General features: G+C 72.3%; 51 protein-coding genes and 1 pseudogene (1 of these 52 cut by a window edge). 28 read left to right on the top strand and 24 right to left on the bottom strand.

Translation table 11 applies throughout. The features are described 5' to 3' along the window. On the top strand, positions 1–253 hold the end of the coding sequence (locus ACX9MN_RS25665; protein WP_489725805.1) for a penicillin-binding protein 1A. It extends 2,183 nt beyond the left edge of the window; the window shows 253 of its 2,436 coding nt (coding positions 2,184–2,436); the start codon falls outside the window, past its left edge; its stop codon occupies positions 251–253. A 431-nt stretch (positions 254–684) separates the two neighbouring features. Here ACX9MN_RS25665 and purQ read toward each other — a convergent pair whose 3' ends face one another. From purQ to ACX9MN_RS25640, 5 genes are all read right to left on the bottom strand, one after another. Continuing rightward, entirely contained in the window at positions 685–1,365 is a 681-nt protein-coding gene (gene purQ / locus ACX9MN_RS25660; RefSeq protein WP_489725804.1) for a phosphoribosylformylglycinamidine synthase subunit PurQ, read from the bottom strand. Next, positions 1,365–1,604: a phosphoribosylformylglycinamidine synthase subunit PurS gene (gene purS / locus ACX9MN_RS25655; RefSeq protein ID WP_020093986.1), complete on the bottom strand. Its 240-nt coding sequence runs from the start codon at positions 1,602–1,604 to the stop codon at positions 1,365–1,367. Before purS ends, purQ begins: the two co-directional genes overlap by 1 nt. A gap of 176 nt (positions 1,605–1,780) precedes the next feature. Beyond that, positions 1,781–2,020 (bottom strand): hypothetical protein, encoded by a 240-nt coding sequence (locus ACX9MN_RS25650; protein ID WP_012321282.1) that lies wholly within the window; start codon positions 2,018–2,020, stop codon positions 1,781–1,783. Between the two features lie 114 nt (positions 2,021–2,134). Further along, on the bottom strand, positions 2,135–2,734 hold the full coding sequence (locus tag ACX9MN_RS25645; RefSeq protein WP_012321283.1) for an ActR/PrrA/RegA family redox response regulator transcription factor: 600 nt from the start codon (positions 2,732–2,734) through the stop codon (positions 2,135–2,137). 46 nt (positions 2,735–2,780) lie between these two features. Next, positions 2,781–4,172 (bottom strand): ActS/PrrB/RegB family redox-sensitive histidine kinase, encoded by a 1,392-nt coding sequence (locus tag ACX9MN_RS25640; RefSeq protein ID WP_020093985.1) that lies wholly within the window; start codon positions 4,170–4,172, stop codon positions 2,781–2,783. A gap of 282 nt (positions 4,173–4,454) precedes the next feature. On the opposite strand from ACX9MN_RS25640, the gene ACX9MN_RS25635 reads away from it, so the two are divergent. From ACX9MN_RS25635 to ACX9MN_RS25585, 11 genes are all read left to right on the top strand, one after another. Beyond that, positions 4,455–5,732 (top strand): polyhydroxyalkanoate depolymerase, encoded by a 1,278-nt coding sequence (locus tag ACX9MN_RS25635; RefSeq protein WP_020093984.1) that lies wholly within the window; start codon positions 4,455–4,457, stop codon positions 5,730–5,732. A gap of 479 nt (positions 5,733–6,211) precedes the next feature. Continuing rightward, on the top strand, positions 6,212–7,798 hold the full coding sequence (locus ACX9MN_RS25630) for an ABC transporter substrate-binding protein (RefSeq protein WP_489725803.1): 1,587 nt from the start codon (positions 6,212–6,214) through the stop codon (positions 7,796–7,798). 266 nt (positions 7,799–8,064) lie between these two features. After that, positions 8,065–9,006 (top strand): ABC transporter permease, encoded by a 942-nt coding sequence (locus ACX9MN_RS25625; protein ID WP_020093982.1) that lies wholly within the window; start codon positions 8,065–8,067, stop codon positions 9,004–9,006. Continuing rightward, on the top strand, positions 9,003–9,977 hold the full coding sequence (locus ACX9MN_RS25620; RefSeq protein ID WP_082558120.1) for an ABC transporter permease: 975 nt from the start codon (positions 9,003–9,005) through the stop codon (positions 9,975–9,977). Before ACX9MN_RS25625 ends, ACX9MN_RS25620 begins: the two co-directional genes overlap by 4 nt. After that, positions 9,977–10,990 carry an ABC transporter ATP-binding protein gene (locus ACX9MN_RS25615; RefSeq protein WP_100252516.1) on the top strand — a complete coding sequence of 338 codons (1,014 nt, stop codon included), beginning with the start codon at positions 9,977–9,979 and terminating at the stop codon, positions 10,988–10,990. The genes ACX9MN_RS25620 and ACX9MN_RS25615 overlap by 1 nt, the downstream gene beginning before the upstream one ends. After that, entirely contained in the window at positions 10,987–12,003 is a 1,017-nt protein-coding gene (locus ACX9MN_RS25610) for an ABC transporter ATP-binding protein (RefSeq protein ID WP_489725802.1), read from the top strand. Before ACX9MN_RS25615 ends, ACX9MN_RS25610 begins: the two co-directional genes overlap by 4 nt. A 138-nt stretch (positions 12,004–12,141) precedes the next feature. Beyond that, the gene (locus ACX9MN_RS25605) at positions 12,142–13,281 is read left to right on the top strand and encodes an amidohydrolase/deacetylase family metallohydrolase (protein WP_489725801.1); all 1,140 of its coding nucleotides are present in this window, start codon (positions 12,142–12,144) and stop codon (positions 13,279–13,281) included. A gap of 155 nt (positions 13,282–13,436) precedes the next feature. Continuing rightward, positions 13,437–14,207, top strand: a complete 771-nt coding sequence (locus tag ACX9MN_RS25600; RefSeq protein WP_056533735.1) for an ABC transporter ATP-binding protein — start codon at positions 13,437–13,439, stop codon at positions 14,205–14,207. Next, a complete protein-coding gene (locus ACX9MN_RS25595) occupies positions 14,200–15,132 on the top strand; it encodes an ABC transporter permease (RefSeq protein ID WP_489725800.1) in 933 nt (310 codons plus the stop codon). Before ACX9MN_RS25600 ends, ACX9MN_RS25595 begins: the two co-directional genes overlap by 8 nt. 168 nt (positions 15,133–15,300) lie before the next feature. Continuing rightward, positions 15,301–16,389, top strand: a complete 1,089-nt coding sequence (locus ACX9MN_RS25590; protein WP_489725799.1) for a YeiH family protein — start codon at positions 15,301–15,303, stop codon at positions 16,387–16,389. Positions 16,390–16,616: 227 nt separating this feature from the next. Further along, positions 16,617–17,069 (top strand): Ros/MucR family transcriptional regulator, encoded by a 453-nt coding sequence (locus ACX9MN_RS25585; protein WP_489725798.1) that lies wholly within the window; start codon positions 16,617–16,619, stop codon positions 17,067–17,069. On the opposite strand, the gene ACX9MN_RS25580 is transcribed toward ACX9MN_RS25585, so the two are convergent. The 6 genes from ACX9MN_RS25580 to ACX9MN_RS25555 form a co-directional block, all read right to left on the bottom strand. Then, the gene (locus ACX9MN_RS25580) at positions 17,042–17,386 is read right to left on the bottom strand and encodes a hypothetical protein (protein ID WP_489725797.1); all 345 of its coding nucleotides are present in this window, start codon (positions 17,384–17,386) and stop codon (positions 17,042–17,044) included. The two genes, ACX9MN_RS25585 and ACX9MN_RS25580, sit on opposite strands and share 28 nt — an antisense overlap. Before the next feature lie 188 nt (positions 17,387–17,574). After that, a complete protein-coding gene (locus ACX9MN_RS25575; RefSeq protein ID WP_489725796.1) occupies positions 17,575–19,179 on the bottom strand; it encodes an ABC transporter ATP-binding protein in 1,605 nt (534 codons plus the stop codon). Positions 19,180–19,182: 3 nt separating this feature from the next. Beyond that, positions 19,183–20,604: a M20 family metallopeptidase gene (locus ACX9MN_RS25570; RefSeq protein WP_489725795.1), complete on the bottom strand. Its 1,422-nt coding sequence runs from the start codon at positions 20,602–20,604 to the stop codon at positions 19,183–19,185. A gap of 155 nt (positions 20,605–20,759) precedes the next feature. Next, complete coding sequence (locus ACX9MN_RS25565) at positions 20,760–21,695, bottom strand: ABC transporter permease (protein WP_489725794.1); 936 nt, start codon at positions 21,693–21,695, stop codon at positions 20,760–20,762. 10 nt (positions 21,696–21,705) lie between these two features. Beyond that, the gene (locus tag ACX9MN_RS25560) at positions 21,706–22,623 is read right to left on the bottom strand and encodes an ABC transporter permease (protein ID WP_042669601.1); all 918 of its coding nucleotides are present in this window, start codon (positions 22,621–22,623) and stop codon (positions 21,706–21,708) included. Between the two features lie 224 nt (positions 22,624–22,847). Continuing rightward, positions 22,848–24,380 carry an ABC transporter substrate-binding protein gene (locus ACX9MN_RS25555; protein ID WP_489725793.1) on the bottom strand — a complete coding sequence of 511 codons (1,533 nt, stop codon included), beginning with the start codon at positions 24,378–24,380 and terminating at the stop codon, positions 22,848–22,850. A 170-nt stretch (positions 24,381–24,550) separates the two neighbouring features. Between ACX9MN_RS25555 and ACX9MN_RS25550 the strand changes: the two genes are divergently transcribed. Together ACX9MN_RS25550 and ACX9MN_RS25545 are read left to right on the top strand one after the other, a co-directional pair. Continuing rightward, complete coding sequence (locus tag ACX9MN_RS25550; RefSeq protein ID WP_091927007.1) at positions 24,551–25,453, top strand: LysR family transcriptional regulator; 903 nt, start codon at positions 24,551–24,553, stop codon at positions 25,451–25,453. Beyond that, a complete protein-coding gene (locus ACX9MN_RS25545) occupies positions 25,450–25,977 on the top strand; it encodes a P-loop NTPase family protein (protein ID WP_042669604.1) in 528 nt (175 codons plus the stop codon). The genes ACX9MN_RS25550 and ACX9MN_RS25545 overlap by 4 nt, the downstream gene beginning before the upstream one ends. Positions 25,978–25,987: 10 nt before the next feature. On the opposite strand, the pseudogene ACX9MN_RS25540 reads toward ACX9MN_RS25545, so the two are convergent. Continuing rightward, positions 25,988–26,773: pseudogene (locus ACX9MN_RS25540) on the bottom strand (CDP-diacylglycerol diphosphatase). A gap of 159 nt (positions 26,774–26,932) precedes the next feature. Between ACX9MN_RS25540 and ACX9MN_RS25535 the strand changes: the two are divergent. Continuing rightward, entirely contained in the window at positions 26,933–28,000 is a 1,068-nt protein-coding gene (locus ACX9MN_RS25535) for a DUF2891 domain-containing protein (protein ID WP_489725792.1), read from the top strand. Between the two features lie 171 nt (positions 28,001–28,171). On the opposite strand, the gene ACX9MN_RS25530 is transcribed toward ACX9MN_RS25535, so the two are convergent. Both ACX9MN_RS25530 and ACX9MN_RS25525 read right to left on the bottom strand, forming a co-directional pair. Then, a complete protein-coding gene (locus tag ACX9MN_RS25530) occupies positions 28,172–28,477 on the bottom strand; it encodes a hypothetical protein (protein ID WP_020093963.1) in 306 nt (101 codons plus the stop codon). Positions 28,478–28,577: 100 nt separating this feature from the next. Continuing rightward, positions 28,578–31,436, bottom strand: coding sequence for a PAS domain-containing protein (locus ACX9MN_RS25525; protein WP_205833908.1), 2,859 nt, complete (start codon positions 31,434–31,436; stop codon positions 28,578–28,580). A gap of 321 nt (positions 31,437–31,757) precedes the next feature. Here ACX9MN_RS25525 and ACX9MN_RS25520 point away from each other — a divergent pair, with 321 nt between their 5' ends. Further along, positions 31,758–35,063, top strand: a complete 3,306-nt coding sequence (locus ACX9MN_RS25520) for a DEAD/DEAH box helicase (protein WP_489725791.1) — start codon at positions 31,758–31,760, stop codon at positions 35,061–35,063. A gap of 116 nt (positions 35,064–35,179) precedes the next feature. Next, positions 35,180–35,614, top strand: a complete 435-nt coding sequence (locus tag ACX9MN_RS25515; RefSeq protein ID WP_020093960.1) for a GlcG/HbpS family heme-binding protein — start codon at positions 35,180–35,182, stop codon at positions 35,612–35,614. 54 nt (positions 35,615–35,668) lie between these two features. Here the strand turns inward: ACX9MN_RS25515 and ACX9MN_RS25510 are convergent, their stop codons facing one another. Next, entirely contained in the window at positions 35,669–36,259 is a 591-nt protein-coding gene (locus ACX9MN_RS25510; RefSeq protein WP_056533759.1) for a PAS domain-containing protein, read from the bottom strand. A gap of 461 nt (positions 36,260–36,720) precedes the next feature. Here ACX9MN_RS25510 and ACX9MN_RS25505 point away from each other — a divergent pair, with 461 nt between their 5' ends. The 3 genes from ACX9MN_RS25505 (at position 36,721) to ACX9MN_RS25495 (ending at position 38,927) form a co-directional block, all read left to right on the top strand. Beyond that, a complete protein-coding gene (locus ACX9MN_RS25505; RefSeq protein WP_489725790.1) occupies positions 36,721–38,007 on the top strand; it encodes a Zn-dependent hydrolase in 1,287 nt (428 codons plus the stop codon). A gap of 42 nt (positions 38,008–38,049) precedes the next feature. Beyond that, complete coding sequence (locus tag ACX9MN_RS25500; RefSeq protein ID WP_020093957.1) at positions 38,050–38,343, top strand: hypothetical protein; 294 nt, start codon at positions 38,050–38,052, stop codon at positions 38,341–38,343. Between the two features lie 128 nt (positions 38,344–38,471). Further along, positions 38,472–38,927, top strand: coding sequence for an SRPBCC domain-containing protein (locus ACX9MN_RS25495; RefSeq protein ID WP_024828814.1), 456 nt, complete (start codon positions 38,472–38,474; stop codon positions 38,925–38,927). 42 nt (positions 38,928–38,969) lie between these two features. Here the strand turns inward: ACX9MN_RS25495 and ACX9MN_RS25490 are convergent, their stop codons facing one another. Further along, positions 38,970–39,221, bottom strand: coding sequence for a hypothetical protein (locus ACX9MN_RS25490; RefSeq protein ID WP_489725789.1), 252 nt, complete (start codon positions 39,219–39,221; stop codon positions 38,970–38,972). A 152-nt stretch (positions 39,222–39,373) separates the two neighbouring features. Here ACX9MN_RS25490 and ACX9MN_RS25485 point away from each other — a divergent pair, with 152 nt between their 5' ends. The 3 genes from ACX9MN_RS25485 to ACX9MN_RS25475 all read left to right on the top strand — a co-directional run bounded on the left by ACX9MN_RS25485 (position 39,374) and on the right by ACX9MN_RS25475 (position 41,367). Next, the gene (locus tag ACX9MN_RS25485) at positions 39,374–40,159 is read left to right on the top strand and encodes a spermidine synthase (protein ID WP_091979037.1); all 786 of its coding nucleotides are present in this window, start codon (positions 39,374–39,376) and stop codon (positions 40,157–40,159) included. Between the two features lie 98 nt (positions 40,160–40,257). Further along, on the top strand, positions 40,258–40,464 hold the full coding sequence (locus ACX9MN_RS25480; RefSeq protein WP_482961083.1) for a hypothetical protein: 207 nt from the start codon (positions 40,258–40,260) through the stop codon (positions 40,462–40,464). A 483-nt stretch (positions 40,465–40,947) separates the two neighbouring features. Continuing rightward, entirely contained in the window at positions 40,948–41,367 is a 420-nt protein-coding gene (locus ACX9MN_RS25475; protein ID WP_489725788.1) for a hypothetical protein, read from the top strand. A 15-nt stretch (positions 41,368–41,382) separates the two neighbouring features. Here ACX9MN_RS25475 and ACX9MN_RS25470 read toward each other — a convergent pair whose 3' ends face one another. After that, entirely contained in the window at positions 41,383–41,745 is a 363-nt protein-coding gene (locus ACX9MN_RS25470) for a cupredoxin domain-containing protein (RefSeq protein WP_091927031.1), read from the bottom strand. Positions 41,746–41,921: 176 nt separating this feature from the next. Beyond that, positions 41,922–42,878 (bottom strand): LysR family transcriptional regulator, encoded by a 957-nt coding sequence (locus ACX9MN_RS25465; RefSeq protein WP_026605047.1) that lies wholly within the window; start codon positions 42,876–42,878, stop codon positions 41,922–41,924. A gap of 101 nt (positions 42,879–42,979) precedes the next feature. On the opposite strand from ACX9MN_RS25465, the gene ACX9MN_RS25460 reads away from it, so the two are divergent. The 3 genes from ACX9MN_RS25460 to ACX9MN_RS25450 are packed head-to-tail and all read left to right on the top strand — an operon-like array spanning position 42,980 to position 44,791. Beyond that, positions 42,980–43,600, top strand: a complete 621-nt coding sequence (locus tag ACX9MN_RS25460; protein ID WP_020093950.1) for a YceI family protein — start codon at positions 42,980–42,982, stop codon at positions 43,598–43,600. A gap of 16 nt (positions 43,601–43,616) precedes the next feature. Then, positions 43,617–44,222: a cytochrome b gene (locus ACX9MN_RS25455; RefSeq protein WP_482961081.1), complete on the top strand. Its 606-nt coding sequence runs from the start codon at positions 43,617–43,619 to the stop codon at positions 44,220–44,222. Further along, positions 44,219–44,791 (top strand): YceI family protein, encoded by a 573-nt coding sequence (locus ACX9MN_RS25450; RefSeq protein WP_056533774.1) that lies wholly within the window; start codon positions 44,219–44,221, stop codon positions 44,789–44,791. The genes ACX9MN_RS25455 and ACX9MN_RS25450 overlap by 4 nt, the downstream gene beginning before the upstream one ends. Before the next feature lie 164 nt (positions 44,792–44,955). On the opposite strand, the gene ACX9MN_RS25445 is transcribed toward ACX9MN_RS25450, so the two are convergent. From ACX9MN_RS25445 to ACX9MN_RS25435, 3 genes are all read right to left on the bottom strand, one after another. Beyond that, positions 44,956–45,534, bottom strand: a complete 579-nt coding sequence (locus ACX9MN_RS25445) for a GNAT family N-acetyltransferase (protein WP_020093947.1) — start codon at positions 45,532–45,534, stop codon at positions 44,956–44,958. Beyond that, the gene (locus tag ACX9MN_RS25440) at positions 45,534–47,879 is read right to left on the bottom strand and encodes an Orn/Lys/Arg family decarboxylase (RefSeq protein ID WP_489725787.1); all 2,346 of its coding nucleotides are present in this window, start codon (positions 47,877–47,879) and stop codon (positions 45,534–45,536) included. Before ACX9MN_RS25440 ends, ACX9MN_RS25445 begins: the two co-directional genes overlap by 1 nt. 298 nt (positions 47,880–48,177) lie before the next feature. Next, entirely contained in the window at positions 48,178–49,158 is a 981-nt protein-coding gene (locus ACX9MN_RS25435; protein ID WP_489725786.1) for a hydroxyacid dehydrogenase, read from the bottom strand. A 579-nt stretch (positions 49,159–49,737) separates the two neighbouring features. Between ACX9MN_RS25435 and ACX9MN_RS25430 the strand changes: the two genes are divergently transcribed. After that, positions 49,738–51,867 (top strand): TonB-dependent receptor, encoded by a 2,130-nt coding sequence (locus ACX9MN_RS25430; RefSeq protein WP_489725785.1) that lies wholly within the window; start codon positions 49,738–49,740, stop codon positions 51,865–51,867. A gap of 153 nt (positions 51,868–52,020) precedes the next feature. Further along, a complete protein-coding gene (locus ACX9MN_RS25425) occupies positions 52,021–52,776 on the top strand; it encodes a hypothetical protein (protein WP_489725784.1) in 756 nt (251 codons plus the stop codon). A gap of 9 nt (positions 52,777–52,785) precedes the next feature. Here the strand turns inward: ACX9MN_RS25425 and metB are convergent, their stop codons facing one another. Genes metB through ACX9MN_RS25410 form a run of 3 tightly spaced genes read right to left on the bottom strand, consistent with a single transcriptional unit; the run spans position 52,786 to position 55,705 of the window. After that, positions 52,786–53,946: a cystathionine gamma-synthase gene (gene metB / locus ACX9MN_RS25420; RefSeq protein ID WP_489725783.1), complete on the bottom strand. Its 1,161-nt coding sequence runs from the start codon at positions 53,944–53,946 to the stop codon at positions 52,786–52,788. 59 nt (positions 53,947–54,005) lie between these two features. Then, the gene (locus ACX9MN_RS25415) at positions 54,006–54,608 is read right to left on the bottom strand and encodes a cytochrome b (protein ID WP_489725782.1); all 603 of its coding nucleotides are present in this window, start codon (positions 54,606–54,608) and stop codon (positions 54,006–54,008) included. Further along, positions 54,605–55,705, bottom strand: a complete 1,101-nt coding sequence (locus tag ACX9MN_RS25410) for a catalase family peroxidase (RefSeq protein WP_489725781.1) — start codon at positions 55,703–55,705, stop codon at positions 54,605–54,607. The genes ACX9MN_RS25415 and ACX9MN_RS25410 overlap by 4 nt, the downstream gene beginning before the upstream one ends. Positions 55,706–56,288 lie beyond the last annotated feature (583 nt).

The following is a 56,288-nucleotide window of genomic DNA, read 5'->3' as shown; positions in this document are numbered from 1 at the left end:
CCTCAAGGACAAGCCGCCGACGCCGTTCCGCGTGCCCCCGGGCATCAAGCTGATCCGCATCAACCTCGCGAGCGGCACCCGCGCCGGCTCGGGGGAGGGCGCCGGGACGATCCTGGAGGCGTTCAAGCCGGGCACCGCGCCGCCGGATTCCTACTCGGCACCGTCCTCCGGCGGCGGTGGCGGCCAGGCGGCCGCCCCGGCGGCGGTCGCGCCCGATCCCGACCGGGCCGCTCAGGCCGGCGGATTGTACTGAGGCGGCTCGCCCCGCCCAGCCGCTGTCAGCCGAGATCGCTCTCAGCCCAGGTCGGGTCCGCCCGGCCTGGGCTCTCGCGTTACGGATCCGGGGCGACGGTGCGACGGACGGGTCATCGCCGGGGCGAGAGGCCCGCGATCGCGACCGGCGCCGTCCGGGATCGCGCAGCTTTGCCCGAAGAGCCGGAAGGTGCGGCGGCCAAGTCCGCGCGGGCCGTTCTCGGGCGAGACCCGCCCCTCGGCACTGACCCGCGTCGCGCTCCGCAGGCGCACAGAAAAAAGCCGCCCCGGAGGGAGCGGCTCGAGGAGTCATCAGGGAGGCATCAAAACAGAGCGGACGAACATGTCCAACTCGACATCCAGATCACTGGATGCCTGTTTATGCCTCGAAAACCTTAATGCGGAGTTAAGGTGCGTTCTCGCCCGTCGATCTCAGGCCGCCAGACTGTCGAAAAGCCCGCGCCCGTCGGTCCCGCCGACCAGATCCTCGACGAAGTTCTCCGGGTGCGGCATCATCCCGAGGACGTTCCCGGTCTCCGACAGGACGCCCGCGATGGCGTTGAGGGAGCCGTTGCGGTTCGCCTCGACGGTGACCGCCCCGGTCGCGTCGCAGTAGCGGAAGGCGACCCGGCCCTCGCCCTCGATCCGCGCCAGGGTCTCGGGATCGGCGAAGTAGTTGCCTTCGCCGTGGGCGACGCAGACGTCGATCACCTGGCCCTGGGTGTAGGCGCTGGTGAAGCGGGTGTCGGTGCGCTCCACCCGGAGCGTCTGCCGGTGGCAGATGAAGCGCCGGTCGATGTTGCGCATCAGCACGCCGGGCAGCAGGCCCGATTCGCACAGGATCTGGAAGCCGTTGCAGATACCGAGCACGAGGCCGCCGCGGGCCGCGTGGGCCCGGACCGCGTCCATGGCCGCGGCCCGGCCAGCGATGGCGCCGCAGCGCAGGTAGTCGCCGTACGAGAAGCCGCCGGGCAGGACGGCGAGGTCGGTGCCGGCGGGGAGCGCGTGGTCCGCGTGCCAGACGAGGCTCACCTGCGCGCCGGAGCGCCGCAGGGCCCGGACGACGTCCGACTCGCGGTTGGAACCCGGGAAGACGACGACCGCGGCGTGCATCAGAGGATCTCGATCGCGTAGTTCTCGACGACGGTGTTGGCCAAGAGCTTCTCGCAGGCCGTGCGCAGCGTCGCCTCGGCGGCGGCGCCGTCGGCTGCCGACACCTCAATGTCGAAGACCTTGCCCTGACGGACGCCGTCGACGCCCTCGATGCCGAGGGACCTGAGGGCGGCCTCGATCGCCTTGCCCTGCGGGTCCAGCACACCGGTCTTCAGGGTGACGATGATACGGGCTTTCATGGATCTACGGGTCTCACGCGTGTCAGGACGGGGGTGTGACCTGCGACAACGTCACACAGACCGTCGCCGGTCGCTTCTAACAGGAAGGCCGGCGCACTGTCGAACACGCCGCACGCATAGGGATCATTCCGCTGCTGGATGCAACTTGAACGGAAAAGTCGCCCGTGCGCGCTCGTTCAGCGATGCGCCGCCGGAGCCGGGCCCCGCAGGGGCTCGATGCTGGTCGCCCGGCGCCAGAGCTGGAGCATGATCCAGGCCGCGAACAGGCTGAACAGCCCCATCAGGACGTGCCCGACCCGGTCGCCGAGATCGAAGATGCCCGCGATGGCCCAGCCCGCCGCGATGGCCACGGCGAACACCTCGGTGCCGACGAGGACCATCATGCTGATGATGGTGATGGCGTTGCGCCCGTTCACGAGATCCGCCCTCGAAAAGATTTCGGGCCCCGGACGAACCGTCCGGGACCCGCGCAGCTAGCCCACAGAGGCGGGGCGATGCAACCGACCGGACGGCGCCGGAGCGGTCCAGCCTCAGCGCGGCGCGCGCTTGGCCAGGATCCGCTGCAGGGTCCGCCGGTGCATGTTGAGGCGCCGGGCGGTCTCGCTGACGTTGCGGCTGCACAGCTCGTAGACGCGCTGGATGTGCTCCCAGCGGACCCGGTCCGCCGACATCGGGTTCTCGGGCGGGTCGGCCCGCTCGCCCGGCTGCGCCATCAGCGTGCCGTGGATCTCGTCGGCGTCGGCGGGCTTGGCGAGGTAGTCGAAGGCGCCGAGCTTCACCGCGGTGACCGCGGTGGCGATGTTGCCGTAGCCGGTGAGGATCACGCCGCGGGCCTCGGGCCGGCGCTCCTTGAGGCGGGCGATCACGTCGAGGCCATTGCCGTCGCCGAGGCGCATGTCGATCACCGCGAAGGCGGGCGCGCGCGCCTCGACGGCGGAGACGCCGTCCGCGACGCTATCGGCCACCTGCACGTGGTAGCCGCGGCTCTCCATGGCGCGCGCGAGGCGGGTCTGGAAGGGCTTGTCGTCGTCGACGATCAGCAGGCTGCGGTCGGAGAAGGCGGCCAGCGGATCGGCATCGTTGATCACGGCGGGGTCGGTCGCCGCCGAGGTCCCGGGCTGCGTGAGCATCCGGCACTCCTTTCGGGTTTTTGTCGTCGGGTTCTTGGTCTGTCCCTCATATAGGTACGGCATCGCCCGGTGGCAGGGGGGCGCGGATACTGAGTTCCGGAGAATGTCGCGGCGCGGCGCCGCGCTCGAAGATGTGGCGGGCCCAGGAGACGCGCACGATCGCCCCGTGGGCGTCCGGCGCCGCGACGTTCATCAGGGCGAGCTGCGCTCCCGAGCGCTCGATCAGGGTCTTGGCGATGAACAGCCCGAGGCCGAGGCCGGCCCCCACGGTCCCACCGGATTGCGGCCGGTCGTGGCTGCGGGTGGTCACGTAGGGCTCGCCCGCCCGCAGCAGCACCTCGCTGGAGAAGCCCGGGCCGTCGTCGCGGATCTCGATCCAGACCCGGTCGGGCGTCCAGCGCCCCTCGACGGTGACGCCGGCCTCGGCGAAGTCGACGGCGTTGTCGAGGATGTTGGCGAGCCCGAACATGACGCCCGGGTTGCGCCGGCAGGCCGGCTCCGGCCCCTCGCCGGCGCTGGTGACGGCGAGGGCGGCGCCGAGTGCCCGCTGCGGCGCCACCAGCTCCTCCACGAGGTGGCTGAACGTCACCGTCTCCAGGAAGCCGGCCCCGGCCCCGTCCCCGTCGAGGGAGGTCAGCTTGCCGAGGATGCCGCGGCAGCGGTCGACCTGCTCGCGCAGCAGGTTGAGATCCTCCGCCACCGCCGGCGAGGCGGTGGGGCCGAGCTGGCGAATCAGCTCCTTGGTCACCACCATGATCGTGCCCAGCGGCGTGCCCAATTCGTGGGCAGCCGCGGCCGCGAGCCCGTCGAGCTGCGACAGGTGCTGCTCGCGGGCGAGCACCAGCTCGGTGGCGGCGAGCGCCTGGGCGAGGAGCCGGGTCTCCTCGGCGACCCGCCACGCGTAGACGCCCGTGAAGGCGGTGCCGAGCAGGATCGCGGTCCAGACGCCGGAGACGTACAGGAACGGCAGCTCGATCCGCCCGTCCGCGAACCAGGGCAGGGGCCGGTGCACCAGGGCGAGCAGCGTCGCGAGGCCCACCGCCAGGAGGCCCAGCGCCAGGGTCCGCTCGGGGGGCAGGGCGGTGGCGGAGATCAGCACGGGGGCGAGGAACAGCAGCGAGAACGGGTTCTGGAGCCCGCCCGTGAGGAACAGCAGGGCCGCGAGCTGCACGATGTCGAAGGCGAGGAGCAGGGCCGCGGAATCGTCGCTGAGCCGGTAGCTCGCCGGGAAGCGGATCCGCAGGGCGAGGTTCAGCCAGGACGAGGTGGCGATCACCAGGAAGCACCAGCCGAACGGCAGCGGCAGGCCGAGGCCGAACTGCGCCCCAACGACCGCCGCGCTCTGGCCCGTGATGGCGAGCCAGCGCAGGCGGACGAAGGTGTCGAGCCGCAGGTGTCGCGCGTCGCGACCGAGGCCGCTGAGATCGGTATCGGGCATGGGCTGTAACGGGCTGTATCGGTGCGTCGCCGGACGGACCCGCCGGCGCGGCGTCCCGTGGACTCCCTTCGCATGACGCGGCGATGGGAATCCCGGCTCACCGCCCCGGACACGTCGTCGCTGGCGGACGATCGCCCGCGGACGTGGTCACAGGCAAGTCGCCGCAGCTCCGGGATGTTCCGCCCGCGTTCAGGGTGGAGCATTATCCTACCGACTCGGGTTGCAGGGGGTATGGGCCGCGCGGCTCGATGCCCGCGGCCGGAGCGAGACCGCGAGGTGACGATGCTGCTGGCCTATTCCCTGTACGAGGGCGCGCGCGCCCTGATGGCGCCCGCCCGCGTCGCCGCCGACCTCACCCGCTACGGGCTGCAGATGCCGGGCAATCCCCTGGCCTACGGACCCTATGCCCGCGCGGTCAGCGCCGGCTGCGAGATGTTCGAGCGCGTCACCCGCCAGTACGGCAAGCCCGCCTTCGGCTTCACCGAGACGGTGGTGGACGGCGCGGCGGTCCCGGTCACCGAGCGGGTGGTCTGGGAGCGGCCGTTCTGCCGCCTGATCGCCTTCGACCGCGCGTTCCCGGCGGCCCCCGCGGAGCCGCAGCCCAAGCTGCTGATCGTCGCGCCGATGTCGGGGCACTACGCCACGCTGCTGCGCGGCACCGTCGAGGCGATGCTGCCGAACCATCGCGTGTTCATCACCGACTGGACCGACGCCCGGATGGTGCCGCTCTTCGCGGGCCAGTTCGATCTCGACGACTACATCGACTACCTGCAGGAGATGTTCGCGGTCCTGGGGCCGGACCTGCACGTCATGGCGGTGTGCCAGCCGGCGGTGCCGGTCTTCGCCGCGGTGGCGCTGATGGAGGCGGCCGACGAGCCGGCGGTGCCGACCTCCATGACCTTGATGGGCGGCCCGATCGACACCCGCCGCTCGCCCACCGCGGTGAACTGCCTCGCGCAGGAGCGTGGCCAGAAGTGGTTCGAGCAGAACACGATCAGCCTCGTGCCGCCGATCTACCCGGGCGCCTGGCGCCGGGTCTATCCGGGCTTCCTGCAGCTGTCGGGCTTCATGGCGATGAACCTCGACCGCCACGTCACCGCCCATTCGGACATGTTCGACCATCTGGTGACGGGCGACGGCGACTCGGCCGAGAAGCACCGCGAGTTCTACGACGAGTACCTCGCGGTGATGGACCTGACGGCCGAGTACTACCTCCAGACCGTGCAGACCGTGTTCGTCGACCACGCCCTGCCGACGGGACAGATGACGCACCGCGGCACGCCGGTCGATCTCGGCGCCATCCGCCGTTGCGCGATCCTGGCGGTCGAGGGCGAGAACGACGACATCTCCGGCGTCGGCCAGACCAAGGCGGCCCTCGACCTGACGCCGAACCTTCCGGAGGCGCGCAAGGCCTACCACCTCCAGGCCGGCGTCGGCCATTACGGGGTGTTCAACGGCTCGCGCTACCGGTCGGTGATCGCCCCCCGCATCGCGGCCTTCATCCGCGCCATGCAGGCGGTTCCGGGCGCGCGGGGCGGCCACCTGCGGCAGGTGGGCTGAGGCGTCCATTCCGGTGCCCGCCGCCCCGGCTGGCCCTCCTCCGCGGGGGGCTCGCGGACCCACACAGCGCGGGCCGAAGGGCGAGGGGATCTCCGGCCTCACGCTCGATCCCGAGCTGCGAAACGCTGTGCGATCCCGTTTCCGATCGATGAAGTCGGCATAGCCGTCATCGCTGCGCTCGCGATGACGGTGCGGGACATGTCGACCGAGACGCCGCGCGCTCCGCGATCATGAATACATAACGCAGTGACGGCCGGGCTGGCGCGGGCCTTGCGAGACGCGGCCCGTGAGTTCGAGCCGCACCGACACAGCCCCTCTCCATGCCGCCGTCGCCCCGAGGCCGGCGGCGGTGCGGACGCGCGCCCGGACGTCGTTGTCACCACGGGCCATTGCGCCCGCGCATCAGAACCGTTCAAACTCGCCCGCAAGGTGCGGGCCGGCGACCGATGCTTGAGATCCGCACCGCCAGGGAGAAGACGATGGACCGCAGGACCTTTCTCAAGGGTTCGGCTGCGCTCGGTTTGGCTGCGCCGCAGCTCGCGCGGCCGGCCCTGGCGCAGGGGGGCAAGGTCCTGCGCTTCGTGCCGCAGGCGAACCTCGCGAATTTCGACCCGATCTGGGGGACCCAGTACGTGGTGCGCAACGCCGGCACCCTCGTCTGGGACATGCTCTACGGCGTCGACGCGCAGCTGAAGCCGCAGCGCCAGATGGTCGAGTCCGAGGAGGTCTCGGGCGACAAGCTGACCTGGACCTTCCGGCTGCGCCCCGGCCTGAAGTGGCACGACGGCGAGCCGGTGCTGGCCAAGGACGTGGTGGCGAGCCTCACCCGCTGGATGGCCCGGGACCCGATCGGCCTGATGATCCGCGGCATCCAGGACGACCTCGCGGCGACCGACGACAGGACCTTCCAGTGGCGCCTGAAGAAGCCGTTCCCGAAGCTGCTCTACGCGCTCGGCAAGACCAACGCGCCGATGGCGCTGATGATGCCGGAGCGGATCGCCAAGACCGACCCGTTCACGCAGATCACCGAGTATGTCGGCTCGGGCCCGATGAAGTTCGTCCGCAACGAGTGGGTGCCGGGCGCCCGGGCGGTGTTCGAGACCTTCACCGACTACAAGCCCCGCGACGAGCCGAATTCCTGGCTCGCGGGCGGCAAGCGCATGCTGGTCGACCGGGTCGAGTGGGTGATCATGCCGGACGCCGCCACCGCGTCGGCGGCCCTGCAGAACGGCGAGGTCGACTGGTGGGAGAACCCGATCTCCGACCTCGTGCCGCTGCTGCGCAAGAACAGCAACCTCAACGTCGACATCGCCGACCCGCTCGGCAATGTCGGGTCGTTCCGGATGAACCACCTGCACCCGCCCTTCGACAACCCGAAGATCCGCCAGGCGGTCATGACCGCGATGAGCCAGGAGGATTACATGCGGGCGATCGTCGGCGACGACGACGGCCTGTGGAAGACGCTGCCGGGCTTCTTCACGCCGGGCACACCCCTCTACAGCGAGGCGGGCGGCGGCAATGTCGGCAAGGGCGACATCAAGCTCGGCCAGAAGCTGCTCAAGGAGGCCGGCTACAAGGGCGAGCCGGTGGTCTGCATCGTGGCGCAGGACCAGGGGATCACCAAGGCGCAGGGCGACATCACCGCCGACCTCCTGAAGAAGATGGGCTTCAACGTCGACTTCGTCGCCACCGATTGGGGCACCACCGGCACCCGCCGGGCCTCCAAGGCGCCGCCGTCTCAGGGCGGCTGGAACATGTTCCACACCTGGCACGCGGGCGCCGACTGCATCAATCCGGCGGGCTACCCGGCGGTGCGGGCGAGTGGCGACAAGGCGTGGTTCGGCTGGCCGAACATCCCGCCGGTGGAGACCGCCATCGCCGAGTGGTTCGACGCCGCCGACCCGGCCGCCGAGAAGGCCGCCATCGACAAGGTCAACGCCGCCGCCTGCGAGGGCGTGGTCTACGTGCCCACCGGGTTCTTCCTCGGCTACCAGGCGTGGCGCAAGAACGTCTCGGGCATCGTGAAGGGGCCGATCCCCTTCACCTGGGGCGTGTCGAAGGCGTGATGGCGCCCGCTCTCGCCACATCGGGTCGCCCGACTCGCCCGGTCTCTTGGGCGGGCTCCCGGCTTCGGATACCGCGCTCGGCAACGCGGTCGCGGGACGGGGCGCGGGTCCCCTCTCCTGTCCCTCTCCCGCACGGGAGCGGGGGCGCGTCGCGCTCCGCCGCCGGCGTTCGCGCCCGACCCGGACGCGTGAAGGTCGGCACCCGCGAGGGGGGCAGGGGCGGCCGCACCCGCCGCGCCCTCCCGCCCACAGCCTAGCGAGGCCCCATGCTCGGCTATATCGGCAGGCGCATCCTCGCCACCATCCCGGTCATGGCGGTGGTCGGGCTGTTCGTCTTCAGCCTCCTCTACTTCGCCCCGGGCGACCCGGCGGCGATCATCGCGGGCGACCAGGCGACCCCCGACGACGTCGCCCGCATCCGCGCCACGCTCGGCCTCGACCGGCCGTTCCTGGTGCGGTTCTGGGAATGGTCCTGGCAGATCCTCCACGGGGATCTCGGCACCTCGATCTTCACCAACCTGCCGGTCACCACCATGATCGGCCAGCGGGTGCAGCCCACCGTCTCGCTGATGCTCGTCACCCTGGTCTTCGCCATCGTGGTGGCGGTGCCGCTGGGCGTCGTCGCCGCCTGGAAGGCCGGCAGCCTGATCGACCGCCTCGTGATGGGGCTCGCCGTGACGGGCTTCTCGGTGCCGGTCTTCGTGGTCGGCTACATCCTGGCCTACGTCTTCGCCCTCGAGCTCGGCTGGCTGCCCGTGCAGGGCTACACGCCGATCGAGCAGGGCGTGTGGCCCTGGCTGTCCAACCTGATCCTGCCGGCGGTGACGCTCGGTCTCGTCTACATCGCGCTGATCGCCCGGGTGACCCGCGCGACCATGCTCGACGTGCTCCAGCAGGATTACGTGCGCACGGCCCGGGCCAAGGGGCTGTCGCAGGGGCCGGTCCTGTTCGTCCACGCCCTCAAGAACGCCGCGGTGCCGATCGTCACCGTGATCGGCATCGGCATCGCGTTGCTGATCGGCGGTGCGGTGGTGACCGAGACGGTCTTCGCGATCCCCGGCCTCGGGCGCCTCACCGTCGACGCGATCCTGCGGCGCGACTACCCGGTCATCCAGGGCGTCGTGCTGCTGTTCAGCTTCGTCTACGTGCTCGTGAACCTCGCCATCGACCTCTTCTACACCGTGCTCGACCCGAGGATCCGCTATTGACCGCGACCGTCGCGCCCTTCCCCAGCAGCGCCCCGCAGGCGGGCGCCCCGCCCGAGGGGATCACCCCCAAGGCGCCCCCGCCGCCGGGCCTCGCCGTCGCGGCGCCGCTGCCCGACGTCATCCCGGCCCGCAAGCGCCGGGGCCGGGTCTGGACCTATGTGCGCCGCAACCCGACCATCGTGGTCGGCGGCGTGCTGCTCCTCATCGTCTTCCTGATGGCGGTGCTGGCCCCCTATCTCGGCACCGTCGACCCGACCGCCCTGGCGCCGGCCAAGCGCACCCGGGCCCCGTCGGCGCAGTACTGGTTCGGCACCGACATGCTCGGCCGCGACGTCTACTCGCGGGTGGTCTACGGCGCCCGGGTCTCGCTGCTGGTCGGCTTCTCGGTGGCGTTCCTCGCCTCGGTCGCCGGGCTCGCGGTCGGCCTCGTCTCCGGCATGGTGCGCTGGCTCGACGGGATCGTCATGCGGGTCGTCGACGGCATGATGTCGATCCCGCCGATCCTGCTCGCGGTCGCGCTGATGGCGCTCACCCGCGGCTCGGTCCAGAACGTGATCATCGCGATCACCATCGCGGAGATCCCGCGCGTCGCCCGCCTCGTGCGCGGCGTGGTGCTGTCGCTGCGCGAGCAGCCCTACGTCGAGGCGGCGGTCACCACCGGCACCCGGATGCCGGCGATCATCTGGCGCCACATCCTGCCCAACACGCTGGCGCCCATGACCGTGCAGGCGACCTACATCTGCGCCTCCGCGATGATCACCGAGGCGATCCTGTCGTTCATCGGCGCGGGCGTGCCGCCCTCGACGCCCTCCTGGGGCAACATCATGGCCGAGGGCCGGGCCCTCTGGCAGGTGAAGTTCTACATCATCCTGTTCCCGGCCATCTTCCTCTCGATGACGGTGCTCGCCGTGAACCTCGTCGGCGACGGCCTGCGCGACGCCCTCGACCCCCGCATGGCGAAAGACGTCTGATGAGGACCGGCAGCATGAGCGGCACCCCCCTCCTGTCGATCGAGAACCTGCAGGTCCATTTCCGCACCCCCGACGGGGTGAACCGGGCGGTGGACGGGGTCTCGTTCGCGATCCAGTCGGGCGAGACCCTGGCGATCGTGGGCGAGTCCGGCTGCGGCAAGTCGGTGACCTCGATGTCGATCCTGCGGCTCCTGCCCGAGCCGCCGGCCCGCATCGCCGGCGCGATCAAGTTCGAGGGCAGGAACCTCCTCGACCTGCCGAACAGCGCCATGCGCAAGATCCGCGGCAACGACATCAGCGTGATCTTCCAGGAGCCGATGACCTCGCTGAACCCGGTGCTGACGGTCGGCCGCCAGATCGGCGAGACCCTGCGGTTGCACCAGGGGCTCGGCCGCCGGGAGGCCGAGGAGCGGGCCGTGGAGATGCTGACGCTGGTCGGCATCCCCGAGCCGCGGCGCCGGGTGCGGGAATACCCGCACCAGCTCTCCGGCGGCATGCGCCAGCGGGTGATGATCGCCATCGCGCTCGCCTGCTCGCCGAAGCTCCTGATCGCCGACGAGCCGACCACGGCGCTGGACGTGACCATCCAGGCCCAGATCCTCGACCTGATGCGCGACCTGAAGGCCCGGGTCGGGGCCGCGATCATGCTGATCACCCACGATCTCGGCGTGGTGGCCGAGGTCGCCGACCGGGTGGTGGTGATGTATGCCGGCCGCAAGGTCGAGGAGGCGCCGGTCCGCGAGCTGTTCCGGTCGCCGCGCCACCCCTACACCCGCGGCCTGATGGGGGCGGTGCCGAAGCTCGGCGCCGTCGAGCACGGCGCCGACGCGCGGCTCGCCGAGATCCCCGGCATGGTGCCGAGCCTCAAAGGCCGGATCGAGGGCTGCGTCTTCGCCGGGCGCTGCCCGGACGTCACCGACCTGTGCCGCGCCTACGCGCCGGCCCTGGAGCCGAAGGCGCCGGGCCACCTCGCCGCCTGCCACTACGCGCCGAAGGACGCCCTCGCGGCATGAGCGCCACGCCCGCACCCGCCGCCCGCACCCTGCTGGAGGTCAACGACCTCAAGAAGCACTTCGCCCTCGGCGGCGGCCTGTTCGGCCAGTCCAAGCGCGTGCTCAAGGCCGTGGACGGCCTGTCCTTCACGGTGGCCCGGGGCGAGACCCTCTCGCTCGTCGGCGAGTCCGGCTGCGGCAAGTCCACCGTCGCCAAGGCGCTGATGCGCCTCTACGCGCCCACCGCCGGCCAGGTGGTGCTCGACGGGCGCCGCATCGACGACCTCTCGGCCGGGGCGCTGCGGCCCCTGCGGCGCCACATCCAGATGGTGTTCCAGGACCCGTTCTCGTCGCTCAACCCGCGGATGCGGGTGCGGGCGATCCTGGCCGAGCCGATCCGCAATTTCGGGCTGGCCCGCAACGGCGCCGACCTCGAGGTGCGCCTCGCCAGCCTGATGGAGCGGGTCGGCCTGCCGCGCGAGGCGCTGGGGCGCTTCCCGCACGAGTTCTCCGGCGGGCAGCGCCAGCGCATCGGCATCGCCCGGGCGCTCGCCGCCGAGCCGGACCTGATCATCTGCGACGAGGCGGTCTCGGCCCTCGACGTCTCGGTGAAGGCGCAGATCGTCAACCTGCTGCGCGACCTGCAGCGCGAGCTCGACCTCGCGATGCTGTTCATCTCGCACGACCTCGCCATCGTCGAGCACATGACCCACCGCGTCGCGGTGATGTATCTCGGCAAGATCGTCGAGATCGGGCCGCGCCGGGATCTCTTCCTGGCGCCCAAGCACCCCTACACGCAGGCGCTGCTCTCGGCGGTGCCGATCCCCGAGCCCGGGGCCGGGCGCACCCGCATCGTGCTCAAGGGCGACGTGCCGAGCCCGATCAACCCGCCCTCCGGCTGCCGCTTCCACACCCGCTGCCCGCACGCCTTCGACCGCTGCCGGACCGAGGTGCCGGGCCTCGACGCGGTCGGCGCCGGCCATCTCGCCGCCTGCCATCTCAACGACACGGCCGCCCCCGCCCGGGCGGCCTGACGGCGCCGTCCTCGCGAGCGCGGCGAAGCGACCCAGGGCAGCGCGCGATCCCCGAGCGTGGCGGATCCCTGGGTCGCTTCGCTTCGCTCCGCTCGCGAGGACGGGTCGGATTCCCGCGAACCACATCCGGAGTCTCTCGTGCAGCACGACCTCATCCTGAAGGGCGCCCGGGTCATCGACCCGTCGCAGAACCACGACGGGATCTGCGACGTCGCCTTCGCGGACGGCCGCGTCTCGGGCTTCGGCCGCGACCTGCCGGCGGGCCCCGGCACGCAGGTGCGCGACATGGAAGGCGCGATCGTCACGCCGGGCCTGATCGACTTGCACACCCATGTCTACTGGGGCGGCACCTCGCTCGGCATCGACGCCGACGATTTCTGCCGGACCTCGGGGGTGACCACCTCGGTCGATACCGGCAGCGCCGGGCCCGGCAATTTCGCCGGCTTCCGCAGCCACGTGATCGAGCGGTCGCAGGCGCGGATCCTCGCCTACCTGCACGTCTCCTTCGCCGGTATCTTCGGCTTCTCGAAGACCATCATGGTCGGCGAGAGCGAGGACCCGCGGCTCATGGCGCCCCGGGAGGCGGTCGAGGTCGCCGACGCCAACCGGGACGTGATCGTCGGCATCAAGGTCCGGGTCGGGCGCCACGCCTCGGGCGACCAGGGCACCGCGCCCCTCGACATCGCCCTGCAGGTCGCCGAGGAGACCGGCCTGCCGCTGATGGCCCATATCGACGAGCCGCCGCCGAGCTACGAGCAGGTGCTGGCCATGCTGCGGCCCGGCGACGTGCTGACCCACGCGTTCCGGCCGTTCCCGAACTCGCCCATCACGGCCCAGGGCGCCGTGAAGCCGGCGCTTCGCGAGGCGCGGGCGCGGGGCGTGCTGTTCGACATCGGCCACGGCAAAGGCTCCTTCGCCTTCAGGACCGCGCGGGCCATGCTGGCGGGGGGCTTCCTGCCCGACACGATCTCGTCGGACGTGCACCAGCTCTGCATCGAGGGGCCGGCCTTCGACCAGGTCACCACCATGTCGAAGATGCTCTGCCTCGGCATGAGCCTCACCGAGGTCGTCGCCGCCTCCACGGTGAACGCCGCCGTGGCGCTGAAGCGGATGGAGTACGGGACCCTGAAGGTCGGAGCGCTCGGCGACGCCACGGTGCTGGCGGTGCGGGACGGCGCGTTCGACTACGTCGACACCCGGGGCGAGCACATGACGGGCGACCGGCGGATCACCGCCGAGGGCGTGGTGCTGAAGGGCCGGTGGTGGCACCCGGCCTGACCCGTCGGGCCTGACGATCGGGACGAAGATCCCATCGCATACAAAATATCGACCTTTACAGCCTCTTCCGCGGGCCGATACACTTTCCCGTGAGGGGCGGACCATCTCCGGCCCTCAGCGAAACGCGGTTCAAACCGCGGCGCCAGGGAGGATGGATGGACACGGGTCAGCCTCTGCTGGAGGTCGACGGCGTCACGCTCCGCTACAAGACGCCCGAGCACCTCGTCACGGCCACCTACCGGGTGAGCTTCCGGGTCTGGCCCGGGGACCGGTTCGTCCTGCTCGGGCCGTCGGGATGCGGGAAGTCGACCCTGCTCAAGGCGGTGGGCGGCTACATGGCGCCGACCGAGGGCGAGATCCGCCTGAAGGGGCGCCCGGTCACCGAGCCCGGCCCCGACCGGATGATGGTGTTCCAGGAATTCGACCAGCTCCTGCCGTGGAAGACGGTCCGGCAGAACGTGGTCTTCGCCCTCGAGGCCTCGGGCCGGCTGAAGGGTCGCGAGGCCCTGGACCGGGCGAACCTCTACATCGACAAGGTCAACCTCACGAAGTTCGCCGACAGCTACCCCCACACCCTGTCGGGCGGCATGAAGCAGCGCGTCGCCATCGCCCGCGGCATGGCGATGGAGCCCGACATCCTGCTGATGGACGAGCCCTTCGCGGCGCTCGACGCGCTGACCCGGCGGCGCATGCAGGACGAGCTGCTCGCCCTGTGGGAGGGCACGCGCTTCACCGTCCTGTTCGTCACCCACTCGATCCCCGAGGCGATCAAGGTCGGCTCGCGCATCCTGCTGCTCTCGCCCCATCCCGGGGAGGTGAAGGCCGAGCTCAACAGCGCCGAATCGCCGGAGGCGGCGCTGCAGCTCGAGGGCCGGATCCAGCACATGCTGTTCTCGGAAGAGATCCAGGAGGCGGAGAATGTCTAGCGCGCAAGCCCTGAGCGGCGCCCCGCTGGCCGGGCCGAGCGCCGCGCCGCGTCTGTCGTCCCTGCCGCCGTCCGGCCGGCCCGAGATCGTGCGCGAGACCGGCCACGCCCACGGCGCCACCGTGGTGGAGAAGCCGCTGTCGGTCGCCGAGCGCCTCTACAACCAGGCGTGGCTGCGCAAGGTCGTGATCCTCGTGCTCCTCGCCGGGATCTGGGAGGCCTACGGGCGCTACCTCGACAACGACCTCCTGTTCCCGACCTTCACGGCGACCGTGGAGGCCTTCTTCCGGGGCATCGCGGACGGCACGCTGCCGGCCCGGGCCTGGAGCTCGCTGAAGGTACTGCTCATGGGCTACGCCGCCGGCGTCGCCCTGGCGACCCTGCTCACCGGCGTCGCCATCGCGTCGCGGATCGGGACCGACCTGCTCGAGACGCTGACGTCGATGTTCAACCCGCTGCCGGCGATCGCGCTCCTGCCCCTGGCGCTGATCTGGTTCGGCCTGGGCAACGGCAGCCTGATCTTCGTGCTGGTCCACTCGGTGACCTGGGCGATCGCCCTCAACACCCATTCGGGCTTCCTGTCGGTCAGCCGCACGCTCAAGATGGTCGGGCGCAATTACGGGCTGTCGGGCCCGCGGCTGATCGGCAAGATCCTGATCCCGGCGGCCTTTCCCTCGATCCTCACCGGCCTGAAGGTCGGCTGGGCCTTCGCGTGGCGCACCCTGATCGCCGCCGAGCTGGTCTTCGGGGTGTCGTCCGGGGCGGGCGGCCTCGGCTGGTTCATCTTCGAGAACAAGAACATGCTCGACATCCCGAACGTGTTCGCCGGGCTGCTCACCGTGATCCTGATCGGTCTCGTGGTCGAGAACCTGATCTTCCAGACGATCGAGCGGCGCACCGTCCAGCGCTGGGGCATGCAGGCCTGAGCGGGGGCCGGCCTCGGGCGAAGCGCTTCGCCCGAAGCCGGCCCCGATCTCTGCGGAGACGTGTCTTCTCGCATGTTGCTCGAATAGAGATCGAACTTCTCTGTTGCGACGGTGCGGCGAACGTTTTCTTCCTATAGGCTCCGCTGACGACCCCCGGAGCCCGTTCCCGTGAGCCCTGACGCCCCATCCAAGACGGCCCCGACGCCGGCCCGCCCCGACCGGGGTGGCCGGTCGGACACGGCCGCCTCGGTCCTGCCCGGCATCGGCCTGTGCGCGGTGATCACCGCGGTGGCGATGGCCGCGCAGGCGGTAGAGGAGCGGGTCGCCGGTCACCCCTACATCGAGGCCCTGGTCCTGGCGATCCTGATCGGCATCGCGGTGCGGACCGCCTGGACGCCCCCGGCGCAGTTCCGCACCGGCATCGCCTTCTCGGCCAAGCAGCTCCTCGAGGTCGCCGTGGTGCTGCTCGGCGCCTCCCTGAGCCTCGGGGCGATCCTCGCCTCCGGCCCAGCGCTGCTGGCCGGCATCGTCGGGACCGTGGTGCTCGGCATCGCCGCCAGCGTGGCGATCTGCCGGGCGCTCGGGCTGCCGGCCCGCATGGCGATCCTGGTGGCCTGCGGCAACGCCATCTGCGGCAACTCGGCCATCGCCGCGGTGGCACCCGTGATCGGCGCGGAGGCGAAGGACATCGCCGCCGCCATCGCGTTCACCGCCGTCCTCGGCGTGCTGATGGTGCTCGGGCTGCCGCTGTTCGTGCCCCTCGCGGGCATGACTGACAACCAGTACGGGGTGCTGGCGGGGCTCACCGTCTACGCGGTGCCGCAGGTCCTGGCCGCGACCGTCCCGGTGAGCCTGCTGTCGACCCAGGTCGGCACCCTGGTCAAGCTGGTGCGGGTGCTGATGCTCGGCCCGGTCGTGGTGGTGTTCTCGCTGATCGCCCCGCGTCTGCCGCAGGCAGCGGGGGCGCCGCCGGCGCCGTCCCGTCCGGGCTTCACCAAGCTGGTGCCCTGGTTCATCCTCGGCTTCCTGGCGCTGGCCACCCTGCGCTCCCTGGGCCTCGTCCCGGACCCGGCGGTGAAGCCGCTGACCCAGCTCGCCGGCGTGCTCACGGTCCTGTCCATGGCCGCCCTCGGCCTCGGGGTCGACGTCCGGGTCCTGGCCCGGGTCGGCGGCCGGGTCACCCTCGCGGTCACCACCTCCCTGGCGGTCCTGATCGCCCTCAGCCTGACGCTGATCCGCGCTCTCGGGATCGGGTGACGCCGCGCGCGGTCTTTCCCGCCGCGCGGGCTCCCGACCCGTGTAACAGGCATTCCATCGGCACCTTTGTGCAGGTGACCGGAGCCTTTCGCGCCGGCGATCCGGCCCATCCGCACCGAAAAGCGCTTCGGGTGATCATCCCTCAGTCAAGACCGTCTTGACACATACGCGGTTTTTGCTTTGGAACCGCAGGCATCGTCGTCGAAAGCTTCGTGTGGACTCGCGCAGTGCCTGAAAAGAATCCCGAGAACAGCCTCAGGTTGGTTACGCTGGTGGGCGAGATCGTCGCCGCCTACGTCTCGAACAATTCCGTTCCGCCGACGGCCCTGCCCGAGCTGATGGCGAGCGTGCACACGGCCCTGGCATCCCTCGACGGGCAGGCGCCGGCGGCCGCGGTCGAGCCGGCCGTGGAGCGGCCGACGCCGGCCCAGATCCGCAAGTCGGTCCAGGAGGACGGGATCGTCAGCTTCATCGACGGCCGGACCTACAAGACCCTGAAGCGCCACCTCACCGCCCACGGCCTGACGCCGGAGCGGTACCGCGAGCGCTACGGTCTGCCGGACGATTACCCGATGACGGCGCCGGGCTACGCCGCGCAGCGCTCCGCGCTGGCGAAGGCGATCGGCCTCGGCGTGCCCGGCGGGCGCGTCGATCAGCGCAGGACGGGCACCGGCGGTTGATCGGCGGCGCGGCGCGGGGCCGCGCGCGGCGCGGTCTCGCTCCGCCGCCCCAGGAACGGCAGCACCTGCGCGGGGGCCGGCTCGGATCGGCCGGGCTCGGCGCGGCCCGGGCGGCCGAACGTGTCGGCCCAGCTCAGTTTGATCACCCGGTTGTCCGCGGCCGCGGGCTCCTCCGCGGGGCGCGGCGCCTTGCGGTTCGCGGCGCCGATCCAGCGCACGATCCGGTGCTGGCGCCCGCGGCGGAGCACCGGCGGCAGATTCGTCTCGCTGCGCTTGCGGTTCGGCCTGATGTCGTCGGTCTTGTCTGAGATCGACACGCTCGATAACCCTGTCCCCGTGCGAGGTGCGGGCGGGGACGGATAGCGGGTGCAGCCGTGGATCCGCCGGGGTGCTCCACCCTCGACAACGGCGCTATCCTACTGAACTTGCAGGATCCGGACAGGGCGGTCCCGTCCAAAAAACTTGTCTCTGCGTCCCAGATTGGCCCGTCCGGGGCCGGAACGGCTCAGGAGGCGCGCGCGCCCGGCACCGCGGCGAGCAGGGTGCGGGTGTAGGCGTGCTCCGGCGCGGCGAACAGGTCCGCGGTGCCCCGCATCTCCACGATGGCGCCGCGGTGCATCACGGCGATCCGGTCGCAGATCGTGGCGGCCACCCGCAGATCGTGGGTGATGAACAGCATCGCCAGCGACAATCTCTGCTTCAGGTCCTCCAGCAGGTCCAGCACCTGCCGCTGGACCGAGACGTCCAGCGCCGAGACCGCCTCGTCGGCCACCAGCACGTCCGGCTCCATCGCGAGCGCTCGGGCGATGCCGATGCGCTGGCGCTGCCCGCCCGAGAAGGCGTTGGGGTAGCGGGCGGCGGCCTTCGGATCGAGACCGACGAGGTCGAGGAGGCTGCGCGCCCGCTCCCGGGCCTCGGCGGCCGGGACCCCGTGGGCGATGGGGCCCGCCGTGATGATCTGCTCCACGGTGCGCCGCGGGTTCAGCGACGCGAACGGGTCCTGGAAGATCATCTGGATCCGGCTGCGCTTGTCGCGCAGGTCGCCGCTCTTGAGCGCCGTGTAGTCGAGTTCGCCCAGCCGGACCGTGCCGCCGTCGGGCTCGATCAGCCGGATCGCGAGCCGCGCCGTGGTCGACTTGCCGGAGCCGGATTCACCGACGATCCCCAGGGTCTCGCCGCGGCGGACGTCGAACGAGACCTCCTTGACGGCCGCGACGACCCGCGGCTTGCCGAACAGGCCGGAGCGCCCGGAATAGGTCTTGGACAACCGGTTCACGGAGAGCGCGACCGGGGCCGCCTCCAGGGCTGAGCGCGGCGGCGGCGTCAGGCTCGGGACGGCGGCGAGCAGCGCCCTGGTGTAGGGCGCCTGCGGATTGCGCAGCACGGCCTCGGCGGTGCCGGATTCGACCAGCCGTCCGCGCTGGAGCACCGCCACGTGGTCGGCGATCTCCGCCACCACGCCGAAATCGTGGGTGATGAACAGGACGCTCATCCCGCGCTTCCGCTGCAGGTCGCGGATCAGCCGGAGGATCTGGGCCTGGGTGGTGACGTCCAGCGCCGTGGTCGGCTCGTCGGCGACCAACACCGAGGGCTCCAGCGCCAGCGCCATGGCGATCATCGCTCGCTGCCGCTGGCCGCCGGAGAGCTGGTGCGGGTAGGCCCGCACCGCCTCCTCGGGGTTGGGAAGCCCGACCTCGGTGGCGAGCGCCACCGCCCGGGCCCAGCGCTCGCTGCGGGTGAGCAGGTTGTGCGCCTCGAACATCTCGGCGATCTGGTCGCCGATCCGCATCACCGGGTTCAGGGCCGTCATCGGCTCCTGGAACACCATGGCGATGCGCCGGCCCCGCAGCGACCGCCACGCGGGCTCGTCGAGGGTCAGGAGATCCCGGCCCTCGAACAGGATCGTGCCGGCCGTCGGTTTCAGGGCCCGGGGCAGGAGGCCGGTCAGCGCGTAGGCGCTCATCGACTTGCCCGAGCCCGATTCCCCGACGACGCACAGGATCTTCCCGGCCTCGAGGTCGAGGTTCAGGCCCTCGACCGCGTGCGGGCGGTCGGCGCCCTTGGGGAGCGCGATCGTCAGATCGCGGATGCGGACGACCGGCTCGCTCATGGTTCAGGCCCTCGCTTCGCGGCGGCGGAGGATGTCGGGTCCGTCTCGGCCCAGATCCCAGAACAGGCCGGCCATGATCGCCAGGCCCTCGCGGGTGCCGGAGGCGAGCATGTGCTCGTCGGGCCCGTGCTGGCGGCAGGCCGGGTAGGAATGCGGCACCCAGAGGGTCGGCAGGCCCAGAATCTCCGAGAAGGCGTCGTTCGGCAGCGAGCCGCCGAGATTGGGCAGCAGCGCCGGCTTTTTTCCGCTGCTCGCCTCGATCGACTGGAGCGCCCACTCGACCCAGGGATCCTCCACGGGCAGCCGCGTCGCCTGGAAGACTTCCGCCGCGCGGGCCGGCCGGACCTCGATCATCGGGAAGCCGTGCGCGTCGAGATGGGCGCGGACGTTCCGGATCAGGTTCTGCCAGTCGGTGCCGACCACGAAGCGCAGCTGCAGGGTTGCCTTGGCGTGGGGCGGCACGGCGTTGAGCGGCCCGTCCGGATCGCCGGTCTTGAAGGCCAGCACCTCCAGCGTGTTCCAGGCGAAGACCCGCTCGGCCGGGGTGAGGCCCGGCTCGCCCCAGTCGGTGTCGATCGTCGGCGCGGTCGGGTCCTCGCCGACGCGGATATCGGCGAGGGCCGCGCGCACGCCCTCGGGAATCGGCGGCGGCCGCAGGGCGTCGACCAGGATGGCGCCGCGCGCGTCGACCATCGAGGCGATCGCCGAGGCCAGCACCGTGCCGGGGTTGCGCAGCAGGCCGCCCCAGTTGCCGGAATGGTGCGGGCCCTCGCGCAGGTTCAGGCTGAGCTCGAAATTGTAGGCGCCGCGGGAGCCCAGGAAGAGGGTCGGGCGCTCGCCGTTGAGGCGCGGCCCGTCCGAGGCGATCAGCACGTCGGACCGGAGGACCTCGGCTTGCTCCCGGCAGAACGGCCGCAGGCCCGGGGAGCCCGATTCCTCGCCCATCTCGATCAGCAGCTTCACGTTGAAGCCGAGACGGCCGTCGCGCGCTGCGATCACCTGCTCCAGGGCGGCGAGGTTGAGGACGTGCTGGCCCTTGTTGTCGGCGGTGCCGCGCCCGTACCAGCGGTCGCCCTCGACCACGATCTCCCAGGGGCCGAGGCCCTCGCGCCACTGCTCGGGATAGCCCCGCACCGTGTCGCCGTGGCCGTAGATCAGCACGGTCGGCAGGTCCGCGCCCTCGCGCCGCTCGGCGATCAGGAACGGGCCGTGCACCCCGTCGGGGTTGGGGAAGATCTTCGGGGTCTCGAAGCCGAGGCGGGCGACCAGCGGCGCGATGAAGGCGTCGAGATAGGCGCGGAGCGCCGCCTCCTGGCCGGGGGCCTGGCTCTCGGTCGGCATCGCCACCGCCTCCCGCAAGAGGGCGAGGAACGCGCCCGAATCGAAGCTGTCAGTGGCGCGCGCGATGGCGGCGTCTCGCGTCATGGTGTGATCTCAGGCGAAGGAAAGGGGTGTCATTTGTTCGCGCGGGCGGCCCCACCCGTCATTGCGAGCGTAGCGAAGCAACCCAGGGAAGCGGGACCTCCCGGCAGCGTGGCGCCGCCCTGGATTGCTTCGCTGCGCTCGCAAAGACGACGGCATCAGTTGCGCGCCTCGGGGGCGGTGATGTCGCGCAGGCCATCACCTAAGAGATTGATCGCCAGCACGAGGAGGAGGAGCGCCACGCCCGGGATGGTGATCACCCAGGGCTGGAAGAACATGTACTGCTTGCCCTCGGCGATCATCAGGCCCCAGGAGGGCAGGGGCGGCTGCACGCCGAGCCCGAGGAACGACAGGGCGGCCTCCAGCAGGATCGCGTGGGCCATCTCCAGGGTCGCCACGACGATCAGGGCGTTCATGATGTTGGGCAGGATCTCCTGGCGAATGATGCGCAGGTCGGTCAGCCCCGCGGCGCGGGCGGCCGAGATGAAGTCCTGGTTGCGGATCTGCTGGGTCGCGGCCCGGGTCACCACGGCGAAGCGGTCCCAGAGCAGGAAGCCCAGCACCAGCACCACCACCTTCAGGGAGCCGCCGACCAGCGCCGCCATGGCGAGCGCCACCAGCACCACCGGCATGGCGAGCCGGGTGGTCACCACGTAGCTCACCACCGAATCGACCCAGCCGCCGAAATAGCCGGCGCATAAACCGAGGGTCGTGCCGATCAGCCCGGAGATCAGCGCCGCCGAGATCCCGATCAGCAGAGAGATCTGGCCGCCGTAGAGCAGGCGGCTCAGGTAGTCGCGGCCGAGCTTGTCGGTACCGAGCACGTGCTCCCAGGTGCCCTTGGCCTGCCAGACCGGCGGGATCAGGCGGCGGGACACGTCCTGCGCGTAGGGGTCGTGCGGCGCGATGAGCGGGGCGGCGAGCGCCGCCAGCACGATCAGCCCGAGGATCCCGGCCCCGATCAGGAAGCCGGTGTGGCGCAGGCCCCGCCGCAGGATCAGGCGGGTGGGGGAGGGGACCGGCGTCAGCGCGACCGGCGCGTCCGGGGGCAGGGCGGGGGCGGCGAGCGCCGCCGTGTCGGGGGGAAGGCTCATCGGCGGATCCTCACGACTGGCGCAGGCGCGGGTCGAGGAAGGCGTTCAGCAGGTCGGCGGCCAGCGTCAGGCCGATGTAGATCATGGCCAGCACCAGCACGATCGCCTGGACGACGGGGAAGTCGTTGCGGGCGATCGATTCCCAGGCGAGCTGGCCGAGGCCCTGGAGCGAGAACACCGCCTCGATCACGATCGAACCGCCGAGCATGAAGCCGAACTGCACCGCCGACAGGGCGATCACCGGGATCACGGCGTTGCGCAGCGCGTGCCGCACCAGGATCTTCCGAGGCGGCAGACCCTTGGCGCGGGCGGTGCGGACGTAGTCGGAGGCCAGCACCTCCAGCATGCCGTTGCGGGTGAGCCGCATCACCGCCGGCATCGCGTAGTAGCCGAGCGCCACTGCGGGCAGGACGAAGTTCTTCCAGGTGGCGTTGCCCGAGACCGGCAGCCAGCGGAGGTTGACGGAGAAGATCAGGATCAGCGTCAGGCCGAACCAGAAGCTCGGCATCGCCTGGCCCAGCACCGAGACGGCGAGCGCCGTCCGGTCGATCCACGTGTCCCGCTTCACGGCGGCGACGACGCCGAGGGGAATGGCCACGAACAGCGCCACGGCCAGCGCGATGATGCCGAGATAGAGGGTGATCGGCAGGCGGGCGGCCAGCAGGTCGATCACGCTCTCACGGAAATAGAAGGAGTTGCCGAAGTCGAGGTGCAGCGCCCGCCAGCCCCAGGTGAGGAACTGGGTCAGCAGCGGCTGGTCCAGGCCGTAATCCTGGCGGATCTGGGCGATCTGCGGCCCGGTGGCCTCAGGGCCGGCGATGGCCGTGGCGAGGTCGCCCGAGAGGTGGAGGAGCAGGAAGCTCGCCACCGAGACCGTGAAGGCCACCGCCAGGGCGACCAGCACGCGCCGGAACGTGAAGGCCAGCATGGCTCAGGCTCCTGCTGTTTCCCGTCGATCACGTCGGATCATGACGGAGCGTTCTCTCCTCCCCTGGCGATCCCGGGTTTGCCCGGGATCGCTCAAGCTTGCGGGGAGGAGCCGGAGGTGGGGGTGGTTCAGGATCGAGCGGAGCGGTGCCGTCTGCACCACCCCCACCCCTGCCCCCTCCCCGCAAGGGGGAGGGGAAAAGCGGCGCGCTACGGCCACCGCCGTCACTTCCACGACGCCGCGTAGAAGCGCGCCACCTCGTCGGGCTGGGCGGTGAAGTTGAGGTCCGACGTGAAGGCGTAGTTGGTCGAGTAGGAGAACATCGGCAGGGCGTAGGCCTGCGCGGCGATCCGCTGGAGCGCCTTAGCGTAGGCGGCCTTGCGCTTCTCGGGATCCATGGAGCTGTCGCCCTCCTGCAGGTCGGCGATCACCTGCGGATCCTTGGTCAGGTCCTCCTCGCCGCCGCGGAAATACACCCCGTCGAAGGCCGAGACGTCGAGCACCGAGAACGACCCCCAGGTCTGGTAGCCGATCGAGGTCTTGCCGGCCCGCAGCGCGTCGCGGAACGCCGCGTAGCGCAGGTAGTTGAGCCGCGCCTTGATGCCGACGGCGCCGAGATAGCCGATCACCGCCTCGGCGTAGTCGCGCTCGCGATAGGCGCCGAGGTCGATCTCGAACCCGTTCGGGTAGCCGGCTTCCTTGAGCAGCGCCTTGGCCTTGGCGGGGTCGTAGGGGTAGCGCATCACCCCCTGGTCGGTGCAGCCGAACTGGTCGACGAAGCACAGCGCGTTCATCACCCGCGAGGCGCCGCGCACGAGGTTGTCGACCATCGCCTTGCGGTCGATGGCGTAGGAGATCGCTTGCCGGACGCGCACGTCCTTGAGCGGCGAGTTCTCCTTCGCCCGGCCCAGCGTGTCGAACTGCAGGAACCCGACCCGCATCGTCTCGGAATTGAGGACCGTGATGTTGGGCGCGGCGCGCAACTGCTCGGCTTGGTCGCTCGGCACCCGCCAGATCCAGTCGACGCCGCCGGTCATCAGCTCGGCCATCCGGCTCTCGCCGTCCGGGATGACGCGGAACTGCAGCTTGCCGATCTTCGGCTTACCCAGAGGGCTCTCGGCCCAGTACTTGTCGAACCGCTCCATGGAGACCCCGCGGCCGCTGTCGACCTTGGTGATCCGGTACGGGCCGCTGCCGACCGGCGCCTTGGCGAAACCGTCGAGGCCGACCTTCTTGAAGTAGTTGGCTGGGAAGATCGGGGTCGGGCCGGCGAGGTACTCGAGCGCCGCCGGGAACGGCGCCTTGAGGTGGATGCGCACGCTGTGCGGGCCGGTCACCTCCACCGACTTCATCCAGTCAACGTTCTGGCGGGTGACCGTGCGCGCCTCGGGGGTCAGCACGTAGTTGAACGTGAAGGCCACGTCCTCCGGCCCGAGCGGGTCGCCGTTGTGGAAGACCACGCCCTCGCGGATCGTGAGGTCGAGGGTCGTGTCGTCCGTCCATTTCCAGGCGGTCGCCAGGAACGGCTTGTAGGTGCCGTCCTTGGGATCCCGGTACAGCAGCGTGTCCCAGCAGTTCCGGGCCAGGATCACGCCCTCGCGGGCGCTGTTGTGGTACGGGCTGACGTTCTCGGGCTCGCTGTCCGACGCGTAGACCAATGTGTCGTTGGCCTTGCCGGCCAGCGCCGGGTGGGCGGCGATCAGGGTCGCGAACGAGGCGGCCAGGGTGGCGGCTCGGGTGAGGGTCCGTAGCGGCATGCAGGCTCCGACGGCGCGGCGGACAGGCCCGGCGGACGGTTCCGCGGCTGCCGCGTTTTTCACCCTGCCATGGTGTTGTGCATCTGGGATCGCAACAAGTAGAATTTAGCGAGTGCTGCGTTGCCGTATCGGCAATGTGCACGGCACCATACAGCGCACCGAGCACGATAATGCAGAGTACGGGCCTGCGCTACTTCCTGGCCGTGGCCCGCACCGGGTCGATCGCAGCCGCCTCGTCCCAGCTCAACGTCGCGGCCTCGGCGATCAGCCGGCAGATCGCCAACCTGGAGGCCGAGCTCGACTGCGTGCTGTTCGAGCGCCGCCCGCGCGGCATGGTGCCGAGCCCGGCCGGTGAGCTGCTGGCGCAGCACGCCCATCAGGTGCTGATCCGCTCCGAGCAGGTGGTCACCGAGATCCGGGAGCTGGAAGGGCTCGCCCGCGGGCTGATCCGGGTCGCCTGCTCGGAGGGCTTCTCCCTCGACATCGTGCCGAACGCCATCGCGGCCTTCCACGCGGCCCATCCCGGCATCCGCTTCGAGGTCACGGTCCAGCCCCCGGCCCAGGTCACCCAGACGGTGTCGGTGGGGGATGCCGATCTCGGGATCACCTTCGCGCTGACACCCACCGCGCAGGTCGAGGTGCTCTACGACGGGCAGGTCGACATGCTGGCGCTGGCCGCGCCCGACCATCCCCTCGCGCGGGCGCCGGCCCTGCGCCTCGTCGACCTGCTGGAGTATCCCGTCGCCCTGCCGACCCGGGACACGACCCTGCGGCAGGTCTTCGACGCCGCCTGCGCGCACGAGGGCATCGCGGTGGAGCCGGTGCTGACCTCCAACACGCTCTCGGCGCTGCTGCCCTTCGTGCGGCGCTCCCGCGGCATCGCCCTGATGTCGGCGCTGTCGGTGCAGACGCCCCTGCGGCTCAACGAGCTTGTCAGCCTGCCGATCCAGTCCCGGACGAGCCTCGCCCGGAGCGTGAAGATCCAGGCGATGCGCGACCGGCGGCTGCCGAAGGCGGTGCGGGCATTCCTGCGCCAGCTGCTCGACGCGCTGCCACCGCCGCGCTCGCCGTGACCCTCGACGCGCTCGGCCCGCGGCTCTGCATCCTGGGGCCGTCGAACAGCGGTAAGTCCACCCTGGCGGTCGCCATCGCGCGGGCGCGCGGCCTGCCGCCGGTCCACCTCGACCGGCTGTACCACCAGCCGGGCACCGACTGGGATCCGCGGCCCTTCGCGGAGTTCCAGGCCCTGCACGACGCGGCGATCCGCGAGCCGCGCTGGGTCATGGACGGCACCTATGCCCGGTGCCTGCCGCAGCGTCTGGAGCGGGCGACGGGCGTGATCCTTCTCGACGTCCCGACCGCCACCGGCCTGATCCGCTACCTGCGCCGGTCGTGGTTCGTGCGCGACCGGCTCGGCGCCCTCGACGGCGGCCGGGACAGCGTGAAATGGGCGATGATCTACCACATCGCCGTCACCGAGCGCGGGAACCGGGCGCGCGACGCGGCCCTGTTCGACCGCGTCGCCCTGCCCAAGATCCGGCTCGCCGCGGGGGCCGGCCTGGCCGGCTTCTACCGCGCGGAGGGACTGAGCCGGTGACCGGGCCCGCTCAAGCGCCGCCGCGGGACGCAGCGACGGTGCAGCTGTGGTCCATCACGTCCTCGGCGCTGGCGCTCGGCGCCCGGTAGGCCAGCAGGATGTAGCCCGGCTCGGGATCGCCCGGGGGCGTGGCGAGCGCCGCGAAGCTCGTCCGGTGCAGGTCCGGCCGGGCGCCCGGCAGGGTGTGCAGGGCCGCGAACGGGTTGAACTGCGCGGCCTCCGCCTCCGGCACGCGCAGGGCGTAGTACCAGTCGCCGGCCAGCGGCACCGGGAAGCGGCTCCAGGTGTGGCGCACCTGCCGGCCGTGCGCTCGGATCGCCTTGAGCACGCTCGGCTTCAGGCAGTCGAGGTGGATGTGGAGCTGGTCCTGGCTGCGGCCCCGGGCCGAGTTGACCGCGAGCCCGACCTCCGCGGGGGTGAGCCTCCCCTTCAGCACGTCCTACACGAGCGGCCGCGCCGCCAGGGCCGCCCGCCAGTAGGCGGCACCGCGCGGTCCCCGCAGGACCGGCGCCTCCAGGCCCGGCACGGTGTCGGTGGGCATGACGACGCTGTGGGTCGGCTCGCCGGGCGCGCGCAGGACCGCCGAGCCGGGACGGTCACCGTCCCCGAGATCGACCGACAGGCACGGGAAGGTCCGGTTGGCGAGCCGCTTGGCGAGGACGCAGGTCTTCAGGGCGGCCCACAGCACGTCGCGGCTCGGGTCCGGCGCGGCGGCGGCCGGTGCCGCGGCGGCCGCCAGGGCCGCGACGGCCGAGAGGGCCGCGACGAGGAGGGCGGCGGGCGGCGCGCGGCGCATGGGGGCTCCCGGTGAGGCCGGCGCGTCCGGCCCGGCCTCACCGCGATAGCCGATCCGGGGCCGTGCCGGCAAAGGATCCGCGAGCCCTGACGCCGTGCCGGGAAACCCGCTATGCCGGCGGTCGCCGAGTCCCCGCAGAACGCCCGCCGGAATGCCGCGATGACGCCCGCGCCCACGCTCACCCCCGACATCGCCGCGCGCTTCGCCGCCGTCGCCCTCGGCCATGTCGGCCGCGAGTATCCGAATAAGCCGGGGCACGTCCTGGCCGGGCCGGCGGATGCCCGCACCCCCGCGGCCCTGCACCCGGCCTTTCACGGCAGCTACGACTGGCATTCCTGCGTCCACGGTACGTGGCTGCTGGCGCGGGTGCTGCGGCTGTTCCCGGATGGCCCGCAGGCCCCGGCGATCCGCGCCCGGCTCGACGCGCAGCTGACTCCCGCGACGGTGGCGGGGGAATGCGCCTACTTCGCCGCCCCGACCGCCCGGGGCTTCGAGCGGCCCTACGGCTGGGGCTGGCTGCTGAAGCTCGCCGACGCGCTCGCCGCGCTCCCCGAGCGCCGCTGGTCCGAGGCCCTGGCGCCGCTGGCCGCGGTGATCGTCCGGCGCTTCGCGGAGTTCCTGCCGGTGGCGTCCTACCCGGTGCGGGTCGGGACCCATTTCAACACCGCCTTCGCGCTGCGCCTGGCGGCCGATTACGCGGAGGGCGCGGGGGATGCCGGGCTGACCACTCTGCTGCACGACACCGCCGTCGGCTGGTACGGGGAGGACGCGGATTGCCCGGCCTGGGGCGAACCCGGCGGCGACGACTTCCTCTCCTCGGCGCTGATCGAGGCGGAGTGCATGCGCCGGCTGCTGCCGCCCGCCCGCTTCGCGCCCTGGTTCGACCGGTTCCTGCCCGGTCTCGCGGCGTCCCGGCCCGCGACCCTGTTCCGCCCCGCGGGCGTGACCGACCGCTCCGACGGGAAGATCGCCCATCTCGACGGGCTGAACCTCAGCCGCGCGTGGTGCTTCCGCGCGCTCGCCGCGTCCCTCGGACCGGACGATCCCCGCCAGCCGCCGCTCCGCGCGGCCGCGGAGGCGCACCTCGCGGCCGGGCTCCCGCACGTCACCGGCGACTACATGGGCGAGCACTGGCTCGCGACCTTCGCGCTGCTGGCCCTCGAGGCCGGTGCCGAGACCGGTGCCGGGACCGTTGCTCTGGGCGAGGCCCAGGACGGCGGGAAGTAAATCTGAGAGATTCTTGAGAGCTGTCCGTCGCGGGCCATGTCGACGACTGCCCGGCGACTGACCGACGACAACAAAAAAAGGACCGCCCTCAGGAGAACGGTCCGGAAGTCTAGGGAGGAAACGCCCACGAGGGGCTGCAAGACAGCGACGCCGTCGCTGTCTTGCCTGCCGTCAACCCGACAGGGACGGCCTTGTTCCTGGCTCCGGCCCGCCGCGCGGCAGGGCCCGCCCGCCCGGGACCGCCGTGAGGCCGGCGGGGCGGCGCGGCTCGCCGGGGCCGAACTCGGCGCGGTAGGTCCGCTCCAGCGTCATGAGCCCCCGCAGGGGACCTTCGGCCAGATCGAGGAGCCGCGCGTCGCGCCAGCGCAGGGTGCGGCCGAGGCGGCGCCGGAACCAGCGCCCGCGCTCCTCCTCGACGAGCAGGACCAGCTTGCCGGTCCAGGTCCGGCGGAACCAGAAACGTCCGGTCAGCGTCATGGCGGTCGAGGCCCCGGTGGTGGATGGGGATAGACTACATCCGGATCTCGTCTGCGGGAAGATTTCCGGATGATGCGCCGATGAATTCTGGCGAAGACTGTTAATCGGAAGCGGGTTCCGGCCGTGCGCGGGCGTCCGGCTGCCCGCCCCGCCGCGCCGCCTCGGAGAGGACCTGGGCGAGCTGCTCGGCCGAGTAGGGCTTGCGCAGGAGGGCGAAACCGTGGGCGTCGTCCTCGGCCAGGACGTGGCTGTAGCCCGAGGTCAGCACCACCGGCAGGTCGGGGCGGCGGGTCCGGAGCTGCCGGGCGAGGGCGAAGCCGCCCATCCCCGGCATGACCACGTCGGAGAAGACCGCGTCGAACCGGTCCGGCGCCCGGTCGAGTTCGGCCAGCGCCTCCTCGGCGGATTTCGCCCAGACCGGCGCGTGGCCCAGATCTTCCAGGATCTGGGTGCAGAAGCGCCCGACCCCGAGATTGTCCTCCACGACGAGGATGCACAGGCCCCGCCGCGGCTCCGCCTCCGGGCGGGCCTCGCGGTCGGCCTCGGACGCCGCGGCGGGCGCGGCGACCTGCGGCAGGTAGAGCGAGAAGGTCGTGCCGTGGCCGAGCGCGCTCGCCACGTCGATGTCGCCGCCCGACTGCTTGGCGAAGCCGATGACCTGGCTGAGGCCGAGGCCGGTGCCCTTGCCGACCTCCTTTGTTGTGAAGAACGGCTCGAAGATCCGTCCCAGATCCGCGTCCGGGATGCCGGCGCCGGTATCGGAGACCCGCACGGCCACGAACGGTCCCTTCGCGCCGGCATGCCCGCGGATCGGCGGCATCGGGCTATCGCCCTCCAGCCGCAGGGTCAGGTTGCCTTCCCCGTCCATGGCGTCGCGGGCGTTGACCGCCATGTTGATCAGCGCGGTCTCGAACTGGCTCTGGTCGGCGCGCACGTAGCGGGGCGTCGCCGGCAGGTCGATGGCCACGCGGATGCGCGCGCCGGTGACCGAATCGAGCATGTCGGCGATGCTGCGCAGGCGCGCGCCGATGTCGAACACCTGGGGTTTCAGCGCCTGGCGCCGGGCGAAGGCGAGGAGCTGGCCGGTGAGCCTGGCCGCCCGGTCGACGGTGTCGGAGACGGCGTCGAGGTAGCGGCGCCGGCGCGTCTCGGCCAGGTCCGGCCGGCGCAGGAACTCCACGGACGACCGGATGATGGTCAGGAGGTTGTTGAAGTCGTGCGCCACCCCGCCGGTGAGCTGGCCGATGGCCTCGAGCTTCTGCGACTGGCGCAGCGCCTCCTCGGCCTGGCGCTGCTCGGTGATGTCGCGCCCGAAGCCGTAGAACAGCCCGTCCTCCGGAACGACGGTCCAGAGCACCCGCCGCCGGTCGCCGGCGCGGGTCAGGCAGGCCAGTTCGATATCCTCGACCCGGCTGTCCGCGCAGAGCGGGCGCAGCGCCGCCTCGGCCGCCGCGCGCTCGGTGGGGGCAAGGAAGTCCAGGGCCGGCCGGCCGACCGTCTCGGCCTCCGACCAGCCCAGCGCCCGGCTCCACGAGGGGTTCACCGACTGGACCCGCCCGGTCCGGTCCGAGACGAGCTTCAGCACTGGCGACAGCGTCCAGACCCGGTCGCGGTCGCGGGTCTGGGCGGCGACCTGCGCCTCCAGGTGCTCCGCCCGGGACTGGAGCAGGACCTCGTTCCGCTTCCGCTCGGAGACGTCGTGGGCGAAGACGTAGAACCCGTCGACGCGTCCGTCCGGGCCGCGGCGCGGGAGGTAGCGGGTGTCGGCGATCCGGGCCTGGCCGTTCGGGAAGGTCCAGGCCCATTCCTCGCGGACCTCCTGACCGGCGAGCGCCCGCTCGATGCCGGCGCGCCGGGCCTCGAACGCGCCGGGGCCGAGGAGGTCGCCTACGGTCCGCCCGACGACGGCGTCGGGCGCCTGGCCGGTCCAGGTCTCGTAGGCGGCGTTCGCGAACCGGTAGGTCAGGTCGCGGTCGATGAAGGCGATCAGGACCGGCATCGCGTCCGCGACCAGCCGGAGTTCCGCCTCCCGGGCCCGGAGCGCGTTCTCGCTCCGGCGGCGCTCGGTGATGTCGTTGAACAGGATCGCGACGCGGTTCCGCGCCGGCCCGTCCACCCGGTAGGCGTGCACGTCGTACCAGCGGCCCAGCGCCGCGGCGGCCTGCTCAAATCGGACCGGCTCGCCGGTCAGGGCGACCCGGCCGTAGAGGTCGAACCAGTGCTGCTCGAGGTCGGGGGCGAGGTCCCGCATCCGGCGGCCCACCGGGGCCCGCAGGCCGGTCTGCCGCTCGAAGGCGGGGTTGACCTCCAAGAAGCGGTAGTCGACGGGCCGGTCGCCGTCGGCGAACTCCACCTCGATCAGGCAGAAGCCGGCATCGATGAAGGTGAACAGCGAGCGGTAGCGCTCCTCGTTCCGGCGCAGGGCCGCCTCGGCGTTCCGGGATTCCAGCTGCGTCATCACCGTCCGGGCGAGCGCCTTCAGGATGAAGAGCTGCTGGTCGGTCAGCGTGCGCGGGACGCGGTCGAGGACGCAGAGCGTCCCGATGGCCCAGCCGTCCGGCGTCACCAGGGGCACGCCGGCGTAGAAGCGCAGGTGCGGGTCGCCGGTCACGAGGGGGTTGGCGGCGCTCTCCGGCTCCGCGGTCAGGTCGGGCAGCACGAGGGCGCCGTCCGCGCGCATGGCCTCGGTGCAGAAGCCGAACGCGAGCGGCATCGCCCGCGCGGCGTGGCCGAACGCGGCCTTGATCCACTGCCGGTCGGCGTCGACGAAGTTGATGTGGGCCATCGGCGTGCCGCAGGCCTGGGCGGCCATCTCGGCGATCTCGTCGAACGCGCGCTCGGGCGGCGTGTCGAGGATCGCGTAGGCGCGCAGGGCGGCGAGCCGCTGGGGATGCTGGGGCTCGAAACCCGACGGTCGGGATACTGTCTCGTTCGGCGACACGGAGCCGTCATAGCTCAAGCTTTCGCTTCCCCCTAGTGAAACTCTGCATCGCGCGTCCGGCGGCGGGACCAGGGCAAGCATTCCGCGATCGTTCAATACTAGACAGTCCCGCCGGATCATCGGTGGGGGTGCGATTTCACGCGCGCCGTTCAAGTCTTGCTGGTCCGGCCGACCGGGCTTCGGGCGCCCGCCGGGATCTCTTCCTGCCTCGCCCGTCGCGGGCCCCGCGAAGAGCTCGGGCGGGCCCCGCACGGCGGCTGTGGATCGGATCGCCGCGGCCGGGAGCCCGCGGGGCCGGTGCGGCGTTGCCGGCTCACGAGGGATGGGTTCGGATCAGGCATGGCCAAGCGCAGGACGAAGGCGGGCGCCCGACAGGGGCTGGAGGACGCGCCGCTGATGCCCACCGGCGCCCTGGCGGTGGCGCTCCTGGCCTTCGCCGAGGGGCCCGGGCCGGTGGTGCACGTCGCCCGGGACGCCCGCCGCCTCGAGGACCTCGCCGCGACCCTGCAGGCACTCGATCCCGACGCGCGGGTCGCGGTCTATCCCGAGTGGGACTGCCTGCCCTTCGACCACGCCTCGCCGTCGCGGGCCACGATGGGTGCCCGGGCCGCCGTGATGCGCTGGCTGACCGACCGGGACGCGCTGCCGGACTTCGTGCTGACGACCGCCCCCGCCCTCGTGCAGCGCGTGCCGCCGCCGGAGACCTGGGCGTCGGCCCGCGTGACCCTGCGGGTCGGCGATCCCCTCGACGTCGCGGCCGCGACCGCAGACCTCAAGCGCCTCGGCTACATCCTCGACGAGCGGGTCGACGAGCCCGGCGAGATCGCCGTCCGCGGGCGCACCGTGGAGGTGTTCCCCGCCGCCGCGCCGCTTCCCTGCCGGATCGAGCACGCGGCGGGCCGCGTCACCGCGATCCGCTCCTACGACCCGATCTCGCAGCGCTCGGTGGCGGAGGCTGACGAACTCGTCATCGACCCGGCCACCGAGATCGTCCTGGAGCCCGGCTCCGGCCAGAGCTTCGAGCCGTTCACCGGCCAGGAGCACCGCCTGGACCGCTACTACCCGCGCCTCGTCACGCTCCTCGACTACGTGCCCGAAGCGCGCCTCGCGGTCGAGGACGGCACGCAGGCCCGGATCGACGCCTTCTTCGAGCAGATGGACGAGGCCCGGGGCCGGCTGAAGACCCGCGACGCGCCGGCGGGGCCCGGCACCGGCCTCTACCTGACGCCGGAGGCGTGGCGCGCCGTCGTGGCGGATCGCGGCCGGCTCGCCGCCACCGAGGCGGCCGGCGAACCCCGCGCCATGCCGCGCTTCGCCGGGGAGCGCCGGCCCGGCACGGCCTTCGCCAAGGTCCTGCGCGCCCGTCTGAAGGCCGGCGACGTCGTCGTGCTCGCCGGCTCGGTCCGGCCGCTCCGACGCCTCGTGCGCCAGGCGGGCAAGATCGCCGAGCGCCCGATCCGCCTGATCGACGCGTGGGCCGACGTCGCCGAGGCGGCGCCCGGCGACGTCCTCGCCCTGGAGGCCCCGCTGGCGGCCGGCTTCCGGGTGCCCGAGCAGGGCGCCACCGTGATCGCGGCGGCCGACCTGTTCGGCCCGGAGGCCGCCGTGACCGGGGCCGCCCGTGCGATCCTGCCGATGGGCGAGGTCGACCTGCGCCCCGGCGACGTGGCGGTCGACCGGGACCACGGCCTGTGCGTGTTCGAGGGGCTGGAGCCGGTCTCCGCGCCGGGTGCCGCGCAGGACGGGGAGCCCTCCGAGGCCCTGCGCCTGCGCTTCGCCGGCGACGCGATCCTGATGGTGCCGGTCACGCAGGCCGACCGGATCTGGCGCTACGGGTCGGAGCCCGACGCCGTCACCCTGGACAAGCTCGACGGCGGCACGTGGCCGCGGCGCCGCCTGGAGGCCGAGGCCACCATGGCGCGGACCGCCCGCCTGATGCTGGAGGCCGCCCGGGCCCGCCGGGAGACCGAGGCGCCGGTCCTGGCGCCGCCGGCCCGCGAGATGGAGCGGTTCGCCGCCGGCTTCGGCTTCGCGCCGACCCCCGATCAGGCGGCGGCGGTCGACGCGCTGATGGCCGACCTCGCCTCCGGCCGGCCGATGGACCGCTTGGTCTGCGGCGATGTCGGCTTCGGCAAGACCGAGGTGGCGCTCCGGGCCCTCGCGGCCGCGATCTTCTCCGGCCGGCAGGCGGCGCTGATCGCCCCCACCACCGTGCTGGCGCGCCAGCACGCCGAGACGCTGCGCCGCCGCTTCGGCCGGTTCGGCGTCGAGGTGGCGCAGCTCTCGCGCCTCGTGGCGCCGGCCGAGGCCAAGCGCGTCAGGGCGGGGCTCGCGGACGGCTCGATCCGGCTGGTGGTCGGCACCCACGCGCTCGCCGGCAGCGGGGTGGCGTTCGCGGATCTCGGCCTGACCGTGATCGACGAGGAGCAGCGCTTCGGCGCGAAGATGAAGGCCGACCTGCGCCGCCTCGCGGATGGCGGCCACGTGCTGACGCTCACCGCGACGCCGATCCCCCGCACCCTCCAGGCGGCCCTCGTCGGCCTCCAGAGCCTCAGCGTGCTCGCCACGCCGCCGGCCCTGCGCCAGCCGGTCCGGACCGTGGTGGCGCCCTTCGACGCCGAGGCGGTCCGCGAGGCCCTCGTCCGCGAGCACCGCCGGGGCGGCCAGAGCTTCGTGGTCTGCCCGCGGATCGAGGACATCGGCCCCATGGCCGAGCGCCTGCGCGCCCTCGTGCCGGGCCTCGACATCCTGGTGGCGCACGGGGACCTCAAGCCCTCCGCCATGGACGAGGTCATGGTCCGGTTCGCGGAGGGCGACGGCGACGTCCTGCTCGCCACCGCCATCGTTGAGAGCGGCCTCGACGTGCCGCGGGCCAACACCATGCTGGTCTGGGAGGCCGCCCGGTTCGGGCTGGCACAGCTCCACCAGCTCCGGGGCCGCGTCGGCCGCGGCCAGCGCCGCGGCACCGTCCACCTGCTCAGCGACCCGGCCGCGCCCCCGCCAGCGGCGGCGCTGCAGCGCCTGCGCGCCTTGGAGGCCCTCGACCGCCTCGGCGCCGGCTTCGCGGTCAGCGCCCGGGACCTCGACCTGCGCGGCGCCGGCGACCTCGTCGGCGAGGATCAGGCGGGGCACGCCAAGCTCGTCGGGCTCGGCCTCTACCAGCACCTGCTGCAGCTGGCGCTCACCGCCGCCAAGGGCGAGCGCGCCGAGGACTGGAGCCCCGAGATCGAGCTCGGCCTGCCGAGCCGGATCCCCGAGGACTACGTTCCGGAGCCCGAGATCCGCCTCAGCCTCTACACGCGCCTGCTGCGCCTCCGCGAGCCCGAGGCGATCGAGGCGCTCGCCGGCGAGGTCGAGGACCGGTTCGGCGCGGCCCCCGCGCCGGTGCTCGCGCTGTTCGACCTCGCGCGGCTGCGCGCGTCCTGCTGCGCGCTGGGCGTCGCCCGGCTCCGGGGCGGGCCGCAGGGCGTCGCGGCCGACCTGCGGCCCGACCGGCCGCTGACCGCGATGGCCGCCGAGGCGGGGACCGCGCTGCGCGACGGGCGCGTGGTGTGGAAGCGGCCCTGCCCGGATTCCGCCGCCTGCGCGGCGCTCGCGACCGATCTCCTGGAGCGGATCCGCGCCGCCCGGGAACGTGAGGCTTGAGCAAAGGCCCGAGCGCGCCAGCCGAGCGTGATGGATGCCGATCTGCGGTTGATCTTGCATCGACCGCTTCAAACCGCCACAGGCTGTCGCGCCAACAACGCGAACGGGAGTGTCCCATGCACGTGACGATCGAGCAGGCCGAGAAGGCGATCGCGGCCGCCCGCGCCAAGGCCGTGGAGCTCGGCACCCAGATGTGCATCGCGGTGGTCGATTCCGGCGGGAACCTCAAGGCGTTCCACCGCATGGACGATGCCTGGGTCGGGTCGATCGACATCGCCCAGAAGAAGGCCAAGACCTCGGTGTTCTTCGGCATGATGACCGGCCAGATCGGCCAGCTGTCGCAGCCGGGCGGGCCGCTCTACGGGATCGAGCACTCCAACGACGGGCTGATCACCTTCCCGGGCGGGATCCCGATCGTCGACGCCGACGGCGTCATGTCGGGCGCCATCGGGGTCAGCGGCTCGACGGTCGAGAACGACCACACCGTCGCGGAGGCCGGCGCCAAGGCCATCGGCCGGACCGAGCTGCCGGCCCATCCCTGGCGGACCTGAGCCGCCGGGGCTCTTCCCGAGAGCTCTTCCCAGGGCCTCTTCCCGGGGCGCGCGTCAGGGGTCGCGCCGCGCCAGCGCGCGGCCGATCCCGTGGAGCAGCATCCCCGAGACCGAGCGGAGATAGGGGTCGCCGTGGCGCTCCAGCGCCGCGTGGATCTGGATGCCGTGGTCGGCCGCGGCGTTCAGGTCCGCCCCGTCGGTGGTGCCGTGCGTGACGCCGTTCATAGGGCTGTTCACGGCTCCGTTCATGGCCCCGGACTGGATCCCGTGCCGGTGGAGGTCCGTGACGTCGATGTAGGCGCCGCGCCCGCGCAGCAGGCCGTCCGAATCGGGCGTCAGGCAGCCGCGGTTGAGGATCCAGCGGATCTCGCCCGCCCCGGTCACGACGCGGAACTCGAGGGAGACCGGGCCGCCGGTCTGGCGGACGTGGCGGATCCGGCCGAACACCCAGTCCCGGTCGGCCGGGTGGATCCGGCCGAGGGCCGCGTCCAGCGGCAGCGGCGTCCCGGCGAGCCCCGGATCCCCCGCCATCAGCGAGGCCGCGCCCGAATCCAGCATCGACCGGCCGGCCCGGACGTCCGTGTCCCAGATCCCGATGAATCCGGCGGCCTGCAGGGCCGAGGCTGTCGTGGAAGCCAGCACCATGGAATCCCCTCCGAACTGGCTACAATCGACGATTGTACGATGGCGGACAGACTGATCCGCAACACATGCTGTCCGCGAGCCCGAAGTCCAGTATCGGCTGCGCGAACGGCTTTTGACACGGCGTCGCGGCCCGCCGCCACCGGGTTGCATTGCGGATGATCAAGACTTCGGTTCCGGACAATCCCGTTCTCGACAATGCAGGGCCGCTCCGGTGCGGCGCAAAGACCGGATTCACAGCGCCGCCGCGCGGACAGTTCGATCACAAATGATCGGTAGACGCCGCGATCCGGCGGAAATCCGCACTTCGGCCCGTGGATCGCTCCACCGTCGGGCACCATCGGGCGCCGCCGGCCCGCGAAGCCCGTGGCTCGCGCCGGGCCCGCCCTGGTGCGGGTTGCCGCTGCGCCGTAACTTGCACCTTCCGGTAGGCATCCCGCCGGGAGGCCAGCAGCAGAGACGCCATGGACCGCACGGTGAACCGCACCAACCTCCCGCTCTCGCGGGAGCGGCTCTGGGACAGCCTGATGGAGCTCGCCCGGATCGGCGCGCTGCCCAACGGCGGCAACGACCGGCAGGCACTGACCGACCGCGACGCCGAGGGGCGCGCCCTGTTCCAGCGCTGGGGCGAGGCGGCGGGGCTGACGCTCACCGTGGACCGGGTCGGCACCATGGTCTTCCACCGGCCCGGACGCGATCCGGGCCGGAAGCCGGTCGCCGTCGGCAGCCACCTCGACACCCAGCCCACCGGGGGCAAGTTCGACGGGCCGCTGGGCGTCCTCGCCGGGCTGGAGATCATGCGCGCCCTGCAGGAGGCCGGGATCGAGACCGATGCCCCGCTTCTGCTGATCAACTGGTGCAACGAGGAGGGCGCGCGCTTCGCGCCACCGATGAGCGGCAGCGGCGTCGCCATGGGCATCGTCCCGGAGGCCGACATCCTGGCGACCCGGGACCTCGCGGGCCACGCCTTCGGCGACGAGCTGCGGCGCATCGGCTGGCAGGGGACGGCGGACCCGGCCGCCCTGCGGGAGATCGGCGCCTATTTCGAGCTTCACATCGAGCAGGGCAAGCGCTTGGAGGAGGCCGGGCTCACCGTCGGGGTGGTCGACCGGGCCCTGGCCCAGATCTGGTACGAGATCACCGTGCTGGGCGAGGAGGCCCATGCCGGCAGCCCCATGGCGGGCCGGCGCGACGCGATGATGGCCGCGGCGGCGCTGATCGCGTCACTCGAGGGCATCGCGGAGGCGGCGGTCGGCGCCGGCGGGGAGCGCGGCCGCGCCACCGTCGGCGTGCTGCGGGCGGAGCCGGCGAGCCGCAACATCACGCCCGGCCGGGTCTGGTTCAGCCTCGACACCCGCCACGGCGACACCGCGCAGCTGGAGGCGATGGGGGCGCGGATCCGGGCCCGGGCCGACGCCCTGGCGGCGGAGCGCGGCGTCACCGTCCAGGTCGCGGAGTTCTGGCGCGCCCCCCCGACCCCGTTCGACCCGGTCCTGGTGGACCGCGTCCAGGCGGCGGCCGAGGCGCGGGGCCATGCCTGGACGCGGATGCCGACCGCGATCTACCACGACGCCGTCTACTGCGCCCGCGCGGTGCCGGCGGCCCTGGTGTTCTGCCCCTGCCACGGCGGGATCAGCCACAACGAGGCCGAGAGCATCACGCCGGCCTGGGCCGGGGCCGGCCTGGAGGTTCTGGCCGACGCCGTGCTGGCGACGGCGGGCCTCGCCGGCCCCCGGACCGGGCCGGAATGAGCCGCGCCGCCGGCCGCGCACGAACGGAGACCGGGTTCCCGCATGTCCGACGACAACGTCATCCGCCCCGCCTTCGGCGTCCCCCGCAACCCGGCGCCGGAGCCCGATCCGGCCCAGGCGCCCCTGCGCGTCTTCGGCACGGGGGCCGGCCACCGGGTCGGCCTGATCCATGACCCGTCGGCGGTCGAGGGCGACGTCATCCGCATCGTGGTCGGGCCCGAGGACGAGCCGGGGGTCGAGACCGTGGCGCTGCTCCCCGCCGACGCGGAGGCCGAGGCCGAGCGGATCGGCTTCGCCATCCTGCGGGCGCTGGAGGTGGTCGAGGGCGCGGTCTGAGCCGCGCGCTGGATTCGCCGGCTGAACCGCGGTCTGCGCCGCGGTCTGGACCGCGGAGCGGGCGGTGCGCGTTCTCGGAAAGCGGGAGCGGCCGGCGCGAACGGTCGCCGGATCGCCGGGAGGGACGGATGACGGGCGCTCGGATCAGCAGCACGGAGATCGCGATCCCCGCGCGGGCCGGACTGGTCTGGTCCGTGCTGACGGACCTCGATTCCTACCCGGCCTGGAACCCGTACATCCGCAAGGCCGAGGGCCGCCTGCGCGAGGGCGCGCGCTGGCGCCTAGAGCGGACCCTGAACGGCCGCGCCTACCGGGCGCGCCAGGTGACGGTGACCTGCTGGGAGCCCGGCCGGCGGCTCACGTGGCGCGGCGGCATCCCGACGCCGCCCCTGCTCATCGGCGAGCACGAGGTCCGGATCACCGAGACCGCCGACGGCGTCCGCCTCGTCCAGGCCGAGACCGTCGCGGGCCTGCTCGCCCCCGGCCTGTTCCCGTGGCTGCGGACGCGCATGCAGGCCCGGTTCGCCGCGATGAACGAGGCCCTGCGCGAGGAGGTCGCGCGCCGGCTGGCCGAGAGCGCCTGACGGCCGGTCTCGGCCGTTCCGGACCGCTCCGGGCCGACGCGGTCAGGCGACCGGCTTCGGCTTGATGATCGGCGAGCGGGTCAGGCTCTCGATCGCGCGCCCCGGCCGCCCGGCCTTGCGGGCGATCTCCTCCTCCTGCTCGGCGATGAGCTGCCGGGCGGGCTCGTCGCCGTCGAGGCCGCCGAGGATCTCGGCCGGCACGCGCCGGTTCGAGGCCCGGGACCCGTCCGCGAAGACGATATCGAACAGAACGGAGCCCCGCTCCTGCGGTCTCGACTTGATGCGCTTGGCCATAGGTGCTGATACGCCGCCGGAATCGGTCGCGGCAAGGCGCGGTGCCGGGCGGGGGTGCGCGGCGCGCACGGCCGGGCCCGCGCGCCGCGCCGCTCCCGCCGCGATCCCTCCGCCGCCCGCACGACAGGGCGCCGGCAAACGAGGACGCGCGCGTGATACCCTGGGTTCATCTCGATACCGGATCCGTGCCCGGCGGCGGCACCGACCTGCGCCTGATGCGGCGCGGCGACGAGTTCGCCATCATGGCCGACACGATCGAGCTGATGAACAACCGGCGCAGCGGCTCGGAGGTGGCGCTCGCGGCGATGACCTGCGCGCGGCTCCAGGACCGGCCCCGCGCCCGGGTCCTGATCGGTGGCCTCGGCATGGGCTTCACCCTGCGGGCGGCGCTCGAGGGCCTCGGGCCGCAGGCGCAGGTGGTGGTCGCCGAGCTGGTGCCCGCCGTGGTCGCCTGGGCCCGGGGGCCGCTCGCCCACGTCTTCGCCGGCTGCCTGGACGATCCGCGGGTCGACCTGCAGGAGGCCGACGTCAACCGCCTGATCCAGGCCGGACCGGAGCGCTACGACGCGATCCTGCTCGACGTCGACAACGGCCCGGAGGGGCTGATGCGCAAGGAGAACGACCGGCTCTACGACAATTGGGGGCTGAAGCGCGCCCGCTGGGCCCTGCGGCCGGGCGGCATCCTGGGCGTCTGGTCGGGCGCCCCGGACCGGAAGTTCAAGAGCCGCCTGCAGCGCTCCGGCTTCGCGGTCGACGAGCAGCGCGTCCACGCGAGCGGCCGGGGCAGCGGCCCGAAGCACGTGGTCTGGCTCGGGACCCGGACCGAGGGCCGGGTCGAGGGCCCGGGTCAGAGCGACGGGAGGCCGAGCGACGACCGGGTGGCGGGCGGCCCGAGACCGCGCGGACCGGCTCAGGGCCGGCGCCGGCCGGGACGCTAGGGCGGCTTCAGCGCGGGCTGCGGTGGTCCGGAGGACGGGGCTGCCGCGCACGGTCGCACCCCCTGTCCCGGCGCGGGACGCCTCCGCACATTCCCGGCATGGGTGCGACGGGCGGGCATCTCTACACGGTCGAGGTCAGGCCGAGCCGGCATGATCCCGGTCGCTTCACCTGGGCGATCCGCGACCGCGGCAAGCTGGTCCGGGGGTCGTACCGCCCGCACACCTCCGAGCACGCGGCGCGCGCCGTCGCGGAAGCCGAGGTCGAGCGCCTGATCGGCCAGGACGGCCGGTCCGGCGGCGCCTAGACCCGCCGCGCGAGGCGATTTCAGGTCGGCCCGAAGGACATCGCGTCCCGTGATCCCGGCCCGCTCGTGGGCAGGCGCGGCGCCATGCGTAGCTCGCATGGGTGTGCAGTCTGACCCGGGTACATATGCATGCCTCCGCGGCGCCCGATCCGTTGCATGCCGCAATGCGGTATCCTATCTTTGCACTGCGGGATGGCGATGGCGTCGCGATCCCGCTGCCCTTCTTGGGCGTTTCCTCCCTAGACTTCGGGCCGCTCCTTCGGGAGTGGCCTTTTTTCTTTCCGCCGGCCGACCCGCCGCGAGGATGGCGCGCCGACGTCTCGACCGCGCGGAACCCGGAGCTTGGCGGTACGTTTTTCCGCCATGGAACACTATCGCTCCACACTCGGGACGACTGCCGTTGCCGTATTCGGGCTGGTGGCGGCCGCGCATATTCTGCATCCGGGCAACTACGAGGTGCAGACGCGTCCCGCGCGTCCTGCCGTGACGGACGCCGCACCGGTTTCGAAGCCGGCCGCCGCACCGGTCACGCGGAGCGCCTGGGTCGACCCGCCGGCCAAGCTCGCCGCGCCGGAGACCACGGGCGCCCTGCCAGCCGCCCCGGCGCCGCGGGTCGCGGCGGCGGTCCCGGACACCGCGATGCCGGCTGCCCCGCTCCCCGCCGAGATGGCGCGCCCGGCCGGGCCGCCGCGCAGGACCGCGGCGCACCGCGCGAAGGGGACGGAGCGCGGCGTCCACCGGGTGGTCCGCCTCCGCCACGCCGCCCTCGTCCGCACCGCCGAATCCGACCGGCCGACCGTCACCGCCGCGGCGCCGCAGCCCGCGCCGGCGGCTGCCCCGTCGCAGAAGATCGATCCCATCGGCGACATCATCCGCGGTCTCGGATTCGGCCGCGACGGTTGAGGGGCTCCCGGAGCCCTACTCGACGTGGAGGGTGAGCTTCATCTTCGGATGAATGCCGCACTGGATGACGAAATCGCCCGGCTCGGCCAGGGTCAACCGCGTCTCGGTGCCGGGCTCCTGAGTGCCGGCGTCGAACGAGAACCGGTCCGCCTCGATGAAGGCGTGGTGGGTCAGGCGCGCGTCGCCGTTGCGCAGGGCGATGGTGTCGCCGAGGCGCAGGTACAGGTCGGTCGGCATGTACCGGCCCGCCTTCTGCAGCACGATCCGCGTCGTGGCCGGCAGCGAGGCCCGGGCCGTCCCGAGACCGATGGTTGTCCCGATCAGCGCCAGGATCCCAGCGAACACGAGGGCGCGCAGGCACCGGCTGCGGAGGGACATGACCGAGATCCAGACGTGACGCGCTGCGGGCCGGACCCTCGGGGCCCTGGCCGTGCGGCCGAGCTTGCCGCCGCGTCGCAGCATGCGCGCAGCCTCTCAACCGGGCGCTACGATATCCGGTAAAAATTTATCGAGTTGGGCCGCTGTAGAGCGCATATACAGATAAAGAAATCTATTTATCTGTATTCGCCGTCTGATCCCGCGCTGTCGCGGGGGCATCCACGAGAGGCCAGGACGGTCCGGACATGCTCGCGGAAGACCTGGACGCGGGCCGGCAGCTCGCGCCCGGCCAGGGTGACGGCGCGCAAGGTGCTGCTGCGGGTCGCCCAGGGCCCGAGCACGCGCACGATCTGCCCGGCCTCCACGGCCCGGGCGGCCACGAGGCTCGGGAGATGGCCGATCCCGGCGCCCGCGAGGGTGAGGCGGAGCGCGGTCGCGAAGTCGCTGACCCGGATCGCCGGGCTCAGCGAGAGCGGCTCCGTGCGGCCCTGCCCGTCGGAGAGGGTGAGCCCGGCCGTGCCGATCCGTTCCCGGGCGAGGATCAGGTCGTGGTCGCGCAGGCCCGCGAGGTCCGTCGGGGCCGGGCGGCGCTCCAGGTAGGCGGGGGCGGCGTAGAGGGCGAGCGCCAGGGTCGCGAGGACCATCGCGCGGTAGCCGGTCTCCTCCGCGCCGCCCAGCCGCAGGGCGAGGTCGATCCGGTTGGCCGCGAGGTCGAGGCGCGCGTCGGTGTTGAGCATCTCCACGGTGATCTGCGGGTAGGCGGCCCGGAAGCTCGCGACGATCTCGGGCATCACCTCGATCCCGAAATCGATCGAGGTCGTGATCCGCAGGTGCCCGGCCGGCACCGTGCGGGCGTCGCGGGCGGTCTCGGTCGCCTCGTCGAGGAGCGTCAGGCTCTCCTGGGCCTTGGCGTAGAAGGCGAGGCCCTCGGCGGTCGGCGAGACCGCCCGGGAGGTCCGGGCCATCAGCCGGACGCCCAGAGCCCGCTCCAAGCGGGAGATCCGACGGCTGACGCTGCCCTTGGTCTCCTGCAGCGTCGCGGCCGCGGCCGTCACCGTGCCGAGATCCACGACGGCGCAGAAGGCCCGCACGTCGTCGAGCCCGCCCCGGAAGGTTTCCGTTCTCGCAACCATGGGGTTCCGGATAGCAGGCTCAACCGGTGCCGTGAACGGGTCTACACGGCGGCTGCGGCGCAGCGAATCGCGCTCGGCCGTCTGCTCTGCAGGAGACACCTTTGAAGTCGATTCTCGCCTCCGGCCTGCTGGCCCTGCTGGTCGCCGCCCCGGTCGCCACCCCCGCGCTGGCCCAGACCCCACCGACCCGCGACCCGGCGCAGATCCAGGCCGGCACCTACGCGGTCGATCCCGGCCACACCCAGGTCGGCTGGCGCGTCTCCCACATGGGCTTCTCGAACTACGCCGGCGGCTTCTCGGACGTGTCCGGCACGCTGGAGCTGCAGCCGAAGAACCCGGCCGCCGCCAAGCTCTCGGTGAAGATCCCGGTCGCCTCGGTGACGACGACCAGCGCCAAGCTCACCGACGAGCTCAAGGGCGACCAGTGGCTCGACGCCGCCAAGTTCCCCGACATGACCTTCGTGTCCACCAAGGTCGTGCCGGCCGGCAAGGACCACGCGAAGGTGACGGGCGACCTGACGCTCCACGGCGTGACCAAGCCGGTGACCCTCGACGTCACCCTGGTCGGCGCCGGCGTGAACCCGCTGAGCAAGAAGTACACGGTCGGCTTCGAGGCCACCGGCACGCTCAAGCGCTCCGAGTTCGGGGTGAAGACCTACGTGCCGCTGATCGGCGACGAGCTTCACCTCACCATCGCGGGCGCCTTCGAGAAGCAGGACTGACCTGGGAGAATCCGCCATGGCGCGAGGGGTTTCCGCGCGGCGGTACTCCGCCGTGGCGATCCTGCTGCACTGGGCGAGCGCGCTGGGCGTGCTCGTCCTGATCGGCCTCGGCCTGACCATGACGCACGCGGCCCTGGCGCCGCTGCGCCAGTTCCAGCTCTACCAGTGGCACAAGTCGGTCGGGATCACCGTGCTGGCGCTGACGGCCCTGCGGGTCCTCTGGCGCCTGACCCACCGGCCGCCGCCGCACCCGGCCGGGATGCCGGCGCGGGAGCGCCGGGTGGCCGCGGCCGCCCATCACCTGCTGTACCTGCTGCTCGTCGGGCTGCCCCTGACCGGCTGGGCCGTGGTCTCGCTGTCGCCGTTCAACATCCCGACGGTGCTGTACGGGATCGTTCCCTGGCCGCACCTGCCGCTGGCGGCCCTCGTCCCCGATCCCGCCGCCGCCGAGGGGATCCTCAAGCGGGTCCACGCCCTGGGGGCGTGGTTCCTGGCGGCCCTGCTCGTCGTCCACGTGGCGGCGGCCCTGCGCCACCACCTCCTCCTGCGCGACGACGTGCTGCGCCGCATGCTGCCGGGGCGCCGGGCGTCGACTGCCCCCAATGTGGAGCCGACCCGATGAACGCGCGTCACCTCTGCCTGCTGGCGGTTCTCCAGGCCGTCACCCTGCCGGCCGCCGCCGCCGATTGGGCGGTGGATCCGGCCAGGAGCGCGATCCGGTTCTCCGGCGTGCAGGTCGGCGTCCCGTTCACCGGGCGGTTCGAGCGGTTCAAGGCCGACATCGATTTCGACCCCGCCAAGCCCGAGGCGGGGCACGCGCTCGTGCTGGTCGACCTCGCCAGCGCGCGGACCGGGGACGTCCAGCGCGACGAGGCCCTGCCGCAGAAGGACTGGTTCGACGTCAAGGCGGGAAGCGAGGCGCGCTTCGAGGTGACCCGCTTCGTCGACAAGGGGCAGGGCGACTACGCGGCCGTCGGCACACTGACGATCCGCGGCACGAGCCGGCCCGTGACGCTGCCGTTCCACCTGACCCTCGAGGGCGGCGCCGCGCACGCCGCGGGGCGCGTCGGTCTGGTCCGCACCGAGTTCGGCGTCGGGCAGGGGGCCTGGGCCTCGGGCCAGTGGGTGGCGCTCGAGGTCGGCGTCGAGGTCGACCTCGTCGCCACGCCGAACCCGGCGGCCGGCCACTGAGGTTGGCTCGGTTCGGATCCTTCGGACGTCGCGCGCGCCGTCATCGCGAGCACAGCGAAGCGACCCAGGGCAGCGCGCCCTCCGTGAGCGTGGCGCGACTGGATCGCTTCGCTGCGCTCGCGATGACGGCGGCCGGGCGTCGGAGGCCGCCCGGTCCCGGCCCGCTACCCCGGCCGGTCCTCCGACCCGGTTCCCAGCGCGCGCTGGACCATGACGCTGTCCGACCAGTGGCCGTACTTGAACCCCACCGCTCGCAGGTAGCCGACCCGCTCGAACCCGCAGGCCTCGTGGAGCCGCAGGGAGGCCGCGTTCTCGGCGTCGATGTAGCCGATCATCTGGCGGTAGCCGCCCGCCGCGCAGGCCTCGATCAGGGCCGGCAGCAGCCGCCGGCCGATCCCCGCGTGCAGGTGGTCGGGATGCACGTAGATCGAGTGCTTGAGGGTGTAGCGGTAGGCCGGCCGCTTCCGGAACGGCACCGCGTAGGCGTAGCCCGCCACCGCGCCGTCCCGGTCGGCCACGAGGTGCGGCAGGCGCTTCTTGCGCATGGTCTTGCGCCGCCGCTTCAGGTCGTCGGGGAGCAGCCGGTCCTCCTCGGCGACGCTGACATCGGTCACGCCCTTGCCGATATGGTGCTCGTAGATCGCCACCATCGCCTCGACATCGGCGTCCGAGGAGGCGCGGATGACGATGTCGGGGCAGGACCGGGCCGGGAGCAGGCCGGGCGTCTCGGCCTCGATCTCCATCAGGCGCCCTCCCGCGCCACGTAGGTGTGGAAGCGGATCCGCCCGTCCGGGTCGACCTCGCGGTAGACGCCCTGGATCTCGGCCTCGAAGCCCGGGAACAGGTTGGCGGACGCCTCGAACATCTTGAAATAGTCGAGCATGGGCTTGGCTCGGTCGTCCAGGCGCTCGCCGGGCAGCACCGTGCCGATGCCCGGGGGATAGACCAGCATCAGCGTGGTGGCGATCCGCCCCTCGGCCTCGGCGATCGGCACGTAGTCGACCTTGTTGCGCGTCAGCAGCTGGGCGGCCCGCTTGGGCGGCATCACCATCTCGGGCAGGTGCTCGGGGGCGAACTGCCGCCGCTGCAGCGTCGAGGTGCCGGCCTCCCGGTGGAACGCGTGGAACTCGCCGCAGAGGTCGCGCAGGCGCACGCCCCGGTAGCGGTTCGGCCGGCGGTTGACGAATTCCGGCATGGCCTCCTCCAGCGGGACGTTGTCGTCGTGGAGCCGCTTGAAGGCGACGAGGCCCGAGATCAGCGTGCCGGCCTTGGAGGATTCCACCCCCGGGGTCAGCAGGAAGAGCAGCGAGTTCAGGTCGTTCTTCTCGGCGACGATCCGGTTCTCACGCAGGTACTGGGCCACGATCGGCGCCGGCACGCCGTGCTGGGCGTAGGCCCCCGTGTGCCGGTCGAAGCCGGGGGTCAGCACGGTGAGCTTGTTCGGGTCGGTGATGGCGTAGCCCGGCGCCACGTGGGTGAAGCCGTGCCAGCGCGCGCCCGGCTTCAGCTCCCAGTGGCGCGGCGTCGCGGCGAGCTCGTCGGTCGGCACGCTCTCCCACGGCACCTCGGCGCCGTCGGCGTTCACCGTCACGTCCGGCACGAACGGGTCGAAGAACCAGCGCCGCGCCGGGTCGCGCTCGTTCTCCTCGAACTCGCGCCGGATCGCCCGGACCTTCTTGCGCCACTCGATCCCGAGCCGGATCGTGTCGTCCCACAGGATCATCCCGGAGCGGCCCTTCATCATCTGGGCGCCGACGTCGAGGGAGGCGAAGAGCGGGTAGAAGGGCGAGGTCGAGGCGTGGACCAGGAAGCTCTCGTTGAGCCGCTTGTGCTCGACCCGCCGGGTCTGGCCGCGGATATGGCCGTCCCGGGTGTGGATCTGCGAGGCCTGGGAGAAGCTCGCGAGCTGCTTGTGGGTCGATTGCGTGGCGACGATGCCAGGCGAGGTCTCGTCGAGGCCGGTCAGCCCCATGGCGAAGCGGCGGGCGTAGAGCGGGTGGAACTTCATGAAGCCCGCCCAGGCCTCGTCGAACAGGATGTAGTCGCAGAGGTGGCCGATCTTCTCCAGGATCTCCTGGGCGTCGTAGATCGTGCCGTCGTAGGTGCACTGCTCGATCACCGCGACGCGGAACGGCCGCTCCCGGCGCCACGCCTCGGGATCGGTCACCAGCGGGTTCCGGCGGATCTTCTCCCGGATCCGGGTCTCGTCGAGGGCCTCATGATACATGGGGCCGATCAGGCCGTAGGCGTTCCGGTCCGTTTCCAGAAAGATCGGGATGCCGCCGCCCAGGAACAGGGCACCGTGATGCGCCGCCTTGTGGTTGTTGCGGTCGAACAGGACGAGGTCGTCCTCCGCGATCAGCGAGGACAGGACGATCTTGTTGGAGGCCGAGGTGCCGTTGAGGACGAAGTAGGTCTTCTCGGCCCCGAAGATCTTCGCGGCCTCCTTCTGGGCCTTCAGCGCCGGGCCCTCGTGGGTCAGCAGGTCGCCGAGGTCGAGGACCGAGTTGTCGAGATCGTCGCGGAAGATCGCTTCCCCCAGGTGCTCCACGAAGATCCGGCCGATCGGCGACCGGTTGTAGAAGATGCCGCCGTTGTGGCCCGGGCAAGTCCAGAGCTGGTTGCCCTTCTCGGCGTAGTCGACGAGCGCGCCGAAGAACGGCGTCTTGAGGGTCTGGGCGTATTGCGTGACCCGGCTGACGAGGCCGCGGGCGATGAATTCCGGCGTCTCCTCCGCCAGGAAGATGTAGCCGTCGATGAAATCGAGCAGTTCGACCGGGATGTCCTCCAGCCGCTTGCGGCGGACCATGATGACGATCGGCATCTCCAGGCCGCGCTTGCGCATCATGTCGATGAGGGCGGCGGCCTTGCCGTCGAGGCCGCGCTTGCCCCAATCGACCACGAGGCAGCCCACCGCGGCATCGGTCTGCACGGCGATGGCCGCGTCCTCGACCCGCCGGGCGCGCACCACCTCGAAGCCGCGCTGCTCCACGGCTGCCACGATCTGATTGACGCGCGCGCCTTCGAGATCGTCCGGATCGAAGGCGGGGGCGCACATCAGGACCGTGAAGCGACGGTGAAAGTCCATGGAGCCCTCTCTGGCCTCGGATGCAGCGCGTGGCTTTCCGGCCCGTCTGCGACGATTGCATGACACGGCGCGCGGCGGGCGGTCGCGGTCCGGACGAAACACCGTGAACCGGGCCGGCCACGACCGCCGCGCCGTCAGGATCGGCCGCGGGTCCCCTCTCCCGTGCGGGAGAGGGACAGGGTGAGGGGTGTGACCTCACCGGACGAGGCTCCCCCTCGAATCGCGTCGATCGGGTGCTTGATCCCGAAGCCTCTCGTCCCTCACCCCAACCCTCTCCCGCACGGGAGAGGGGAGACCATCACACCTCGCGCCGCCGCTCCCAGACGTCCGGGTTGACCAGCCCGCCCGGCCGCCGGCCGGCGAGGACGTCGACCACGCGGGTCGCGGCGGTCTCGGCGGTGCGGATCAGGGCCGCCCCGGTGGAGCCGCCGACATGGGGTGTCAGGATCGCCCGGGGCTGGCGGGCCAGCGGGTGGTCGACCGGCAGCGGCTCCTGGGCGAAGACGTCGAGCCCGGCGCCCGCGATCGTGCCCGCCTCCAGCGCCTCCACCAGGGCCGCCTCGTCGATCAGGCCGCCGCGGCTGGTGTTGATCAGGAAGGCCTCCCGCTTCATCCGGGCGAGCTGGTCCCGGCCGATCAGGCCGCGTGTGCCCGGGGTCAGCGGCACGTGCAGGGAGACGATGTCGGATTCCGCCAGGAGCGCGTCGACCGAGGCGGCCCGTAGGGCGCCGGCGTTGGCGAAGTCCGCGTCCGGGCGGCTCGGGCCGTAGGCCAGCACCCGCAGGCCCAGGGCGGCGCCGAGCCGGGCGGTCGCCTGCCCGATCGCCCCGAAGCCGACGAGGCCCAGCGTCAGGCCGGCGAGCTCGATCAGCCGGGCGGTGAACTTGAAGCTGTCGTCGCCGGCCCGGACCGAGCGGTCGGCCTCCGGCAGGGCCTTGGCCAGGGCGAAGATCAGCGCCAGCGTCTGCTCGGCCACCGAGACGGCGTTGGCGCCGGGCGTGTTCACCACCACGATCCCGGCCCCGGTCGCCTCGGCCGTGGCGACGTGGTCGGTGCCGGTGCCGTGCACCCCGATCACCCGCAGGGCCGGCGCCGCCGCGATGGCGCGGGCCGGGAAGCCGGTGTTGCGGGTGATGACGGCGACGCAGTCGGCGACCTCGCGCGCCAGCGTCTCGGGATCGGTCCCGCTCGCCGGGCGCGGCTCCAGGCCGGCCGCGCGCAACCGGTCGAGGCCCGCCGCGTGGATCGGCTGGACGATGAGGCACGGACCGGTGATCACGGGAGAAGACCTCTGCACAAGAGGAGGGGTGACAGGCACGTTTCGCGCCGGGCCCGTCTAGGCGGGGTGGGCAACCCTGGCAACCGGGCGCCCCGATCGCGGCGCCGCGGCCGCCGGTCGGCGCTCCCGCGGGCCCGTCGGGATCCGGTGGTCGCGCGGTCGAACGCCCCGGCGGCCCGACCGGCCGCGCACGATCCACGGGAAATCGCGGCCGGGTCCGGCCTCGGCGGCCTCGTCCGGACCGATGATCCCGGCCGTGCGCCTCGGCCGAGCTGCGGCCCGGCCCTCCGTGAAATCGCCGCCCCGATCGCGCGAAGATGGTCGCGTCATTGATAAACACGACGTCCTGAAATACATCTATGTATATACGACAATAATTATCGACAATGTTCGATCAGCGATGCGATCGCACTGTAGAGTTGTAATTACTCCAAATGTATTTTTGACACATGTAGAGATATTTGCTGCCTTGCTCCGTGATTCGGAGCCATCGTCACGACAATGCAGTCCCACGACTTTTCAGTACATGTTTCCGCGCGGAACCGGCGCCGGCGGCGCGCGGCCCGGCCGGTTCTCCCGATGGCCGTCCTGCTGGGCTTCGTCGGTTCCGGGCCGCACGCCGCCCGCGCCGAGGAGGCCGGGGCCGGCCGGGACGTCCAGCTCGACGAGCTGTCGGTCGCGAGCGCGGCCGCGCCGCGCGGCCCGGTCCCGGCCTATGCCGGCGGTCAGGTGGCGCGGGGCGGGCGCCTCGGCCTCCTCGGCGATACCGAGACCCAGAAGGCGCCCTTCAGCATCGCCAGCTACACCGACACGCTCATCCGGGACCGGCAGGCGCGGACGGTGTCCGAGACCCTGGTCCTCGACCCGTCGGTGCGCGCCACCCAGACCACGGGGGCGCCGTTCGACTCCTTCTCCATCCGGGGCTTCCCGTCCAACGAGAACACCAGCGGCGAGGTCGCCTTCGACGGGCTCTACGGCGTCGCCCCGAGCTTCCGCATCTTCACCGACTACGTGGAGCGCATCGAGGTCCTGAAGGGCCCGTCCGCCGCCCTCACGGGAGTGTCGCCGAACGGCGCGGTCGGCGGCGTGGTCAACATCGTCCCCAAGCGCGCCGGCGCGGACCTCACTCGCGTCACGCTGGATTACGGCTCGTCCGCCTGGGGCGGCAGCCAGGTCGACGTCGCCCGCCGCTGGGGGCCTGGGCGGGAATGGGGCGCCCGCGTCGTCGGCAGCCTGCACGGCGGCGCCACGCCCTTCGACCGCCAGACCGAGACGACCGGCGTCGGGGCCCTGGCCCTCGACTACCAGGGTGACCGGTTCCGCGCGTGGCTCTACCTGCTGGCGCAGACCGACCGCTTCAACGCGCCGCTGCGCCCGTTCCTCCTGCGGGCCGGCGTGCCCGTACCGCGGGCGCCCGACGGCCGCCTGAACCTGACCCAGCCCTGGGAATACTCGGACGTCGACGATCGCGGCGGTCTGCTGCGCACCGAGTACGACCTGACCGATCAAGTCACGCTGTTCGCGGATGTCGGCGGCGGGCAGACCGGCGTGGAGCGCTACTTCCAGTCGGCGCCGACGATCCTCAATGGCCGCGGCGACACGACCAGCACGCCGCAATTCTACGCGCTGGGCGTCGACCGGCTCACCTACGACGGTGGCGTCCGGGCCCGGTTCGAGACCGGCTTCATCCGGCACGCCCTGACGGTGCAGGGCTCCGTGTACGACGAGGCGACGGGACGGCGGTTCTCGCCCGGCCGGGGCGCCTACCTGTCGAACCTCTACGCGCCGGCCCTCGTCCCGTACATCGCGCCGATCTACGGCGTGGGCCGGCCCCGCCTGTCCGACAGCACCCTGTCGGGGATCGCGGTGGCCGACACGCTGTCGGCCCTCGACGAGCGGATCCTGCTGACCCTGGGCGTGCGCCGCCAGCGCGTGGAGGCGCACAACTACCTATCGAATGTCGGCACGCTCACCTCGTCCTACGACAGGAGCGCCACGACCCCGATGGTCGGCCTCGTGGTGCGACCCTGGGACTCGGTCTCGCTCTACGGCAACTATATCGAGGGCCTGAGCCGCGGCGACGTGGCCCCGGCGGTGGCGACCAATTCCGGCACGATCCTGGAGCCCTACGTGGCCCGACAGGTCGAGGCGGGCGTGAAGCTCGATCTCGGCCGGTTCGGCGCCACGCTCGGCGCCTTCCGGATCACGAAGCCCGCGGGCGAGCTCGGCCCGCAGGGGCGCTTCGCGGCGACCGCCGAGCAGCGCGTCGGCGGGCTCGAGCTGAGCCTGTTCGGCGAGATCACCCCGCAGGTGCGGGTGGTCGGCGGCGTGACCCTGCTGGACGGACGCCTCGTCCGGACGGCGCTCGCCGCCAATCGCGGGCACCGGCCGATCGGCGTGCCGGAGGTCCAGGCGAGCCTGGGGGCCGAGTGGGACCTGCCCGGGCTGCCCGGCCTGACCCTCAACGGCGCGGTCATCTATACCGGGCGGCAGTTCGTCGACCTCGCGAACACCCAGGCCCTGCCGGACTGGGCGCGCCTCGACCTCGGCCTGCGCTACACGACCCGCGTCGCCGAGCGGCCGACGACCTTCCGGGCCAGCATCCTCAACGTGACCGACGCGCGGTACTGGACCGGGGTCGCCTCGTTCGGCACCTTCTTCCAGGGGGCGCCGCGCACCTACCTCCTGTCGATGGCGGTGGATCTCTGAGCCGGACCGGCGCGGCCGCGCCGGGCCAGTCGGGCGGCGCGATGTTTCACGGGAAACATTTTCTTAACCCTGAGGGGCGGCCGCGCGGGACCGGCGAGCTGTTGCAGCGGCGCCGTCGCGGCGCGGCGCCGGCCGGGTTACCACCGGTCCACCATGACCACATCGAGCTGGCGCACCCTCCGCAACGTGCAGGCCCGGGCGCGGCTAGAGAAGGCCCTGCCGGCCATCTTCCCGGCGCCGGTCCTGCAGCACGCCCTCGCGCGGCCCCTGATCCCGCCGACGCCGCGGCTCGCCGTCGAGAGCTACTGGCGCAACCACATCCTCCGGGCCGACCGGCTCGCCCGGGCGCTGGCGGCCCGCTCCGGCACGCCGGAGGGCTGGGCGTGGCAGATCGGGGCCGAGGGGCGGGCCGGGAGCTTCCGCACGCCGCCCGCGCCGTTCCGCGATCCGGCCTTCGCCCGCGGGCGGGGCGCCTGCTGCATCTGCGGCCAGCCGGTCTACCGGTTCGGCTGGCACCGGGATCTCTGGGGGCGCGGCGCGCCCAACACCAATGCCGGCTGGCACGCGGCCTGTGTCGCGGCGTGGAAGTTCTGGATCGCGCCGCACGCCCAGGTCCGGGCGCTCAAGCTCCGCCAGCGCCACCGCTGCACCACCACCGGCAAGCGCCTGCTGAAGACCGCCGAGGTCGACCACCTGCTGCCGCTCTACCGGGTCTGGCGCGAGCACCGCGACGCGCCCTGGCCGGAGCTCCTCGGCTACTGGGGCGCGCCGAACCTGCGGGTGGTCAACCGCGCCGCCCATCTCGACAAGTGCCGCGACGAGGCGGCCGAGCGCTCCCGGACCGTGCAGCGCGCCCGTTTCCGGGTGGTCGAGGACGAGTCCGGGTTCAGCGTGGTCGAGGAGGAGTGACCGGCCGGCTCAGCCGTCCAGGGCCCGGAAGGCCCGCGACAGGTCGGCCAGCAGGTCGGCCTCCGCCTCCAGGCCGACCGACAGGCGCAGCAGCCCGTCGGTGATGCCCGCGATGGCGCGGGCCTCCGGGTCCATCGCCGCGTGCGTCATGGTCGGCGGATGGGCGATCAGGCTCTCGACGCCGCCGAGCGACTCGGCCAGCGTGAACACCCGCAGGGCCTCCACGAAGGTCCTCACCGCGTCGCGGCCGCCGGCCAGCTCGAAGCTCAGCATCGCCCCGAAGCCCGCCTGCTGCGCCTTGGCCAGGGCGTGCCCCGGATGCGTCGGCAGGCCCGGATAGTGGACCCGGGCCACCGCCGGATGGGCGTCGAGGAAGGCCGCCAGGGCTGCTGCGTTGCGCTGCTGCTGCTCCACCCGGACGAACAGGGTGCGCAGGCCGCGGAGCGTCAGGTAGGCGTCGAGGGGCGAGCCGGTGACGCCGATCGTGTTCGCCCAGGCGGCGAGGTCCTCGCCCATCGCCTTGTCGGCGGCGATCACGGCCCCGCCGATCACGTCGGAATGACCGTTCAGGAACTTGGTGGTGGAGTGGACGACGAGATCCGCCCCGAGGGCGATCGGCTGCTGCAGGGCGGGCGACAGGAAGGTGTTGTCCACCACCGCCAGCGCGCCGGCCGCCTTCGCGTCCGCGGTGATCCGCCGGACATCGACCACGCGCATCAGCGGGTTGCTCGGGGTCTCGATCAGCACGACCTTCGGTCCCTGGGCCAGGGCCGCCGCCAGCGCGTCCGGATCGGTCTGGTCGACGAAGGCGACGCGGTAATGGCCCCGCTCCGCGCGGAAGCTGAGCAGGCGGTGCGTTCCGCCGTAGCAATCGTGCGGCGCGACCAGGAGATCGCCGGGCCGCAGGCTCGACAGGGCGAGGTCGAGGGCCGCCATGCCGCTCGCCACCAGGACGGCGCGGGCGCCGCCCTCGAGCTTGGCGATCGTGTCGGCCAGCGCGTCCCGGGTCGGGTTGCCCAGGCGCGAGTAATCGTAGGGGCCGGGCTGCTCGAAGGCCGGGAATTTGAAGGTCGTCGACAGGTGGATCGGCGCGATCACCGCACCGAAGGCCGCGTCCTGGGCCACGCCGTTGGCCGCCGCGACGGTACGCGCCGCTAATCCCTCTGACATCGCCTCGTCCTCCACGCAGAGATCGCCCGTCCCGTCCGACCAGATCGGGCGAGCGTTCTTTATGGAGAACGGATCAGACTTTCAAGAGAACGAGAGGGTCGTTTCGGCGGCTCGGTGGTCCTCGCCGGTGTCGACCGCCAGGGCACCATGCTGGCGAAGACCCCGTCCCGGCGGATCAGCGCGTGCAGCAGCGCCGCCGCCAGATGCGCGAGGATCAGGGCGAACAGCCCGTAGGCCAGCGCGGTGTGGAGCCGGCGCAGGGCCGCGTACAGCATCGGGTCCTGCGGCAGGATCGGCGGCAGGACGACCGAACCGGCGAGGATGACGGGGTAGCGCGCCGCCGACAGCATCGCCCAGCCGATCAGCGGCATGGCCAGCATCAGCCCGTAGAGCAGGATGTGCGAGGCGTGGGCCGCGCGCTTCTGCCAGCCCGGAAGATCGGCCGGCAGGGGCGGCGGGGCGTGGCGCCAGCGATAGGCGAGTCGGAGCCCGGCGAGGACCAGGATCAGGATCCCGAGCGGCCGGTGCAGGGCCACGAGGGCTCCGTACTCGGCGAGCGACGCCACCATGGCGACGCCGATCAGCAGCATGGCCAGGATCAGCGCCGCCATGGTCCAGTGGAGAAGGCGCGCGGGCCGGTCGAAGCGGTCGGGCTCGGTCACAGGGCGGCTCCGTGGATCGCGGCGCCGGTGACGGCGCTCGGGGTCTTGGCCTCGCCGGACCGGCGGGTGACGGATCGCGCGTAGGCCGCCGACCGGGCGCTCAGCAGCGGGTCGTCGCTCGGCGCGATGCCGTCCGGCAGCACCAGCGGATCGAAGTTGACGTCGCGGCAGCTGGCGGCGGCCTCCGGTGTCGCCGCCGTGAGCGTCAGGGTGCCGACATCCACCGTCTCGCGGTCGGCCGGCCAGGGCCGCGTCGCGTCGGCGGTCGGGTCGCCGGCCTGGCCGAGCGTGACGATCAGGTGCCAGTGCCGGGGGCCCTGGGCCAGCTGCGCGGCGAGCGCGTCGAACAGGGCGTTCGCGCCGCCCGGCGCGGCCTCGACCGCCGGTCCCGGGTCGGGGACGAGGGCCCAGCGCACCGGCCGGGCGGCGCCGTCCGCGGCGACGAACCGGAAGGCGTTCAGGCTCCAGTAGGTGCTGTCGGCGAAGCCCGCGGTCACGGTCCGGGCCTTGATCAGCGCGGCGGCCTTCGCGCTCTCCGGATAGTCCGCGAAGAAGGCCTTCAGGCGCTCCGGATCCGGCTTGCCGGTGGCCGGATCGGGCTTGGCCGCGAGGAGCTGCGCGTAGAAGGCCTCGGGTGTGCGCACCGGAAAGACCGGGATGTTGTTCATGCCGGTGCGCCACTCTTCGCCGTCCGGCAGCCGGAAGCGCAGGGCGAGGCTGCGCACGGTGGCGGCGGCGTCGGCCGCGTAGGGCTGACCGCCGGCCAGCGCCACCCGCCCCTCGACCGGCGTCACGCGTCCCGCCGCGAACACGCCCGCCTTCGAGAGGCGCGCGCCCGCGCCGTTGCCCGTGAAGCGGCCCGCGACGCACATCCCCTTGGCGTGGTTGCGCCGGAAGCCGGGATGCGGTCCGTTCACCTGCTCGAACCGGTCGATGATCCGGGCCGGCGTGAGCTGGCCGGGCGAGAGCCAGCCGCCGGCATACGCGAAGGTGCCGGCGGTCCCGGCCAGGGCCGCGCCGATGGCGGAGAGGCGCAGGAGCAGGGCGGTCCCGGTCATGCCGGGGGACGCACCCGTGAGATCGTGCAGCAGCGTCATCGAGTCCCTCAGGATCAACCGCGATCACGCCTCTTCGCGCACCCGCCGCAGTGGTTTCAGGCGGTGCGGGTCGTGCGCAGCGCCGGGGGGAGCACCCGCGTCGACCGGTGGGGTGCGGGCCGTCGAGCGGGCCGGCCGCGATCCGCGAGCCGTGCGTCCCGGTCGGGGCCGCCCCGCGCTCGGCCCCTTGCGCAAGGCGGTTCGGGCCCTTAGATCCGCTTTACCGGTCACGACGGCACGCCGTCCGCCGGAACTTCCTCAGCATTACCGGCCAGCACCGATCCTTCCGGATCGCGACGCTGTCGGGCGCGAGCGCAGGCTCGACCCGGACCGGGTGCGTGAGGGAGCGTCCATCATCCAGCGCCGCACCGAAGGGCCTCCGGGCCGTTCCGCGTCGCGCTCTGTCGACGGAGGCACCGAGATCCGGTTCGGCCGGTTCGGTTCCGTCGCCCGGGAAAAGGGTGGTTGACAGGAAAGTCCGGGGCAGCTTATACGGCGCCTCCCGACGCGGTCCGGAAGAAAAACGGGGCGGGTTGGACGGACTTACCGAGATTTAGAAAAGTAGATCTGGCGAAATCCGAGG

It is taken from the genome of Methylobacterium sp. 1A (genome assembly GCF_058072805.1).
Note: the sequence above shows the minus strand (reverse complement) of the source record. Positions and strands in the feature narration are given on the sequence as shown.

Bases quoted from the DNA above. Each gene is read 5' to 3' on its own strand.
- ACX9MN_RS25530 (WP_020093963.1), bottom strand. From the start codon at position 28,477: ATGACGCTGACCGGACGTTTCTGGTTCCGCCGGACCTGGACCGGCAAG.
- metB (WP_489725783.1), bottom strand. From the start codon at position 53,946: ATGTCAGAGGGATTAGCGGCGCGTACCGTCGCGGCGGCCAACGGCGTG.
- ACX9MN_RS25630 (WP_489725803.1), top strand. From the start codon at position 6,212: ATGGACCGCAGGACCTTTCTCAAGGGTTCGGCTGCGCTCGGTTTGGCT.
- purS (WP_020093986.1), bottom strand. From the start codon at position 1,604: ATGAAAGCCCGTATCATCGTCACCCTGAAGACCGGTGTGCTGGACCCG.
- ACX9MN_RS25575 (WP_489725796.1), bottom strand. From the start codon at position 19,179: ATGAGCGAGCCGGTCGTCCGCATCCGCGATCTGACGATCGCGCTCCCC.
- ACX9MN_RS25455 (WP_482961081.1), top strand. From the start codon at position 43,617: ATGGCGCGAGGGGTTTCCGCGCGGCGGTACTCCGCCGTGGCGATCCTG.
- ACX9MN_RS25560 (WP_042669601.1), bottom strand. From the start codon at position 22,623: ATGCTGGCCTTCACGTTCCGGCGCGTGCTGGTCGCCCTGGCGGTGGCC.
- ACX9MN_RS25470 (WP_091927031.1), bottom strand. From the start codon at position 41,745: ATGTCCCTCCGCAGCCGGTGCCTGCGCGCCCTCGTGTTCGCTGGGATC.
- ACX9MN_RS25645 (WP_012321283.1), bottom strand. From the start codon at position 2,734: ATGCTCACGCAGCCCGGGACCTCGGCGGCGACCGACCCCGCCGTGATC.
- ACX9MN_RS25505 (WP_489725790.1), top strand. From the start codon at position 36,721: ATGGACCGCACGGTGAACCGCACCAACCTCCCGCTCTCGCGGGAGCGG.
- ACX9MN_RS25430 (WP_489725785.1), top strand. From the start codon at position 49,738: ATGGCCGTCCTGCTGGGCTTCGTCGGTTCCGGGCCGCACGCCGCCCGC.
- ACX9MN_RS25550 (WP_091927007.1), top strand. From the start codon at position 24,551: ATGCAGAGTACGGGCCTGCGCTACTTCCTGGCCGTGGCCCGCACCGGG.
- ACX9MN_RS25465 (WP_026605047.1), bottom strand. From the start codon at position 42,878: ATGGTTGCGAGAACGGAAACCTTCCGGGGCGGGCTCGACGACGTGCGG.
- ACX9MN_RS25640 (WP_020093985.1), bottom strand. From the start codon at position 4,172: ATGCCCGATACCGATCTCAGCGGCCTCGGTCGCGACGCGCGACACCTG.
- ACX9MN_RS25510 (WP_056533759.1), bottom strand. From the start codon at position 36,259: ATGGTGCTGGCTTCCACGACAGCCTCGGCCCTGCAGGCCGCCGGATTC.
- ACX9MN_RS25595 (WP_489725800.1), top strand. From the start codon at position 14,200: ATGTCTAGCGCGCAAGCCCTGAGCGGCGCCCCGCTGGCCGGGCCGAGC.
- ACX9MN_RS25445 (WP_020093947.1), bottom strand. From the start codon at position 45,534: ATGGAGATCGAGGCCGAGACGCCCGGCCTGCTCCCGGCCCGGTCCTGC.
- ACX9MN_RS25425 (WP_489725784.1), top strand. From the start codon at position 52,021: ATGACCACATCGAGCTGGCGCACCCTCCGCAACGTGCAGGCCCGGGCG.
- ACX9MN_RS25490 (WP_489725789.1), bottom strand. From the start codon at position 39,221: ATGGCCAAGCGCATCAAGTCGAGACCGCAGGAGCGGGGCTCCGTTCTG.
- ACX9MN_RS25555 (WP_489725793.1), bottom strand. From the start codon at position 24,380: ATGCCGCTACGGACCCTCACCCGAGCCGCCACCCTGGCCGCCTCGTTC.
- ACX9MN_RS25600 (WP_056533735.1), top strand. From the start codon at position 13,437: ATGGACACGGGTCAGCCTCTGCTGGAGGTCGACGGCGTCACGCTCCGC.
- purQ (WP_489725804.1), bottom strand. From the start codon at position 1,365: ATGCACGCCGCGGTCGTCGTCTTCCCGGGTTCCAACCGCGAGTCGGAC.
- ACX9MN_RS25565 (WP_489725794.1), bottom strand. From the start codon at position 21,695: ATGAGCCTTCCCCCCGACACGGCGGCGCTCGCCGCCCCCGCCCTGCCC.
- ACX9MN_RS25570 (WP_489725795.1), bottom strand. From the start codon at position 20,604: ATGACGCGAGACGCCGCCATCGCGCGCGCCACTGACAGCTTCGATTCG.
- ACX9MN_RS25450 (WP_056533774.1), top strand. From the start codon at position 44,219: ATGAACGCGCGTCACCTCTGCCTGCTGGCGGTTCTCCAGGCCGTCACC.
- ACX9MN_RS25480 (WP_482961083.1), top strand. From the start codon at position 40,258: ATGGGTGCGACGGGCGGGCATCTCTACACGGTCGAGGTCAGGCCGAGC.
- ACX9MN_RS25625 (WP_020093982.1), top strand. From the start codon at position 8,065: ATGCTCGGCTATATCGGCAGGCGCATCCTCGCCACCATCCCGGTCATG.
- ACX9MN_RS25500 (WP_020093957.1), top strand. From the start codon at position 38,050: ATGTCCGACGACAACGTCATCCGCCCCGCCTTCGGCGTCCCCCGCAAC.
- ACX9MN_RS25520 (WP_489725791.1), top strand. From the start codon at position 31,758: ATGGCCAAGCGCAGGACGAAGGCGGGCGCCCGACAGGGGCTGGAGGAC.
- ACX9MN_RS25440 (WP_489725787.1), bottom strand. From the start codon at position 47,879: ATGGACTTTCACCGTCGCTTCACGGTCCTGATGTGCGCCCCCGCCTTC.
- ACX9MN_RS25515 (WP_020093960.1), top strand. From the start codon at position 35,180: ATGCACGTGACGATCGAGCAGGCCGAGAAGGCGATCGCGGCCGCCCGC.
- ACX9MN_RS25635 (WP_020093984.1), top strand. From the start codon at position 4,455: ATGCTGCTGGCCTATTCCCTGTACGAGGGCGCGCGCGCCCTGATGGCG.
- ACX9MN_RS25495 (WP_024828814.1), top strand. From the start codon at position 38,472: ATGACGGGCGCTCGGATCAGCAGCACGGAGATCGCGATCCCCGCGCGG.
- ACX9MN_RS25535 (WP_489725792.1), top strand. From the start codon at position 26,933: ATGACGCCCGCGCCCACGCTCACCCCCGACATCGCCGCGCGCTTCGCC.
- ACX9MN_RS25615 (WP_100252516.1), top strand. From the start codon at position 9,977: ATGAGGACCGGCAGCATGAGCGGCACCCCCCTCCTGTCGATCGAGAAC.
- ACX9MN_RS25410 (WP_489725781.1), bottom strand. From the start codon at position 55,705: ATGACGCTGCTGCACGATCTCACGGGTGCGTCCCCCGGCATGACCGGG.
- ACX9MN_RS25610 (WP_489725802.1), top strand. From the start codon at position 10,987: ATGAGCGCCACGCCCGCACCCGCCGCCCGCACCCTGCTGGAGGTCAAC.